The sequence below is a fragment of the Kitasatospora sp. NPDC022856 genome, assembly GCF_055561235.1.
In genome coordinates this window covers 162,656-219,821 of the sequence record NZ_JBVHHE010000015.1, presented here as the reverse complement: position 1 = coordinate 219,821, position 57,166 = coordinate 162,656, and the positions used below count along the sequence as shown (strand labels likewise).

Sequence of the window (57,166 nt, the reverse complement as noted above, 5' to 3'; positions counted from 1 at the left end):
GGTCTCCATGGCGCGGCGCCGTCCATCGGGTACGTGGAGACCGCCGAAATCGTCGACAAGTCGACGGCGTGAAGCGATCGACGGGCCCGAGGGCACCGACCGGGACGACGTACGCCATTGCGGGCGAGTGACCGGTTCAGTGCCCCGGCCGCGTCGCCTCCACCACCCCCGCCGCCCGGGCCCGGGCCCGGGTCGGGAGGCGGGTGGCGAGCAGGACGCCGACCGCCGCCGTGGCCGCGAGGACCAGCAGGGCCGGGCCCATGGCGGTCACGAGCGGACGGCCGGCGGTGAGGGTGGTCGCGGCGGCGGTCCCCAGGGCCGGGCCGATGTTCATCACGGTCTGCTGGAGCCCGCCGGCGACGCCCGCGTCCGCCACCGAGGCGTCGCGGACGAGGGCGGCCGTCGCGGTGACCATCACCGCCCCGAACCCGCTGCCCAGCAGGAGGAAGCTGCCGCCGACCGCGACGGCCCCGGTGGACTCGTCGAACCGGGCCGCGAGCAGGGTGCCGAGCGTGAGCAGCAGCATCCCGGCCCCGGCGGTGGCCCGGGCCCCGTGGCGGCGCATCAGCACCGCGGCGGCCGGGGCGGCGGCGACCATCGTGACGGCCAGCGGCAACGCCCGGACGCCGGACTGGAACGGGTCCAGCCCGAGCACGTCCTGGAGGAAGTAGGTGGCCAGGAACAGCGTCCCGAAGAGCGCCGCGGACGCGGTCAGCAGCACGCCGAGCGAGGACGCGACGGTGGGCGAGGCGAACACCCGCGGCGGCAGCAACGGGTGTGCGGCGCGCCGCTGTTGGTGGACGAAGGCGGTGCCGAGCAGGGCCGCGGCGAGCAGGCCGAACGTCGTGGCGGCCGGCCGGCCGTGCTCGGGCACCCCGACGAGCGTGTGCACCAGGCAGACCAGCGCCGCCGCGAGCAGGGCGGCGCCCGGCAGGTCGAGCGCGCGCAGGGCGCCGGTGGACCGGTCGGCGGGTGGCTGCGGAATCCGCACGGCCAGCGCGGCGAGCCCGGCCGCGACGGCGGGGAGGACGGTGAGGAAGAAGACCGCCCGCCAGCCCAGTTGGGTGGTCAGCGCCCCGCCGACGACCGGTCCGGCGGCGGCCGCCAGGCCGATCGCGCTGGTGCGCAGGGCGATCGGCATCGCGAGCCGGTCGGCCGGGTAGGCCGCGCGCAGCATGCCCAGGGTGGCGGGCTGCAGCAGCGCGCCCGCCACGCCCTGGGCGACGCGCAGGCCGATCACCCAGCCGATGCCGGGCGCCAGGCCGATCCCGGCCGAGGCGGCGGCGAAGCCCAGCGCGCCCACGGCGAAGACGCGTTGGTGGCCGTAGCGGTCGCCCAGCCGGCCGGCGAAGACCAGCAGGCTCGCCACCGCGATCAGGTAGGCGGTGCTGGTCCACTGGACGGCGGTGAAGGAGGCGTTGAGGTCGTGCTGCATGGCGGGCCGGGCGACGGTGAGGACGGTGCCGTCCAGGGCCACGATCGAGGCGCCGGTGATGCTCCCGGCGAGGGTCAGGCGCCGGCGCGCGGGCGTGTTCACCGGGCCTCCGGGCCCAGGTGGGCGGCCAGGGCGGCGTGCAGCAGCGGCTCGATGTCGTCGCTGCCGGTGGCGAGTTGGAGGCTGCCCCAGGCGCGGAGCTGGGCGAGCCCGTGCAGGTTGGCCCAGAGTGCGGCGGCCGCCGCCGCGGGCTCCGCGCCGCTCGGTGGCCGCACCTCGGCGACCAGGGCGGTGAAGGTCCGGAAGAGCGGGAGGCTGGTCTGCCGCAGGCCGATGCCGCTGCCCTCCAGCAGGTCGTGGCGGAACATCAGCTCGAACATGCCGGGCTGGGCGGCGGCGAAGCCGAGGTAGCCGCGGGCGAGTGCGGCGAGCCGCTCGCGCGGGCCCGGGCCCGCGCCGGCCGTCGCACGGGTGAGGTCGGCGGCCAGCTCGTCGAAGCCGTGCCGGGCGATGGCCGACAGCAGCTCGACGTGGGTGGCGAAGTAGCGGCGCGGCGCGCCGTGCGAGACGCCGGCCTGGCGGGCGATCTCGCGCAGCGAGAGCGCGTGGATCCCCTGAGCCGTCACCAGTTCGACGCCGGCCGCCACCAGCCGGGCGCGCAGGCCCGAACCCTGATCAGTCATAGACACTGTCTACCAGGAGCGAGTAGACAGTGTCTACTCGTCGTCGCGGGGGTGGGCCGGGCAGAATCGGCGGTATGGACGAAGGCGGCGAATCGGCGTGCTGGCTGGACCGGGTCTGCCCGGAGTGCGGCCGGCTGCGCGAGCGGGCCGGGCGGCAGCCCTGCGAGAACTGCGGTGCGGTGCCGGACCCCGAGCCCGGCCGCCGGCCCGGGTCGGGCCGGGAGCCCGGCACCGGGGCGGACCGGTCCGACTGATCCGCCCCGGGGCCCCGGCCTCAGCGCGGCAGCCCGTTGGCCGGCTGCTCCTGCGCGAACCCGTCCTGCGCGAACCCGTCCTGAACGAGCTCCGCCGGCTCCGGCCCCTCGAACGTGATCGCCTCCGGCACCGTGGCGGCGTCGCTCGCCCCGGCGTCGGGCAGCCGTTCGGCGCCCGGCGAGACCCGGGCCGCCGGAGCCCAGCGCCCGCGCAGCGCCCCGAGGCGCTCCACCGCGGGCTGGGTGTACCGGGCCGCGAGCGGGCCGGTGACCACCAGGATCAGCACGTACGCGGTGGCGAACGGCCCGAGTTCGGGCTCGATGCCCGCGGTGACGGCCAGACCGGCGATGACGATGGAGAACTCCCCGCGCGAGACCAGCGCGCCGCCGGCCCGCCAGCGGCCGCGTTCGCCGATCCCGGCCCGGCGGGCGGCCCAGTACCCCGTCGCCACCTTGGTGAGCGCGGTGACCACGGCCAGCAGCAGCGCGGGCAGCAGGACGGGCGGGATGCTCGTCGGGTCCGTGCTGAGCCCGAAGAAGACGAAGAAGACCGCCGCGAAGAGGTCCCGCAACGGGCTGAGCAGGGTGTGCGCGCCCTCGGCGGCCTCGCCGGAGAGGGCGATGCCGACCAGGAACGCCCCGACCGCGGCGGACACCTGGAGCTGCTGCGCGAGGCCGGCCACCAACAGGGTCAGTCCGAGGACGACCAGCAGCAGCTTCTCCGGGTCGTCGTGCGAGACGAACTTCGAGATCACCCGGCCGTAGCGGAGCGCGACGAAGAGCACGGCGCCCGCGGTGGCGAGCGCGATGGCGAGGGTGAGCGAGCCGGCGAGCAGGCCGGCGCCGGCCAGCAGCGCGGTCAGGATCGGCAGGTAGACGGCCATCGCGAGGTCCTCCAGCACCAGGATGCTGAGGATCACCGGGGTCTCCCGGTTGCCGAGCCGGCCGAGGTCGCCGAGCACCTTGGCGATCACCCCGGAGGAGGAGATCCAGGTGACGCCGGCCAGTACCACGGCGGCGACCGGGCCCCAGCCGAGGAGCAGGGCGGCGGCCGCGCCGGGCAGTGCGTTGAGCACGAAGTCGACGGCGCCGGCCGGGTACTGGGCCTTGAGGTTGGTCACCAGGTCGGCGGCGGTGTACTCCAGACCCAGCATCAGCAGCAGCAGGACGACGCCGATCTCGGCGCCGGTGGCCACGAACTCCTCACTGGCGCTGAGCGGCAGCAGGCCGCCCTTGCCGAAGGCCAGTCCGCCGAGCAGGTAGAGCGGGATGGGCGAGAACCCGTACCGGCCGGCTATTCGGCCGAGCAGGCCGAGGACCAGGATGACCGAGCCGAGTTCGATGAAGACGCTTGCGGTGTGCATCCGATCACTCCCTGCCCAGGATCGCGGCGGCGGCGTCCACGCCCTCGCGGGTGCCGATCACGATCAGGATGTCCCCGCCGGCCAGCCGGAAGTCGGGGGTCGGGGAGGGCACGGCGCCGGTGCGGCGCAGCACGGCGACGATCGAGGCGCCGGTCTCGGTGCGCATCCGGGTCTCGCCGAGCACCCGGCCATTCCAGTGCGAGGCGCCCTCGACGGGGAGGCGTTCGGCGACCAGGCCCAGGTCGGTGGTGTGCAGCAGGCCCGGGTTGTGGTGAGCGGGCGTCAGGGCGTCGACCAGGGCGGTGGACTCCTCGGCCGTCAGCCGGAACGCCTGGGCGCAGGCGTCGGGGTCGTCCGAGCGGTAGACGTTGAGGCTGCGTGAGCCGTCCCGGTGGGCGATGACGGACAGGTGCCGTTGTTCTCGGGTGGTGAGGTCGTACTGGACGCCGACGCCGGGCAGGGGGGTGGTCCGGACACGGGGGATCGACACGGCGGCTGTCCTCTCGTCAGGGCTTCCCGCTGGCGTGCGCGACGTCCGCCGGAACAGGGCCGGCCGTCCGCCGGAACTGGGCCGGCCCGGCGGGGCGGCCGCTCACCCGGACGGGTGAACGGCGCCGCGCCGTGTGCGACACGCGGAAGCGCTACCGTGCCAATGGTAATGACTGTGTAAAGCCCTCCTGGTGGGAGGGTCCCCGCGGGCGCCCGTACGGTCCGGGGGGAGCGCTCGTCCGGCCGTGGACGCGCGGTACCCCGGCCGGGTGCGCGCGTCGTCGCGCTCACCCGGCCGGGGTACCGGACCCGTGGGTCCGGACTGCGTCGGCGGGCTACTGGGGAGGCTGGTCGCGGAACTGGTCCTTGACCCTGTCCTGGGCCGTGTCGACGTGGCCGCTGTACTTGCCCTGGGTCCGTTGGTCGACGGTGTCACCGGCCTTGTCGACGGCCTTGTCCGCCTGGTCCTCGTGGCCCTTCAGCATCTGCTTGATCTTGTCGATCATGGACATTCGGTCACCCTCCTGGATGAGACGGCCCCTCCTCATCCAGGATCGCCGCGCCGTCGGATGTCCGCATCCGGTCAGCTTTCGCGGCAGGGTTGGCAAGGTGGCCCGGGGCATGTCAAATCGGGATCTCCATGGACTCTCGGAAGGACCAGCCGTGAATGTTCGGACCCGCCGCCCGACCGTCACACCCCGCCCGGGCGCTGCCCGGACCACCCGGGTCGCGAGCTCCGCGCTGGCGGTCGCGGCCCTGGTGACCCCGCTGCTGCTGGTCGGCGCCGGGAGCGCCGCGGCCGCACCGGACCCGGGCCGCAAGGGAGCCAAGCTGGCCGCCCGGCTCGTCGAGGAGAGCAGCGCCGGCAGCGCCCGCCGGACGCTGGCCGCGCTGCAGCGGATCGCGGACCGCAACGGCGGCAACCGGGTGGCGGGCTCCCGCGGCCACGACGAGTCGGCGCGCTACGTCTACGAGCAGGCCAGCCAGGCCGGTCTGAAGGTGTCGAAGCAGGAATTCGAGTACACCTTCTTCCAGGCCCTCGCGCAGAAACTGACGGTGGTGTCCCCCCAGGCCGAGGATGTACCGGTGATCGCCATGACGTACTCCGTCGGCGGCCCGGCGGCCGGGCTGACCGCCCCGCTCGCGGTCGTCCCGGCGGACGACACCACCGGCTGCGAGGCGGGGGACTACGGGGCCGGCGCGTTCGCCGGCCGGATCGCGCTGATCAAGCGCGGCGGCTGCAGCTTCGCCGTCAAGGCGGCCGCGGCGGCGGACGCCGGTGCGACCGGCGTCCTCGTCTACAACAACACCGACGGCGACCTCAACGGCACCCTCGGGGAGCCGACCGCCGGCCGCGTCCCGACCGGCGGGATCAGCAGGGCGGCGGGCGAGGCGCTGGTCGCCAAAGCCGCCGCCGGGCCGGTCACCGTGGGCCTGGACATCCGTACCCTCATGGAGAAGCGCAAGACCTGGAACGTCATCGCCGAGACCCGCGGCGGCGACCCGGCGAACACCGTCGTCATCGGCTCCCACCTGGACTCCGTGGTGGCGGGCCCGGGCATCAACGACAACGGCTCCGGCTCGGCGGGCGTCCTGGAGGTGGCGAAGAACCTCGGCGACCGGCCGGTCAGGAACAAGGTCAGGTTCGCCTGGTGGTCGGCCGAGGAGTTCGGCCTCAAGGGCTCCGAGGCCTACGTGGCGTCACTCTCCGAGGCCGAGCAGAAGAAGATCAAGCTCTATCTGAACTTCGACATGATCGCCTCGCCCAACTCCGCCCAGTTCGTCTACGACGGCGACGACTCCGACCACGTCGGCTCCGGCCCCGGCCCGGACGGCTCGGCGCAACTGGAGCGGCACATCACCGACTACCTGGACCGCCGGGGCCTGCCGCACGAGGGCACCGACTTCACCGGCCGGTCCGACTACGGCCCGTTCATCGACGCGGGGATCCCGGCGGGCGGCACCGACACCGGCGCCGAGGTGATCAAGTCCGCGGCGCAGGCGGCGCGTTACGGCGGCACGGCCGGGGTGGCGTTCGACACGTGCTACCACAAGGCCTGCGACAACCTGGGCAACCTCGACCTGGTGGCCTTCGACGTCAACATCGACGTGATCGCCGACGCCGTCGGCACCTATGCCTGGGACCTCTCCTCCCTGCACGCGCCGGTGGCGCCGCAGCACACCGAGGGCCAGGCCGGCAGCGGTGGCGGCCTCCACGAGGGCCACACCCACGAGGTGTCGGCCTGACCGCCCGGGACCCCGTCACCGGGCGGGGCCCCGGCGCCGCTCCGTTCCCCGCCGTTCCCCGCTGCGCCGCGCCCTTTCCCCGTCGCGCTCCCGGGCCGCACCCGGACGGCGGCCGATCGGCCGGGGCCGATGAGTGCGCCGCCCGGGCTCCTGACACCATGGCACCGAGATCACGTCACCGTGACACCCTCGGAGGAGTCAGCATCATGAGCACGCACTACGACGTCGTCGTCCTCGGCGCGGGTCCCGGCGGCTACACCGCCGCCGTCCGGGCCGCCCAGCTGGGCCTGCGGACCGCCGTCATCGAGGCCAAGTACTGGGGCGGGGTCTGTCTCAACGTCGGCTGCATCCCCTCCAAGGCCCTGCTGCGCAACGCCGAGCTGGCGCACATCTTCACCAAGGAGGCCAAGACCTTCGGCATCAAGGTCGAGGGCACGGTGAGCTTCGACTTCGGCGAGGCGTTCCGCCGCAGCCGGACCGTCGCCGACGGCCGGGTCAAGGGCGTCCACTACCTGATGAAGAAGAACGGCATCACCGAGTACGACGGCCGGGGCACCTTCGTCGACGACCGGACCCTCCAGGTCGCGATGAGCGGCGGCGGCTTCGAGGTCGTCACCTTCGACCACTGCATCATCGCGGCCGGCGCCACCACCCGGCTGCTCCCCGGCACCAGCCTCAGCGAGCGCGTGGTCACCTACGAGGAGCAGATCCTCACCGAGGAGCTGCCGGGCAGCATCATCATCGCGGGCGCCGGCGCGATCGGCGTCGAGTTCGCGTACGTGCTGCACAACTACGGTGTGAAGGTCACCATCGTCGAGTTCCTCGACCGGATGGTGCCGCTGGAGGACGCCGAGGTCTCCGCCGAGCTCGGCAAGCAGTACCGCAAGCTCGGCATCGAGGTGCTCACCTCGACCCGGGTGGAATCGATCGACGACAGCGACCCGGCCGCCAAGGTCAGGGTCACCGTCACCCGCGACGGTCAGCAGCAGGTGCTGGAGGCCGACAAGGTGCTCCAGGCGATCGGCTTCGCGCCCCGGGTGAACGGCTACGGCCTGGAGAACACCGGGGTGAAGCTCACCGACCGCGGCGCGATCGACGTCGACGGCCGGGGCCGCACCAGCGTCGACCACATCTTCGCGATCGGTGACGTGACGGCCAAGCTGATGCTGGCCCACGCGGCCGAGTCGATGGGCGTGATCGCCGCCGAGACCATCGGCGGGGCCGAGACCATGGAGCTCGACTTCGTGATGATCCCGCGCGCCACCTACTGCCAGCCGCAGATCGCCAGCTTCGGGTACACCGAGGCGCAGGCCCGCGAGCAGGGGTACGACGTCAAGGTCGCCAAGTTCCCGTTCACCGCCAACGGCAAGGCGCACGGGCTCGGCCACCCGATCGGCTTCGTCAAGGTGATCAGCGACGGCAAGCACGGCGAGCTGCTGGGCGCCCACCTGATCGGCCCCGAGGTCACCGAGCTGCTGCCGGAGCTGACGCTGGCCCAGCAGTGGGACCTCACCGTGCACGAGGTGGCCCGCAACGTGCACGCCCACCCGACGCTCGGCGAGGCGGTCAAGGAGGCCGTTCACGGCCTGGCCGGGCACATGATCAACATGTGACACGGGCCCGCCCGGGACCACGGTCAGGACCGCGGTCAGGGGTGCCGGGCGGGCGGCGCGCCCGCCCGCCCGCCCGGCACCAGGCCAATCACCTCCGATTGGCCATGGCGACCCGCCGGGGCCACCGCTATCGTCCCCGCCATGCGCATTCACGTGGTCGACGCCTTCACCGACCGTCCGTTCGCCGGCAATCCCGCCGGCGTGTGCCTGCTGCCCGCCGGGGAGTGGCCGGACGACACCTGGATGCGGCAGGTGGCCGCCGAGCTGAACCACTCCGAGACGGCGTTCGCCCTCCCGCTGCCCGGCGGCGCCGAAGCCGACTGGGCGATCCGGTGGTTCACCCCCACCGTCGAGGCCACCCTGTGCGGGCACGCCACCCTGGCCACGGCGCACACGCTCCGCACCGAGCGGGGGATCCTCGGCACGGTGCGGTTCCGCAGCCGGTACCACGGGGTCCTCGTCACCCACACCGACGAGGCCGGCGGCGTCACCCTGGACTTCCCGGCCGCACCCGGCACCGAGGTCCCCGTCCCCGAGGGGCTGGCCGAGGCGCTGACCGTCGAGCCCGAGTCGGCGTGGCACACCGGCAGGCTCGGCGACCTGCTGGCCGTCCTGCCGGACGAGGCCGCCGTGCGCGACCTGACGCCCCGGCTGGACGCGCTGGCCGCCCTGACGCTCCGCGACGACCTGCGCGGCGTCATCGTCACGGCGCCCGCGGCCCGCGGCGACGCCGGGTACGACTTCGTCTCCCGCTTCTTCGCCCCGGCCCGAGGGATCCCGGAGGACCCGGTCACCGGCAGCGCCCACACCGCGCTCGCCCCGTACTGGACGGCCCGGCTGGGCCGCGACCAGCTCGCCGGCCTCCAGGTCTCCGCCCGCACCGGCCTGGTCCGGACGGCCCTCCACGGCGACCGCGTCCACCTCTCCGGCACGGCCGTCACCGTCCTCGACGGGACCCTCCACCTCCCGGGCGCGTAGCGGCCCCGGGCTTCGCCGGGGCGTCGCACCGGCGGAGAATGCCCGGGTGACAGACCTGACCAACCGGCTCACCCGCCTGCCGGACACCCTGGGCCGGCTCGGCGCCCTGCGCGAACTGTGGCTGCGCGGCAACGCGTTGACCGCTCTGCCGCCGTCCGCCGCCGGACTCGCCGCGCTGCGCGAGCTCGACCTGCGGGGCAACGCCCTCACCGAGATCCCTCCGGTGCTCGCCGGGCTCCCGCTGCTGCGCCGGGTGGACCTGCGGAGCAATCGCATCACCGAACTGCCGCACTGGCTGGCCGGATTGCCGGCCCTGGAGAAGCTCGACCTGCGGTGGAACGACGTCACACCGCCGCCCCGGCTGCTCGCCGCCCTCGGCGAGCGGGGCTGCGCGGTGCTGTACTGAGGACGCCCGCTCCCGATCGGCTCCGGGGCGCGGGCGAGCACCGGAAACGGATCGCCGGGAGCGTCGCCGCCCTGTTACCGTGGGAGGCATGAAGCGCGCTGCAGCCGTCCTGACGACGACGCCGGAGAGAGTCCCGGTGCGCTGACTGCCGACCTAGTCCGAAGCCCCGGGGCCGAGTGCCCCGGGGCTTCGTCGTTCCCGCCCACTCGGCCCAGGAGCGCCGCCTGCGGAGAGCCCCCCGCAGGTGCGACCCCGCAGACCCGAGTGGAGACCGCCACCATGCACGACCACCGCCGCCTCGGCCGTGAACTCGACCTCTTCGACACCGACCCGCTGATGGGCGCCGGCCTGCCGTACTGGCTGCCCGACGGCGCCGCCGTCCGGCACACCCTGGAGGAGTTCGTCCGGGGGTGCGAACAGCGGGCCGGCTACCGCCACGTGTACTCGCCGGTGCTCGGCAAACGCGAGCTGTACGAGATCTCCGGCCACTGGTCGCACTACCGCGACGACATGTTCCCGCCGATGGACCTGGGCGCCGAGCAGGTCGTGCTGCGCCCGAGCCTCTGCCCGCACCACGCCCTCATCTACCGCTCCCGGGCGCGCAGTTACCGCGAGCTCCCGCTGCGGATGGCCGAACTGGGCGGGATGTACCGGTCCGAACCATCGGGCGTGCTGGGCGGGCTCACCCGGGTCCGGGCGATCCAGCTGAACGACGCCCACATCTTCTGCACTCCCGAGCAGGCGGCCGACGAGGCGCTGGCCGCGCTGGAGCTGATCCGCGAGGCGCACCGAGCGCTCGGGATCCGCCCCGCCCGCTACCGGCTCTCGCTGCCCGGCGAGGGCGGGAAGTACGTGGCCGACCCGGCGCTCTGGGGGCGGGCCACCGCGCTGCTGACCGAGGTGCTGGAGCGGTCCGGCGTGCCCTTCGAGGCGGTCGAGGGGGAGGCGGCGTTCTACGGACCGAAGGTCGACGTCCAGATCGCCGACGGCGCCGGTCGCGAATCCACCCTCTCCACCGTGCAGATCGACTTCCACCAGCCGGAGCGGTTCGGCCTGCACTACATCGGTGCCGACGGGGCCAGGCACCGCCCGGTGATGGTGCACCGCAGTGTCATCGGCAGCGTCGAGCGGGTCGTCGCCCATCTGATCGAGCTGTACGGCGGCGCGTTCCCGGCCTGGCTGGCGCCCACCCAGCTGGTCCTGCTGCCGGTCTCCGAGGGGGAGGCCGACCAGGCCGGGCGACTGCGGCAGCGCTGCCTCGACCAGGGGCTGCGGGCCGAGGTCGCCGGGCCCGAGCACGGCACCCTGGGCGCCCGGATCCGGGAGGCCCGGCTGGTGCCGTACCAGGCGGTGATCGGGCCGAGAGAGGCGGCCGACGGCCAGGTGGCCCTGCGCCTGCGCGACGGCCGCCGGCTCGCCCCGATCCCGGCCGACGAGGCCCTGGCCCGGATCCGGTCCCTGGTCGGGGCGGGCAGCCCCGACCTGTGGGAGTCCGCCCCGGCCGGGGAGTAGCCGGCCGGCCGGGGGCGGCGGTCAGTAGGACTGCAGCTCGATCAGGTGGCCGTCCGGGTCACGGAGGTGGGCGGTGCGCAGGGTCGGGCCCCACGCGGGGCGGTCGGTGGCTTCGGCCGCCACGCGGGCGCCGCGGCGGAGGCAGAGGGCGAGCGCCTCGTCCACGTCGGTGACGCGGACGGCCAGCATCGTGGAGTCCTGGGCGGCCGGCGGGCGGGGCGGGAGCCGCTCGGTGCCCAGGGCGGCGGCCATCATCGCGCGGTCGTACAGCGCGAGCACGGTCCGGCCGTCGGCCTCCCAGTTGGCGTACGGGCCCGCCGCCTCGCCCTTGACCAGGGCGGCGCCGGTGAGCGGGGGCAGGACGGCGCGGTAGAAGGCGAAGCACTCGGCGAAGCGGGAGACGAGCAGGCGGGTGTACAGGGCATCCACGTCGGGACTCCTGGGCTCGGGGCGGCGGGCGGCCCACCGCAATTAGTAGGTGCTGACCCACTATAGGGCTGGACCCTAGACTGATGGGGTGACTCCCGAGAGCTCCACCCCGCCCACCCTGCTGGACCTCAGCACCTACCTGCTCTCCCGGACCGGCAGGGCCGCGCGGAGCCGGCTGGCCGAGCGGCTGGCCGGGCGCGGCCTGCGGCTCTGGGACATGGCGGTGCTCGCCGCACTGGCCGACTTCGGGCCGCACGCCCAGCGCGACCTGGTCCGGCGGCTGGGCGTGGACCCCAGCGACATGGCCAAGGTCGCCGACCGGCTGGCCGCCGCCGACTGCGTCGAGCGCATCCGTGACACGGCGGACCGCCGGCGCGTCTCGGTGAGCATCACCGGGACGGGCCGGGCGGTCCTGGCCGAACTGGAGGCCGAGGCCCGCGCGGTGCAGGACGAGATCCTCGCCCCGCTCGACCCGCGGGAGCGCCGCACCCTGCACGACCTGCTGCGCCGGGTCCACCACGACCTGCCGGGGGCGCTCTGAGAGCGGGCGGGCCGGCTCCCGGTCGCTTCCGCTCGCTCAGCCGAGCGGCAGCGGGCGCCGGGCGCCGGCGAACTCGGCCGCCCAGCGCGGGTCTTCGAAGACACCGGGCAGACGGGTGACCAGGGTGCCGGTGCGTTCGGCGTGGATCATCGCGCCGTCGCCCGCGTGGACGCCGACGTGGTGCAGCGGCGCGCCCGCGCGCGAGAAGAACAGCAGGTCGCCGGGGAGCAGGTCGGCCCGGGCGACCGGCTCGGAGCGGTGGTACTGCGCGACGGTGTAGTGGGCGAGGTCGACGGCGCCCCCGCTGGCCCGGTACCAGCTGTAGAGGGACAGCCCGCTGCAGTCGAAGCCGACGGTGTGCTCGCCGAGGCACTGGCCGTCGAGGTAGCCGTTCTCCTCGTCGCAGAACCCGATGCCCGCGCCCAGCCGGTCGCCGCCGCCCCAGGCGTACGGCACGCCGATCTGCGCGGCCGCCACCTCGGCGACCCGGCGGCCCAGGGCGGCCGGTGGCAGCGGCGCCGCGGCCGGCGCCGCCCGGGCCGCGACGGTCGCGAGGACGGGTACGGCGCTCGCGCCCAGGGCCAGCCCCAGGATCCGGCGGCGGCCGACACCGCGGCCGGGCAGTCGAAGCACCATCGCGGAACCCCTTCGTTCGGTGGGGCACCAGGATCGCCGTCCGGCGGGGCGACCCGCCATCACCCGCACCGGTGAACCGGGAGTGCGGGAGTGCGGGGGCGCGGCGGGAGGAGCGGGCGGCGGTTAATGGTTTGACCGGCGATCAGGCGGCTGTCGAGGATGGGGAGCAGACATCCGTTCGACCTTCGGAGCCCCCATGAGCGGTACGGTCCGGCTGATCCGCAACCCACGGCTCACCCAGGCGGTGGACTACGCCTACGCCGCCTCCGTGGACGCGCCGGTGCGCTCGCTCTGGCTGGCGGGCGCCTGCCCGCTCGACCCGGAGGGGCGGACGGTCGCCGTGGGCGACGTCGGGGCCCAGGCCCACCAGGTCATGCGCAACCTGATCACCGTGCTGGAGGACGAGGGCGCCGCCCTGACCGACCTCGTCCGGACCACCGTGTACGTGGCCTCCTCCCGGCAGGAGGACCTCGTGACGGCGTGGGAGGTCTACCGCTCCTACCTGGGGAGCCACGACGTGCCCAGCACCCTGCTCGGCGTCACCGTCCTGGGCTACACGGACCAGCTCGTCGAGGTCGAGGCGGTCGCCGTGCTGTCCTGAGCGACCGCCCCCGTGGCGGCGGCGCGCCGGGGTCAGTCGGCGGCGAGGAGCTCGTCGAGCTGCTCGTAGCCCTCGATCACGCCGCGGTCCATCCCGCTCGCCATGATCGCGTCGCGGGTGGCCAGGCTGTCGACGAGGGAGAGCGAGCTGACCCGGGTGCGGCCTTCGCCGATCGGCTCGAAGACCACGGTCTCCAGTGAGACGCCGTCCGGTACGCCCTCGAACGTGAAGGTCTGGACGAGCCGGCTGTCCCGGCGGACTTCGTGGAACGAGCCGTAGAAGGAGGCGATCACCTCACTCGCCGGCCCGGCCCCGTCCCCGGCCAGTGCGGAGTAGCGGTAGCTGCCGCCGGTGCGGGCGTCCCAGGTGTCGATCTTCATGACCCGGTCCCTGGGGCCGAGCCACCGCGCCACCAGCTCGGGCTCGGTCCAGGCGCGGAACACCCGGGCCGGTGGGGCGTCGAACTCGCGGACGATGCGGATGACGGGGAGTGCCGGGTCCGCCTCGATCGTGGTCCGGCGGTCGTCGCTGGAGGTCATGACGCTGCTCCTTCGTGCTCTTCGTGCTCTTCGGGGGATTCCGGGGCCGGCACGGCCGCTCCGGGCTCGTCGCCGTCCTCCATGGCGGCGAGGACGGCGTCCAGCCGACCGAACCGCTCCTCGGCCTGCCGGCGGTACCGCTCGATCCAGACCGTCATCAGATCGAGCACCTGGGGCTCCAGGTGGCACGGCCGGCGCTGGGCGTCGCGACTGCGGCTCACCAGCCCCGCCTCCTCCAGCACCTTGAGGTGCTTGGAGACGGCCTGCATCGACATGGCGTAGGACTCCGCGAGTTCGCCGACCCCGGCGTCGCGGACGGAGAGCCGGGCGACGATGTCGCGCCGGGTCGGGTCGGCCAGGGCGACGAACGCCCTGGACAGCGGATCGGAGGCCATCAGCGCACCTCTGCTTCTCTTCGCAACCGTTTGGTTGAGTACGAGGCTACTCCTCGCCGCGCACTTGTTCAACCAATGGGTTGAGCAAGCGCGCGGCGCGCCCCGGAACGCGTCGAGGGCCTGTGGCGGTCTCCGCCACAGGCCCTCGGGTGCACCCGGGCCGGGTCACTCCTGCTTGATCGCCGAGATGTCGAACTCCAGCACCACCTTGTCGCCGACCAGGACGCCGCCGCCTTCGAGGGCGGCGTTCCAGGTGATGCCGTAGTCCTTGCGGCTGATGGCGACCGATCCCTCCAGGCCGACCCGGAGGTTGCCGTACGGGTCCCGGGCGTTGCCGGTGTACTCGAAGTCGATGGTGATCGGGCGGGTGGTCTCCTTGATGGTCAGCTCACCGCTGACCCGGTACTCGGCACTGTTCAGCTGCTCGACGCCCGTCGAGGTGAAGGTGATCCTCGGGTGGTTCGGGGCGTCGAGGAAGTCGTTGGTGCGCAGGTGCCCGTCGCGCTGCTCGTTGCCGGTGTCGATGCTCTCGGCGCTGATCGACACCCGGGCGGTGGAGCGGCTCGGGTCGGTGCCGTCGAGGTGGGCGCTGCCTTCGAAGGTCTGGAACGCGCCGCGCACCTTCGTCACCATGGCGTGGCGTGCCACGAAGCCGATCCGGGTGTGCGCCGGGTCCAGGACGTAGTCGCCGGTGAGATCGGCCAGCGGGGTCGTCGTGGTCACGGGGATCTCCTGAGGGGAACGGGGGCGGAGCCAGAGGGTCGGAGCCCCGCGGCGCCGGTCGCGCCCGCCCGGGGAGGGCGGCGGGCCGGGCGGGGTGCCCCGGGCCACGCTAGGCGTTCCGCCCCGGTGCCGCATGCGCTGTTCACCCGGACGGGCGGACCGGCCCGGAGGGTCCGACGGTGCCCGATGCCGAACTCCGGGCCGGTGCGGCGGTTCCCTACGGGTGGGTCCGGCGGCTCACTCCGAATCGGTCCGGCGGCTCCCGGAGGTCGCGCGGGGGAGCAGGGTGCCGTGTTCTGCCGTTCATCGTCAGATTGGCCAGAACGCGTGTCCTGCAACGTGGTTGACGCGGGTAGCATCCCTGCACCGGCGCTGTCGACCGGTCCGTCCGGCCCCGTCGCCGGCCGGTGGCACCGGCGACGCCGTCCGGACGCGCAGCGAGTGGGGTGACCTCTTGGACGAGGCCGCGGAGCACCGCGCGGACAGCGCCGCGCCGTCCGTGCCGGGCGTCGCCGGGCCGGAAGCGCGGGACGTGCCGGCCGTGGCGGACGCTGCCACGCCGGACATCCCGGGCGTGGTCCGCAACGAACTCTCCGTCGGGACGGCGGTGTCGATGTCGGTGGTCCAGGCCGGGCTCGTCATGGGCGGGGTCCACTACCACCTGACGTTCCCGGGCGGCCCCTCCACCGCGCCGCGACTGCCGCCGCCGCCCGACCCGTTCGCCCTGCCGGAAGGGCTGCTCACCGAGGAGCAGGCCCGGGAGGCCTACGAGGCCGCCTGCCTCCTGGAGTTGGAGTGGAGCGGCGGGGACGGGACGCAGAACCTGCCGAGGATCGAGCAGCTCCACCGGCTGGCCGCCGGGGCCGGGAACGCCGACGCGATGGCCCGGCTGGGGCTGATCGTCGAGGGCCGGATGCGGGCCAGGCTGCGCGGGGAGCTGCCGGAGGAGCCGTCGGCCGCCGACGCCGAGCTGGCCATGCACTGGTACCGGAGGTCCGCGCAGCTCGGCAGCGCGTTCGGCGCGCTCTTCCTGGGGACCCTCTACGAGGAGTGGCTCGGCAACCCGAGCGAAGCGCTGCGCTGGTACGAGAAGGCGGCCGACGCCGGTCACCAGATCGCCCGGTCCCGGTTCGACGGCCTGCAGAAGCGACTCACGCTCGGGCTCGGCGCGCTCGCCGGCCGCAGGCGTTTCGACGACGGGGAACCGCGGAGCACCGATCGACAGGACCGAGAGGGAGGGCAGCCGGTGAACAACGGGTCGGCTTTCGAGCAGTGGCTGGAGCGGGAGTGGCGGGGCAGCGAGGCGATGGCCGTCGCGGCCTGCCTGTCCGCACTCGCGGACGCGTGCGGCGGCCCGCACGGTGAGTGGGGAACGCTGGACGAGCAGGAACACGGCGTCGTGCTGGCGCACTTCAGTACCCTGCAGCCCACCCGGGTGACCCTCCCGGCCGTCGCCCGTGAGTACCAGGGGAACATCGGGGACGGGAACCTCAGGGCACTGGCCACCCTCCTGCGCAGGAATCCGCGCTCGGCCCCGTCCGCCCGGGAGCTGGCCCCGGTCTGGTATCAGAAGGTGCGTGAGAACCGGGTGGAGACAAGGGAGTTCACCTATCTCGTCGAGCTGGACTACCACGACTACGACCGGATGAAGGCGCTGCTCGACGGGCTCGCCGAGCGGCTGCGGGCGGCCCCGCCCGAGGGGGACCGGCTCGCCGAGTACCTGCTCGACCTCCGGATGATCTCGGACGAACTGGCCCAGGCGCGCAACCGTGCCGTCCCGGCCTACAGCGGGCCCGACCGATGGGAGTTCTCGGTCATCCTCACCCCGGAGTACCTGGAGGTGCTGAAGGCGCACTCCGCCCAGTACGCCGCCGACCGGGCGGCTCCCGCGGACTTCCGGGCCTTCTGGAAGCGGGTCGACGACGCCCTGAACGCGGCTCCCGCCACGCCGTTCCCGTGAATCCGGCGGGATCCCGACGCCTCGCGGTGGGCCAGGAACGCGCCGCAGACCTCCCGACATACCGCCTCTTGATATACCGCACGGTCGGTTTCCTGACCCCCGAGGCAACCGCCGGGCCGGAGAAAACCGCAGGTTCGGTACGGGATTGCCTGCCGGTTAAGATACGGGCTGTCTGGTTTTGTTCGATCGGTGCGGTGGGCGGGGTGGTCGTGTGGTGCGGCAGGAGCGGGCGGTGCGGACGCGCCGGCTGATTCTGGAGGCGGCGGCATCGGTCTTCGACGAGTGCGGGTACGAGGCGGCGACGATCGGTGAGGTGGTGGCCCGCGCCGGCGTCACCCGGGGAGCGGTCTACTTCCACTTCGCGTCCAAGCGGGACCTCGCCCAGGGGGTGGTGGAGGAGCAGTTCGCCCACGACTCCGTGCCCGAACGCGCCTGCAGACTGCAGGAGTTCGTCGACACCGGCATGGTGGTGGCCCATCTGCTGCCGCGTGACACGGTGCTGAGCGCGGGCGCTCGGCTGTCGCTGGGCCAGGACGGCCTCGGGGACCTGGGCGGGGGCGCCGTCCCCGGGTGGATCGCCCGGTTCGAGGCGCTGCTGACGGCCGCGGGGGAGCGCGGCGAACTGCTCCCGCACGTGGTGCCGGCCGACACCGCCTGGCTGGTGACGGCGGCCTGGGCGGGTGTACAGGTCCAGTCGCAGAAGCTCGCCGGCCGCGCGGACCTGGAGCGACGCGTCGCGGGCCTCTTCCAGCACCTGCTGCCGAGCGTGGCCGTGCCCGGGGTGCTGGCCTCCCTGGAGATGGATGCCGACCGGGGCGCCAGGGTGGTCGCCGAGGTCGCCGCCGCCCGCGCGGCCGCGGCCTGCTGAAGACCCGTCCGCCGGGGCCCGGCCCGTGTCACGCCGAACCGTACAGGGCGTCCGGTTTGGTGGCCGACAAACCGCTCGTCCCGTTTCTCGCGCTCCGATGCGGGGTCGACGCCGGTCCGACGCCGGTCCGGCGCGGGGCCGGACGCGGGGCCGCCCCGGCCGTGCCCACCCTCCGGCGGCCGGCCGCCCGGCCGCCCGGGCAAACCAATGTGCCAAGGATGCGTCGGCAGATCACCGGAGGGGTTACCCGGTGACCATCAGTCACGGCATCGTCGACGCGCGGGAGTTCGGGAGACCGGTGGCGGTCGGCCGGGGTGTCACGGTGGGGCGGGGACGTCCCACCGGCGGCGCGACGACGGTCCGGCGCGGACCTGGCCGGCTCCCGCGGAACGGGTGACGGACGGCGCGGTCGCCGGGTCGGTCCCGGCGTGGTGCGGGCGGGCGGAATGGAGGGCCGGTTGGTGCAGGAGAGATCGGAGCGGACGCGCGGGCGTCTGGTCGCGGCGGGAGCGGAGCTGTTCGACCGGTCCGGCTACGCGGGCGCGACGCTCGCGGACATCGCCTCGGCGGCGGGGGTGACGAAGGGCGCGCTCTACTTCCACTTCAGCTCGAAGGAGGAGCTGGCGCGGGCCGTGGTGGAGCACGCCGAGCGGGCGCTGCGGGAGGCCTGCTGCGCGCTGCGGACGGAATCCACGTCCGTCCAGGCACTGATCGACGCGGGCTACTGGCTGGTGGCCTCGCTGGAGTCGGATCCGGTGGTCCGGGCGGCGTTCCGGCTGGGCCGCGAGGACGGGGCCTGGCAGGGCGAGGACGGGCCGGTCGCCGGGGTCCGCGGCTTCCAGGGCGTCTGGGCGGGCGCCGTCCGGGAGCTGCTGGCGGGCGCGCGCCGGGCGGGTGAGCTGCGCGAACGCTCGGGCGGGGTCGGTCCGGAGTCCCTGCTGGTGGCCGCCGCGTGCGGACTGGAGGTGCTGGGCGGCGCGGCGCGCGGCCGGGAGGAGCTGGCCGGCCGGCTGCAGGCGTTCTGGGACTGGCTGCTGCCCTGCCTCGTCCTCCCGGAGGCGGTCGACTCCTACCGGACCGCGGCGCCGCCGGTCGGCTGACCCCGGTCGCGGCGGACGCCGTCCCGACCCCGGTCGCCGGGGACGGAAAAGCCGACGGTCCGCGGGCCGGTGGGGCGGCCTGCCCGCCCCGGCCGTCCGGAGACACCCGCGCCCGGCGGCCGAACGGCCCTGCGGTCGAATGTCAGTGCCGGGAGCCATCATGGCGGTATGAAGGACGCAGCCACCATGGCCTCTCCCGCTGCCCTGGCCTCCCCGGACGCCTACGCCGACGCCGTCTCCACGGCGGTGCGGGCCGCCGCGGCGTACTACGCCGACGGCGCCACCCCGCTCGGCGACGACGAGTACGACGCCCTGGTGCGCGCCATCGAGGCGTACGAGCGCGAGCACCCCCAGGAGGTGCTCCCCGACTCCCCGACCGGCAAGGTGGCCGGCGGCGCTGTCGTCGGGGACGTCCCGCACTCGGTGCCGATGCTCTCGCTCGACAACGTGTTCTCCGCCGAGGAGCTGGCGTCCTGGGCCGAGGGCCTGGAGCGCAGGCTGGGCCGACCGGTGGCCGGCTGGTGCGTCGAGCCGAAGCTGGACGGCCTGGCGATCGCGGCCCGCTACCGGGCAGGCCGCCTCACCCAGGTGCTGACCCGCGGCGACGGCCTCGCGGGCGAGGACATCACCCACGCCGCCGACGCGGTGCTCGGCCTGCCCGCCCGGCTCGGCGAACCCCTGGACATCGAGCTGCGCGGCGAAGTCCTGCTCACCCAGGAGCAGTTCGACCACGCCAACGCCGTCCGTACCGAGCACGGCGCCACCCCGTTCGCGCACCCCCGCAGCGGCGCGGCCGGCACCCTGCGGGCCAAGGACCGCGCCTACCGCGTCGAGCTCACCTTCTTCGCCTACGGCGCCATCGGGCTGCCCGACCTCGGGCACGGCGAGCTGCTGGAGCGCCTCGCCGCTCTCGGCGCCAACACCGCCGCCAGCACGGCGGCCCACCCGCAGCGCTGCGCCACGATCGAGGAGGTCGGGCAGCGCGTGGACGAGATCGCCGCGCTGCGCGCCGCCCTGCCGTTCGGCATCGACGGCGTCGTGGTCAAGGCGGACTCCGCCGCCGACCAGGAGCAGGCCGGCTCCGGCTCGCGCGCCCCGCGCTGGGCGGTGGCCCGCAAGCTGCAGGCCCAGCACAAGGTCACCCGGCTGCTGGGGGTGGAGTGGAACGTCGGCCGGACGGGCATCATCGCGCCGCGCGCCGTCCTGGAGCCGGTGGTCATCGACGGTGTCACCGTCACCTACGCCACCCTGCACAACCCGGCCGACATCGAGCGCCGGGGCCTGATGATCGGCGACCAGGTGTTCGTCTACCGGGCGGGCGACGTCATCCCGCGCGTCGAGGCCCCCCTGGTGGACCAGCGCACCGGCGCAGAGCAGCCGATCGCCTTCCCCGAGACCTGCCCGCGCTGCGGTGACGCCATCGACACCACCGAGCAGCGCTGGCGCTGCGTGCGCGGCCGGGCCTGCCAGGCCGTCGCCTCGATCATCTACGCCGCCGGGCGCGACCAGCTCGACGTGGAGGGCCTCGGCGGCACCCGCGCCGTCCAGCTCGTCGAGGCGGGGCTGGTCGCCGATCTCGCCGACCTCTTCACCCTCACCAAGGAGCAACTGCTCACCCTGGAGCGGATGGGCGACACCAGCGCCGACAACCTGCTCGCCGCCATCGAGACCGCCCGCACCCAGCCGCTCAACAGGGTGTTCTGCGCGCTCGGGATCCGCGGCACGGGCCGGACGATGTCGCGCCGGATCGCCGCACACTTCGGCAGTATGGCGGCGATCCGCGCCGCCGATGCCGAGGCGCTGGCCGGGGTGGACGGCATCGGCGCCGAGAAGGCCGCCGTCATCGTCACCGAACTCGCCGGGGTGGCACCGCTGTTGGACCGTCTGGCCGCCCTGGGGGTGGGTACCGCCGTCACCACCCCGACCGCGCCCGTCGCGTCCGCCGACGGCGCGGAGGGGGAGGCGGTGGCCGGTGCGGTGGCCGGCCCGCTGACCGGTGAGAGCGTCGTCGTCACCGGAGCCATGACCGGTCCGCTGGCCGAGCTCTCGCGCAACGCGGTCAACGAGCTGATCGAGCGGGCCGGCGGCAAGGCCTCCTCGTCCGTCTCCAAGCGGACCACCCTGCTGGTCGCGGGGGAGAAGGCGGGTTCCAAGCGGGCCAAGGCGGAGGAGCTCGGCATCCGGATCCTCACCCCGGAGGAGTTCGCCACCCTGGTCGCCGACCACCTCGCCTGAGGCCCGGTCACCCCGCCCGAGGCCCGAGGTCCGCGCCCCGGCCGACGGTCTACCGGCCAGGGGCGCGCGGGCCGTCGAACAGCGGGGCGAGCGCCCGACGCAGGTCCTCGGGCTCGCGGTGGAGCAGCCCCGTCATCCCCAGCCCGGCGGCGTGTTCGAGGCGGGTCACCTCGTGCTGGTCGAAGAAGCGGACCACGCCGTCGGTGTCGCACAGCACGGCGTCGAACGGTGGCTTGTCGGGTGTGGCGGAGGAGCGCGTCGGACCTGGATGCCACCGGGTGAGGGACCCTCGCCACGATCCCTTCCGGGTGCGGAGCGTGCGGTAGGGTGGCGGCGCCGAACTGAACCACGACCTCGGGAGGTGAGACCCATTACCGGTACGACGGAGCGGGTGCTCCCCGGGAACAGCTGTGAAGACGTGGCACCGAGCGCGTAGTGGCGCTCTGCCGGTTCGGCGGCGGTCCCTCTCGGGGAGTCCTGGCGGATTGATCTTTCGCCTGTGTCTTTGATGGGGTTCTTCTGTTGTCTGTCTTCTCTTCCGCACTGTTGCGTTCCTCGGTGACCTCCCGCCTCCGGGCGGCCGGCTGTGTCTTCGCCGAGGACGAGGCGCGCATCCTGCTCGACGCCGCCGCCACTCCCGCCGAACTCGCGGCGATGGTCCGCTCCCGCGCCCAGGGCCGCCCGCTGGAGCACGTGGTCGGCTGGGCGGAGTTCGGGGGTCTGCGGATCGCCGTCGACGCGGGCGTCTTCGTGCCCCGGCGCCGCAGCGAGTTCCTGGTCGAGACGGCGCTCGGGCTGACGCCCGCGCACGCCCTGGTGGTGGACCTCTGCTGCGGGAGCGGCGCGCTGGCCGCCGCCCTCGCGGCGGCGGCCGCCCACCCGGTCGAGGTGTACGCGGCGGACGTCGACGCGGCCGCCGTCCGGTGCGCCCGCCGCAACCTGGCGGGCGCCGGCGGCCGGGTGTTCGAGGGCGACCTGTTCGATCCGCTGCCCGTCGAACTACGCGGCCGGGTGGACGTATTGCTGGCGAACGTGCCCTACGTACCGACCGCCGACATCGCGCTGCTCCCCGCCGAGGCCCGGGTGCACGAGGCGCGCCCGGCCCTGGACGGCGGCGCGGACGGGCTGGACGTGCTGCGCCGGGTGGCGGGGGAGGCGCCGAACTGGCTGGCCCCGGGCGGGGCGCTGTTCTTCGAGACCAGTGAGCGCCAGGTGCCCGCGGCCCTCGCCGTGGTCGGCGCGGCCGGGCTGGACGGCGCGGTCGCCTCGTGCGAGGACCGCGACGCGACCGTGGTGACCGCGTCCCGGCGCTGACCGAGGGCGTTCGGGCGGCCGGGGCGAGGAGAGCCGACCCCGGCCGTCCACCGGCCACCGGCCACCCACCGGAATTCCGATTGCCCCGCAGCTCACCGGGATGATGGAGTGCCCGGATGACTACCGATCACGACACCTTGCTGGCCCTCGTCGACTCCCGGATGCGCCGAGGCATCTCGCGCGAGACCCCGGCCGCACGCATCGAGCAGTCCCCGGGGATCGTGCGCCAGAGCGGTCCCGAGAGCGTCTGGAACGGCATCGTCTGGTCCGACCTCGATCCCACCGGCGCCGACGCCGTGATCGCCGAGCAGGTCCGCCACTACGCCGGTCTCGGCCAGGACTTCGAGTGGACCGTGTACGGCCACGACCGCCCGGCCGACCTCGGCGAGCGCCTCACCGCCGCCGGCTTCACCCCGGAGGAGCCGGAGACCCTGATGGTCGCCGAGCTCGGCGACCTCACCCGCCGGATGGCGGACACGGCGGAGCCGGCCGGCATCGAGCTGCGCGAGGTCACCGACGAGGCGGGCGTGGCCCAGGTGGTCGCCGTCCACGAGGAGGCCTTCGGCACCGACGGCACCCGGCTCGGCCGCCGCATCCTGGCCCAGCTCACCGAGAGCCCGGACACCTTGAAGGTGCACCTCGCGATCGCCCACCACGAGGGCCGGGAGGTTCCGGTGTGCGCGTCCCGGATGGAGCTGTACCCCGGAACGGGCTTCGCGGGGCTCTGGGGCGGCGGGACGCTGGCGGCCTGGCGCGGCCGCGGCGTCTACCGCGCGCTGGTGGCGCACCGGGCCCGGATCGCCGCCGGTCTCGGCTACGAGTACCTGCGGGTCGACGCCTCCGACCAGAGCCGCCCGATCCTGGAGCGGCTCGGCTTCGCCGTCCTGACCACCATGACGCCCTACCAGTACGAGCACCGGGCCCGGAGCTGACCGCGCGCCTCGGGGCCGGCCGCGGTGACGGGGCTGACCGCGCGCCTCGGGGCAGGGCCACGCCGACGGGGCCGTTCAGGGGATGCGCGGCGTGTGCCACCGGCCCGGTGCCGGGCGGGCCCGGATAGTGGGCAGGTCCGTTCGGCACGGGGCCGGGCGCAGGAGGGAGCGGACCCATGGCCGGAACGTCCGGGGAGCCGGACGGGGGGTACTCCCCGCAGCGGTGGACCGCGATGACCGGGATGTGCGTCGCGGCCGGCATGGTCTGGCTGTCGTTCGCCGACTTCGGGGTGGCGGTGCCGACGATCTCGGACGAACTGTCGGTCTCGCTGCCCGCCCTGCAGTGGGCCAACAACGCCTTCAGCCTCTCCACCGGTGCGCTGGTGCTCGCGGCCGGGAAGCTGGGCGACGTGTTCGGGCGCAAGCGCATGCTGGAGACCGGCCTGGTGCTGCTGGGCGTGGTCTCCTTGCTGACGGCGTTCACGCCGGGGGTGACCGGGATGATCGCCGGGCGGGCCGCGATGGGCTTCGGCGCCGCGCTGATCCTGCCCGCGACGCTGGCGCTGATCCCGCCGATGTTCCCGGTGAGCGAGCAGCCCCGGGCGTTCGGGGCCTGGATGGCGGTGGCCTGGGTCGGCCAGGCCGCCGGGCCGGCCGTCGGCGGCGTGCTGACCGGCCTGGCCGGCTGGCGGTCGACCTTCTGGATCAACGCCCCGCTGGCGGTGATCGCCTGGTGGCTGGTGCGCCGGTCGGCCGTGGAGTCCACCGACCCGAACGCCACCCGGCACATCGACTTCACCGGCCTGGTGATCAGCGCCGCGGCCGCGTTCTGCCTGCTCTACGGGTGCACGGCCGGTCAGGAGGACGGCTTCACCGACCCGGTGATCATCGCTCTGCTGGTCGCGTCGGTACTGCTCGCGGCGCTGTTCGTGCTGGTGGAGCGGCGGGTCCGGGATCCGCTGCTCGACCTGCGGCTGTTCGCCTCCCGGCCGTTCGACGGGGCGCTCGCGGCGAACTCCGTGATGAACATCGTCTTCGCCGGGGTGAGCTTCCTGCTCACGCTCTACCTCCAGGAGGTCCGCGGCTACGGTCCCGTCGCGGCCGGGCTGCTGTTGCTGCCGTCCACCGTGACCATCCTGCTGTTCAACCCGTTCGGCGGCCGGGTGGCGGCGCGGCGGGGGGCACGGCTCCCGGTGGCCGTCGGCCTGTTCCTGCTGGGCATCGGCACCCTGGTGACCGCCGTGATCGGCGACACCTACCACTACGCCGTCCTGGCCACCGGGCTGCTGGTGCTCGGCGCCGGTCTCGGGCTGATGTCCGTCCCGCTGTCCGACACCGCGGTCGCCGGGCCGCCGGAGGAGCTGGCCGGCACGGCCTCCGGGATGTTCAAGGTCACCAGCATGCTGGGCGGCGCCTTCGGGGTGGCCGTGACGGTCGCGGTCCAGCAGGCGGTGGAGACCGACCAGGCGATCAGCCGGGCGCGGGCGGCCGGGCTCTCGGAGGACGACGCCCAGCAACTGGGCAACGCGGTCACGGACTCCAAGCTCGCCGACCAGATCCTCTCCTCGGTCGACCAGGCCACCGCGGACGCCATCACCGCGGCCTTCCGCGACGTCCAGGCGATCGGCGCCGGCCGCGCGATCGGCCTGGCCGGCCTGCTCGCGGTCGTGGCGGCGCCGGCCCTGCCGCTGCTGTGGCGGCAGCGGGCGGGACAGCGGGAGCCCGCGACGGCGCGGAAGGAGCACGAGACCCGGTAGCCGGCGGACCGCACCGCGCAGGCGGCTCGCCGCCCCTCCGCCGTGGTGCGCCCCTGCGCCCCCTCGTGCTGTCTGGCCAAGTCCGTTGTGATGCCGGTGACTTGGACTCCAAGGACGGTTCTAGAATCATGTCGGCAACGGCAGGAGTCCAGCGAACACCGGGGAAGAGGCGACAGCCAGCGTGGATCCCGTACTGCGACCGTTCCGTGTCGAGGGAAAGGCCGTCCAGCTCGCCAAGTACCTGGCGGAGGAGGAGATCGGCGATCTGGTCGGCTGTTCCTGCATCGGCAACGACGTCACCATCGACCTGTCCGACATCCACTTCCTGATCAGCCTGGTCGATCTGGGCGGCGGGCTGCGGCTGAACTTCCACATGGCGCACGACGGCCCGGCCCGGGCCCGCTCCTGGAGCCGGCGGCTGCCGGCCGAGGCGGGTCCGCGCGACATCGCCCGGCGGATAGCGATGGATGTCGCCACGCTGGACCGCGAGATCGCTCCGCTGCGCAACAACCCGCCGAGGCCGCCGGCCGCGCGCTGAGCCCCGCCCGGTGCCGGGCGGGGCTCAGCCGCTCGCGTTGCCGTGCAGCACCAGCGCCCAGCAGAGGCATCCGAGGGCCGCCGTGCAGAGCAGCGCCCGGGCGATGTTCCAGTGCACCCAGCGCGCCTCGAACCGCTCGCGCACCGCGGCGGGCTCCGGGATCCGCCCGGGCTCCCCGGCGGCGGCCAGCGCGTCGTTCAGCGGGATGTTGATCTTCCGGGTCACCGCGAGCGCCGCCGTGTAGCAGACCAGGGCCGCGACGGCGGCCGGCAGGACGTCGTGACCGTCCGACGGCAGGTGCAGTGCCACCGCCACCGCCGTGCAGACCAGCGCACCGACGAACCCGACCAGGAACCAGCCGTTGAGGATGGCCACGTTGATGCGCTGCATCACGTCGATGAACGTACGGTCCTCCGTCGTGCGCAGCCCCGGCATCACCGAGCAGGCGTAGGCGTAGAACAGCCCCGCGCTCAGTCCGGTGGTGATCGTCGCGGCCACGAGGGCGATCACGCGTGCAGCTTCCATCGGGTTCGTCCCTCGTTCCGTCCACCGGTGTCGCCGCCTCGGCCGACCGGTTGTCGGCCCGGGCCGGCCGCGGCGCTCCGTCCGCCCACGACTCGCTCGGGTGACGCACCGTCAGGTCGCGTCCACGCGCTCGCACTCCTCCCCCGTCGACACTCTCACGGGCGCACGCCGATCCGAACCGATTTTCACCGTGCCTCCCCGCAGGCCTGCCCCGCCCGCCGCGGGGGCGGGGCAGGCCTGCGGCGGATCAGGTGTGGATGCCCTGGCCGGGGGTGAGGATGCCGGCCGGGTCGTAGCGGCGCTTCGCCGCGACGGCGGCCGCCCAGCGGGAGCCGTAGTGACGGCGCCAGTCCGTCGGCGTCATGCCGGGGACGGCGCCGATCAGGTAGCGCTTGCCGCCCAGGGCGACGGCCCGGTCGTAGAGGCGACGGTTGCGGCGGAGCATGGCGGCGGTGTCGGCGCCGGGGGCGGGGAAGGAGAGCAGGTCGAAGTGCCAGCCGACCGGTGCGTCCGGCATCACGGCCATCGGGCGGGTCAGGGCGGCGGTGCGGTAGGGGTAGAGCAGGAGGAGCCCGGCGCCGAGGTCCGCGGGGGTGAGCGACGCGGTGGCCTCGCGGACGAAGGCGGCCGCGGTGGAGGCGGGCAGGAAGACGCTGAGCCAGGCCTTGGGCTGGGTCCAGAGGCCGGCGGCCTTGAGGTAGCCGGCGAAGCCGTCGACCCGGAAGGCGTAGTCGCGGGCGCTCTGGTCGACGACGGTGGTCTCGCCCGGGAGGCAGCGCAGCCCGCGCAGCAGGGCGTCCCGGTCCGGGGGCGTGGCGCCGTCGTAGTGGGCGACCGTCTCGATCTTGTACCGCCACGTGCCGGCCGCGGCGTCGAGCACCGCCTCACCCGCCTGGAGGTCGAAGCGACGCTCGGCCATCAGCCGCTCCTGGTCACCGAGGTAGTCGGCGAGGTCGTCGTAGAACAGGCTGAACACCAGGGCGCGCTGGCGGGCCGGGACGAGCCGCAGCGTGGCGCGGACGATGATCCCGGCCTGTCCGCCGCCGGCCAGGACGGCCTCGAACAGCTGACGGTTGGTGGTGGCGGAGGCGGTCAGCAGCCGGCCGGTACCGGTGACCACGTCGACCGACTCGACGGTGTCCACCTGCAGGCCGTGGCGCTGCACGGCGGAGCCGATCCCGCCCACGCTGAGCGTGCCGCCGACGGAGAGGTGCAGGTAGTCCGTCAGACAGGGCGGCATCCAGCCCTGGGCGAGGGCGGCGTCGGTGAGCTGCGCCCAGGTGACGCCGGCCTCCACCACGGCCCGGCCGGGGGTGAGGGAGAGGATCCGGTCCAGGCCCCGCGCGTCGACGGCGATGCCGCCGGGTGCGGTGGCCTGGCCGTAGCCGGAGTGCGACTCCAGCTCCGCGGGGTCGCCGCCGCCGCTCTGGCCGTTCATGGCGACCGGGATCCGGTGGCGGTGGGCGAAGCCGACGACCTCGGTGATGTCGCGCACCGAGCCCGGCCGAAGTACGGCCCGGGGCGCGGCGGTCACCAGGTGCCCGAAGTCACCGGTGAACCGGGTGAGCGTGGCGGGGTCGGTGACCAGGCTGCCGTCCAGCCGGGGCAGTGCGGCCACCGCGTCCGCCGTGGCCGGGCCGTCGGTGGGGGTGCCCTGGCCGCCGGCGACGGCCCAGCTGCGGCCGGCGGTGTTCCAGCCGATGACCGTGGCCGCCGCGCCGACGAGCAGACCGCGGCGGGGCAGAGCTGACTTGCTCATGGCAGATATCTCCGATCAATCGTCATATCAGCGCAGTTGTACCGCAGTCGGCCCGTATCCGGGCAGTCCCCTGCGCCGTTGACGGCGTGAACGGGGCGCGAGCCGTCCGGACGGCGGGCTCAGGCCGGTCCGGCGCCGTCGTCGTCCACCTCGACGATCACCAGCGTGCCCCGGCTGCCCGGGGCCACCGCGTGCGGGACGCCGGCCGCCACCACGTACAGCTCCCCGGGGCCGAGCGGGACGGCAGTGCCGGCGACCAGCAGGTCCAGCCGGCCGTCCAGGACGAGCAGCGCCTCGGCGTGCGGGTGCCGCTCCTCGGCCAGCGGCAGCTCGTCCATCCGCAGCACCTTGACGGCGGCCGTGCCGATCCGGCCGAGGACGCGCGAGCGCCAGGCCCCGGGCAGTGCGGCGGCGGTCGCGGGGACGTCGATCCGGTTCATGGCACACCTCTTCCGGCGCGGTCCGGCCGCGCCCGTGATCACGGGGATGCCCGCACGCTATCCGGGACGCGGGGCGCGTTGGTCGACCGTTCGGCAAAATCTCCGGACCGCCGCCCCGCTGACACCCCGTCGGGAGGGAGGACTAGCCTGGACCCATGTTCGTTCTGGAGTTGACCTACACCGCGCCCCTGGACCGTATCGACGCCGTGCTCCCGCGGCACGTGGAGTGGCTGAAGGAGCACTACGAGGCCGGGACCTTCCTCGCCTCGGGCCGCAAGGAGCCCCGCGACGGCGGCGTGATCATCGCCGTGGCCCCGGACCGGGCTGTCGTCGAGGAGATCGTCCGGACCGACCCGTTCAGCCTGGCCGGTCTGGCGGAGTACACCGTCACGGAGTTCCTCGCCACCACCACCGCGCCCGCACTGGACGCCTACCGCCAGCAGCTGCCCGCCTGAGGACCCCGAGGGGCCGGGCGGCCCCGGCTCCCGGGGCGGGCGCGGTGGCGTCGGTGGCCGGTGGGGTTGGTGAACGGCGGGCCGGGGGAGGAGAGCGGCAGACCATCGCGAACGGGAGCGCCGCCATGACGATCAGTCACCGCACCATCGGTACCGGCGAGCACAAGGTGCTCGTCCTGCACGACTGGTTCGGCACCAGCGCGGGTTGGGGCGCGTTCCTCGACCACCTGGACCCGGACGCCTTCGGCTACGCCTTCCTCGACTACCGGGGCTACGGCGAACGGCGCGACGTGGAGGGCGAGTTCACCCTGGCGGAGATCGCCTCGGACGCGCTGGCCCTGACCGACCAGCTGGGCTGGGACACCTTCTCCGTGGTCGGGCACTCGATGGGCGGCAAGGCGGCGCAGCGCGTCCTGGCCGAGTCGCCGGACCGGGTGCGCAAGCTGGTGGGGCTGGCCCCGGTGCCCGCGAGCGCCTATCCGTTGGAGGGCGACGCGTACGACCTGTTCCACCAGGCCCCGCGGCAGCCCGCCAACCGGCGGGCCATCCTGGACCTGGTGACCGGGCACCGCGCCTGCGGCCGCTGGCTGGACGCGATGACGGCCCGCTCGGTGGCCGGCTCCAGCCCGGAGGCCGTCGCCGGCTACCTCGACGACTGGACCACCCAGGACTTCGCGGCGCGGATCGCCGGCAGCACCCTGCCGGTCAAGGTCTTCGTCGGTGAGCACGACCTCGCGCTGTCCGCGGAGTTGATGCGCGGCACCTGGCTGGCGCACTACCCGAACGCGGACCTGGAGGTCCTGGCCAACTCCGGGCACTACCCGATGCACGAGGTGCCGGTGGCGCTGGCGACCGCCCTGGAGGCCTTCCTGCGCGCCTGACGGGCGCTGGGGGTCGGCTCCGGGGTCGGCCTCCGGGGGCCTGACCCGGGGGAAGGTCACGCCAGCGGCGGCACCTGCTCGGCCAGCCGTCGCACCAGCCGGTCCAGCCAGCCCCGGACGGTGGCCCCGTCGAAGAGGTCGGCGTCGTACTCGGCCAGGCCCGTCAGGCCGTTCCCCTCGGGGGTGAGCATCAGCAGCAGGTCCGAGCGGGCGCCGCTGCCCGGGACGTCCTCGACCACGACGTCCAGGCCGGTCAGCTCCAGGACCGGCGCCGGGGTGGTCTGCACGGCCAGCAGTACCTGGGGGAAGGACGGCGGGAGCGCCAGTCCCAGCGCCCGCAGTTCCTCCGTGACCAGGCCGAACGGGACGTCCGCCTGGTCGAGCGTGGTGGCCAGGGCCTCGCCGGCCCGGTCGACCAGCCCGGCGAACCCGCCCGGCGCGCGGCTCGGCAGCCGGACCGGCAGGTTGGTGGTGAGCAGCCCGACCAGCCGCTCGTGCTCCCGGCGCCGCCGGTTGGCGGTCGAGAGCATCACCAAGGTCTCGTCGGCGCCGGTGAGTTCGCCCAGCAGTTCGCCCACGGCGGCCAGCACCACGGCCGCCGGGGTGGTGGAGCGGCGGGCCGCGCACCGGTTCAGCGCCGCGGTGAGCTCGGGGGTGAGCGTGAAGGGCAGCACGCCGCCGTGCCCGGAGCGCCGTTCGGGCCGGGGCCGGTCGGTGGGCAGCGGCACCGTGAGCGGCAGTCCGGCCAGCCGCTCGGCGTACCGGGCGGTGGCCCGGCGCACCGCCTCCCGGGTCACCACCGTCCGTTCCCAGCAGGCGTGTTCGATCATCGATCCCGGCTCGGGCAGGTCGGCCCGGTGGTCCCCGTACAGCGTGCCGAGATCGGCCAGCAGGGTGGCCAGGGACCAGCCGTCCAGCACGATGTGATGGATCGTCAGCAGCAGGACGTGGTGCTCGGGGCCCAGCCGGAGCAACCGGGCCCGGAGCAGGGGCGGGGCGGCGAGGTCGAACGGGGTGGCGGCCTCCTCGCGGGTGGCGGCGGCCACCGCCTCCGCGCCGCCGCCCACCGCGGCGACCGGCAGCGGCAGGCCGTCGGGCGCGGGCAGGACCTGCTGGAGCAGCCCGAGGTCGGAGGGCGCGTACCGGGTGCGCACGCTGCGGTGGCGGGCGGTCAGCGCGGTCAGGGCCCGTTGCAGTCGGGCGGGGTCGAGCGGCCCGCGCAGGGTGATCCGCTGGGTGATGTTCCACAGGCTCGGGTCGGCCACCCGGCCGTGGCTGCGGTGCATCCGGGCCTGGGCGATGCCGGCCGGTGCGGCGGCCTCGGCGGCGCCGCCGCCGGTCAGGGTGGCGAGCAGCCGGGGCCGTTCGGCCTTCACGAGGGCGACGAGCGGGGCGTCCATCGCTCCGGGCGGGGCGAGGTAGTCGAGCCGGCCGCCCTCGGTGGAGAGGACGATCTCCCGCTCGTCCAGCAGCCGGACGAGCCGCTGCCAGTCCTCGGTCGGCGCGGGCACGGCGGGCGCGGTCGGTCCGGTGGGCACGGCGGTCACAGCGTCCCTCGCTCGAAGGTCTCGGCCGGTGCGGCGGCGCGGGCACGGTCGGCCATGCCGCGGATGGTGGGCCGGCGGAAGAAGTCGAGGATGCCGATCTCCAGGCCGGTCTCCTCGCGGACCAGGTTGAGCAGCCGGGTGGCGGCCAGCGAGTGCCCGCCCAGATCGAAGAACGAGGTCTCCACGCCCGGGGCGGGGACGTCCAGCTCCTTCGCCCAGAGCCGTTGGAGGCGCTGCTCCAGCTCGGTGGCGGGGGCGGTGTCCGCGTCGGCGCCGATCGGCACGGCCGGGGGCAGTGCGGCGCGGTCCAGCTTGCCGTTGCGGGTCAGCGGCACGTGGGTGACGCGGGCCCAGAGCCGGGGCACCATGTGCTCGGGCAACCGGTCGGCGAGCTCGTCGCGCACCCGGGCGAGGGCGGCGGCCGCGTCGGGAGCTGCCGGAGCTGCCGGAGCCTCGGGGTCTTCGGGGGCTTCGGCGGCTTCGGGGGCGAGCACGACGTACGCGGCGAGCGCGGTGCCCTGCGGGCCGTGGTGCGCGGCGACGGCGGCCTGCCGCACCCCGGGGACGGCGCGCAGCACGTTCTCCACCTCCCCGGGTTCGATCCGGTAGCCGCGGATCTTCACCTGCTCGTCGATCCGGCCGAGGAGTTCCAGCGTGCCGTCGGGCCGCAGCCGGCCGAGGTCGCCGGTGCGGTAGCGCAGGCCCTGCGGGGTGCGGACGAAGGCGGCGGCGGTCTCCTCGGGGCGGTTCAGGTAGCCGAGGCCGACCTGGTCGCCGAGCACGTGGATCTCGCCGACCGCGCCCTCCGGCACCGGCCGGCCGTGCGGGTCGAGCAGCTGGACGCGGCTGCCGGGGACGGGGCGGCCGACCGGGGCGTGGTCGGGGCCGTCGGCGGAGAGTTCGACGCTGGTCATCGCATGGGTCTCGGTCGGCCCGTAGTGGTTGAACAGCCGGCACCGCGGGTTCGCCCGCAGGAAGGCGCGCAGCGCCGGGGTGAGCAGCAGTTGCTCGCCGCCGGAGACGATTTCGCGCAGGTCGGGCACCGGGGCCTCGGCCAGGGCGCCGAGCAGGCCGGTCAGGGTGGTGTGCGGGAGGTGGATGCGTTCGGTGCGGGTGCGCCGGAGGTGGTCGGCCAGCGCCCGGGCGTCGTAGCGGGTCGCCTCGTCGACGAGGACGAGGGTGCCGCCGCCGGCGAGGGCGGTGAGGGTCTCCTGGACGCAGACGTCGAACCCGCAGGAGGCGTACTGCAGGGTGCGCAGCGGGCCGTGCTGGTCGGTGTTCCAGTCGACCAGGGACCGCAGGCCGCGGTAGGGCATCACGACGCCCTTGGGCCGGCCGGTGGTGCCGGAGGTGTAGAGGCAGTAGGCGGGTGACTCGGGATCGGGGTCGACGGCGGCGGGTGCCGGCGGCACCGCGCTCTCGTCGTCGGCCAGGACGGCGGGCAGGGCGATGCCGAGCCGGTCGGTGCCGGTGCGGGTGAGCAGGACGGGCGCACCGCTGTCGGCGGCGATCAGCCGGCAGCGCTCGGCGCCGTGCACCGGGTCGATCGGTACGTGGACGGCGCCCAGGCGGACGACCGCGAGCAGCGCGGCGACCTGGTCGGCGGAGCGCGGCAGCAGGGTGGCGACGGGGGTGCCGGCGGTGACCCCGGCGGCGGCCAGCAGCGCCGCCAGCCGCTCGGCCCGGTCGGTGATCTCGCGGTAGGTGACCGGGGTGCCGTCCGGGGTGAGGACGGCGGTGCGGTCGGCGTGCGCGGCCGCCGTGCGGGCCAGCCGTTCGCGCAGCGACGGGGTGCCGGGCAGGCCCGGGGTGGCCACCTCGCGGCCGCCGGGCAGCAGCTCGGCCACCGGGCGTGCGGGGTCGGCGGCGGCGGCGGCCAGCAGCTGCTCGAAGGCGGTCAGCAGGCGCTCGACGCTCTCCCGGTCGAAGAGCGCGGTGGCGTACTCGACGTGGCAGCGGATGCCCTCCGGCAGGTTGGTGAGGAACAGGGTGAGGTCGAAGCCGGACTTGTCGACGACGTCGTCCAGCGGCCGGGCCTCGATGCCGGGCAGGTCGAGCTCGAACAGTGCGTGGTTCTCGAACTCCACCATCACCTGGAAGAGCGGGTTGCGGCTGGTGTCGCGGGCCGGGTTCAGCTCCTGCACCAGGACTTCGAACGGGAGCCGCTGGTGCTCGTAGGCATCCAGTGCGGTGGTCCGCACCCGGGCGAGCAGCCGTTCGAAGTCGGGCTCCCCGGACAGGTCGAGGCGCAGGGCGAGCGTGTTGACGAAGAAGCCGACCAGGTCCTCGGTGCCCTCCTCGCGGTTGGCGACGGGGGTGCCGAGCACGAGTTCGTCCTGGCCGCTGAAGCGGTGCAGCACGCCGGCGAACGCGGTGAGCAGCACCATGAACAGGGTGGAGCGCCGGGAGCGGGCCAGCTCCCTTACCCGGGCGGAGAGTTCGCCGTCGAGCAGGCGGACGAAGGCGCGGCCCCGGCCGTCCGGCAGGGCCGGGCGCGGCCGGTCGGTGGGCAGCGCCAGCACCGGCAGCTCGCCGCCGAGGACCTCGCGCCAGTGCGCCAGGCTCGCGGCGTGCGCGCCCTCGGCCACCAGGGCCCGCTCCCGGGCCGCGAACGCGGCGTAGTCGGTGGGCAGGTGCGGCAGTTCGGGACGGCGGCCCGACTGCGCGGCCCGGTAGAGCTCGCCCAGCTCGCGGGTGATCACCACGGCGGAGAGGGTGTCGATGACGATGTGGTGCATGGCGAGGACGAGCACATGGCGCTCCTCGGCCAGACGCAGCAGCCGGGTGCGCAGCAGCGGGCCGGTGGCCAGGTCGAAGCGGTGGGCGCCCTCCTCGGCGACCAGCGCGCGGACGGCCCCTTCCCGGTCCCGCCCCGGCGGGGCGTCCTCGACCGGGAGCGGCGCACCGGTGGCGGGCAGCACCACCTGGTACGGCTCGCCGTCCTGCTCGCGGAAGACGGTGCGCAGCGCCGGGTGCCGTTCGGTCAGGGCGTGCAGGGCGCCGGCCAGCGCGCGGTGGTCGAGCGGCCCGTCCAGGGCGATGGCCTTGACCTCGTTGTACCGGGAGCTGTCGGGCAGCATCCGGTGCAGGAACCACATCCGCTGCTGGGCGTACGACAGCGGCGCGCGCCGCTCGCGGGGCCGCTGGGCGGTGCGGCGCAGCTCGTCCAGGTACGGCAGGCCGGCGGCGACCTGCTCGGGCGAGAGGCCGAAGTCGACGAAGGCGGCGATCTCGTCGGCGCCGGCGGCGCGCAGCGAGTCCAGGACGGTCCGCACGCTCTCCGGGGTGCCGATCAGCGCGCGCGAGGCGCAGTACCGCTCGTACGCGCGCTCCAGGACGAACTCCAGGTCTTCCTCCGGGGTGTTCTCGTAGTCCAGGGTGAGGCCGAGGCTGTTGGCGACCTGCCCGAAGAGCGAGAGCGAGGAGCGCAGGTAGCCGCAGAACGGGCGGTAGGCCTGCTCGCGGGCGGTGGCGAGGTCGGCGCCGAGGTAGCTGTGCACCAGCACCACCACGCGCCCGGCCTCGGGGTCCAGGCCGTGCTCGGCCCGGGTGCGCCGGTAGAGGGCGACGTTGGCGGCCAGCTCCTCGACGCTCTGGGTCATCAGGTTGGTGATCACGCCGAGGTCGTGGCGGGCGGCCTCGCGGAAGCTGTCCGGGTTGCCGACGATCGCCGTGTACATCGGCGGCAGCTCCTGGAGCGGGCGCGGGTGCAGGTGCACCTCGATCTCCTCGCCGCTGCCGTTGCGGCCCCGGTAGGGCTCGCCGCGCCACAGCGCCCGGATGGTGTCGACCTGCCGGTGCATCAGCTCCTTGTGGGTGCCGTAGCGGTCGGGGAAGAACAGGAAGTCGTTGGGGTGCCAGCCGCTGGCGCAGCCCAGGCCGACCCGCCCACCGGACAGGTTGTCGACCACCGACCACTCCTCGGCGACCCGGACGGGGTGGTGCAGCGGCAGCACGGCGCAGCCCGCGTTCAGTCGGACGCGCTCGGTCTCCCGGGCCAGCGCGGCGGCCAGCACCGAGGGGTTGGGGAAGATGCCGCCGAAGGAGTGGAAGTGCCGCTCGGGCAGCCAGACGGCGTGGAAGCCGTTGCGGTCGGCGAACCGGGCGCTCTCCAGGACGATCCGGTAGCGGTCCTCGGGCCGGGTGTCGAGCGGGTAGTCGCCGAAGAAGGAGAGGCTGAAGTCGACCTCGCGGTCCGGGTCACCGGCGGGCGCGGGGACGGGGACGGGCGCAGGGACGGGCGCGGGGACGGGGGTGGGCGCGGGCAGTTCGAGGCGCGGGGCGGGTACGGACGGCACGGCCACCCCGCGCGTCGAGGGGAAGAAGCCGCCGCGCCGCATGTCCCGCAGGGAGGAGCGGACGGCGTCGGCCACGAACTCCACGTCGCCGTCGGAGTGCGCGGTGGAGAGGAAGAAGTTGCGCCACTCCCAGACGTAGACCCCCTTCACCAGCAGGTGGTGGAAGAGCAGCTCCATGTCGGCACGCGGCTCGAAGCGGAAGAGCGAGCCGAAGTGCGCCAGCCGGAGCGGGAACTCCTCCTCCTCGAAGAAGCCGTTGAGGGTGGTCGCCAGCTCCCCGGTCCGGGCGTTCAGCCGCTCCTGGAGGCCCGGCCCCTGCTCCTTGAAGTGCCGCAGCACGGCACGGCAGGCGGCCATCGACAGCGGGTGCTGGATGTAGGTGCCGCCGAAGAAGGTGGTGTCGTTCGGCGGGTGGCTGGCGTCCCCGTACTGCCAGAAGCCGCCGTCGATGCCGTCCATCACGGCCGCCCGCCCGGCGATGGCGCCGATCGGGAAGCCGCCGCCGAGGACCTTGCCGTACGTCGAGAGGTCGGGCTCCACGCCCCAGAACCCGCGGGCGCCGCGCAGGTGCGGCCGGAAGCCGGTGAGCATCTCGTCGAAGATCAGCACGATGCCGCGGCGGGCGGTCAGCTCGCGCAGCCCGCGGACGAACTCGGCGGGCTGGCGGGAGGGGTGGCGGCTCTGCACCGGTTCGACGAGCACGGCGGCGATCCGGTCACCCAGCTCGTCGATGACCCGCAGGCTCTCCGGCTCCCCGTACGGCAGCACGACCAGGTCGGCGACCGCGCTGCCGGGGATGCCGATCGACACCGGGACCGTCTCGCGCTCGGCCCCGTGGCCCACCGGGCGGCCCAGCGTGTGGTCGAAGTGCCCGTGGTACGAGCCCTCGAACATCACGATGGTGTCCCGCCCGGTGTACGCCCGGGCCAGCCGGATCGCCCCCGCGTTGGCCTCCGTCCCGGAGTTGGCGAACGCGACCCGCTCGGTGCCGGTCAGCTCCGCGAGCAGTTCGGCGGCCTCGCCGGTCTCCGCGCCGCGCGGACCCAGCCGCAGACCGCCGGCCAGGTGCTCGCGGACGGCCTCCTGGACGAAGGCGGGCTCGTGGCCGAAGAGCAGCACGCCGAAACCCATCGTGATGTCGACGTAGGAGTTGCCGTCGACGTCCTCCAGCCGGGAGCCCTGCGCCCGGCGGGCGGCGAGCGGGTAGAGCATCTCCTTGGTGGCCGAGCGGAAGCCGACCACGGCCCGGCTGTCCGCGAGCACCCGGCGGTGGCGCTGGGTGAGCGCCTTGGAGGCGGCGGTGCGGGCGGTGAAGCGTTCGACCAACTCGTCGAGGTGGCGGCGCTGTTCGCCGGTCAGGCCGCCCCCGGCCATCCCGGAGTCCCGGGCGACCGTGACGCGCGGGCCGTGCACCTGTGCTTGCGATTGGGTGGCCGGCTGGGCCGGTGTGGCGGGGAGTCCCGGTGCGACCGTGACGGCGGCGGCTGCGGCGGCTGCGGCGGCTGCGGCGGTGGGCAAGGCGGGCACGGTCGGCGTGGCGGGCGTGGCGGGCGTGGCGGGGGAGCCGGCGAGCAGGGCGAGCTGGTCGGCCATCAGCCGGGAGAACCGGCCCATCAGGGCGAGCTGGCGTTCGATCACCGCGCCGGCCCCGTCGGGAGCGGCGGCCGCCACCGGGGTGACGGGAGCCACAGCGACGGGTGCCGCAGCGACGGGGGACGGGGTGACGGGAGCCGCAGCGACGGGGGCCGGGGTGGCGGGGGCCGGGGTGGGCGCCGACTGTCCGGGCGTCGGCGCGGGCGCGGCCGGTGCCACCGCCAGGGGCTCCGGTACCGGCGCGGGCACCGCTTCCGGAGCCGCCGCCGTCGGCGCGGGCACCAGGCCGGCCAGCGCCTCGGCGCTCATCCGCCCGGCGATCAGTCCGGCCAGCCGCGCCGGGGTGTCCGCGTCCTCGAACAGCTCGCGCATCGGGACCCGCACCCCGAAGGCGCGCTCCAGGTCCCGGATCATGTTGATCATCGACAGCGAGTCGGCCCCGAGGTCGAAGAAGGGCTCCTCGGCGCCCACCGCCTCCTCCGCCACGCCGAGCTGACGCGCGGTCTGCGCGACGACCCGGCCAAGGACCAGGGCGGCCGCCTGCTCCAGCGGGTCCGGCGCGGGGGTGTCGGTCATGACGGGCTCCTCCAGGACGGTGCGTTCGGCTACGGGCGGGGCCGCCGGCCCCGGACGGGCCCCGACCACGGTCAGCGGTACGGAACCCGACAGCGGTGCGGGCCCCGGCGCCGGTACGGGCCGGGCCGCGGTCGCGGGCGGCGATGCGGTCGAGGCGTCGGCCGTGTCTTCGGCGCCGGGCGCGGTGAACCAGTGGTAGGTACGGTGGAACGGTCGGCCCGGCAGCGGGACGCGCCGCGCGGGCCCGTCCGGCCACCGCCGGGCGGCGGCGGCCGCCGCCCAGTCCACCGGCACCCCGTGGGTCCACAGCGTGCCCAGTGCGGTGAGCAGTTGGCGCTCCGTGCGGCGACCGCGGCGTCCGCTCGGCACGAACACCGCCCCCGCGAGTTCGCGCCGGCCCAGCCCGCTCAGGGTGTGGTGCGGACCGACCTCCAGGAAGAGCCCGTGGCCGAGCCCGTCGAGCGTCGCGAGCACCCGGTCGAAGCGCGCGGTCTCCCGGGTCTGGCGGACGAAGTGGTCGGGGCCGGGCACCGTGCCCGGTGCCAGCGGCACGCCGTCCAGATTGCTCACCAGCGGGACCCGCAGCGGCCGGAGGGTGATCTGCTCCAGCCGGCGCCGGAACGCCTCCAGCATCGGCTCCATCAGCCGGGAGTGGAACGCCCGGTCGGCGGTGAGCCGTTCGGTTCCGACACCCTCCAGGGCGAGCACCGCCTCCGCTCCCGCGATGTCCCCGGGCCGCCCGGCCAGGACGCACTGCCCGGCGCCGTTCACCACGGCCAGGTCCACCCCGGGCAGCCACTCGGCGAGCGCGCCGAGGCGTTCGGCGGACGCGGTGGCCACCGTCATCGCCCCCGGCTCCGTCGAACGGTGCATCAGCCGCCCGCGCACCCCGGCCAGGAAGAGGCCGTCGGCCAGTGAGAAGGCCCCGGCCGCGTAGGCCGCCGCGTACTCGCCCGCGCTGTGCCCCGCCACCGCCGCCGGCCGCAGCCCGAACTCCTCCCAGAGCGCGGTGTACGCGGCCTGCACCGCGAACAGCGCGGGCTGCGCGGCCTCGGTGGTCCACGGCTGCTCCTCGCCGTCGGGATCGGGCTCCAGCAGCAGGGGCAGCAGCGACTCCCCCCAGGTCTCGCGGTGCAGCCGGTCACAGGTGTCCAGCACCTCCCGGAACACCGGGTACGCCCGGTACAGCCCGGCGGCCATGCCCCGGTACTGCGCGCCCTGTCCGGTGTAGAGCAGGACGGGGGCCGGTGTGCCGCGCCCGGCGTCCCGCGCCGAGTGCGCCGGGCCGGAGGGCCGCCCGGCGGCGAACCCGGCGAGCGCGTCGGCGAGTTCGGCGGGCCCGGTGCCGGTGACGGCGAGCCGGTGGCGCAGCGGGCGGCGGCCCGCGCCGAGGGTGAGCAGCAGGTCGGCCGGGCGGGGCGGGTGTTCGGCGCGCAGCCGGTCGAGCACGGTGGCCGCGAGGTCGGTGAGCGCCTGCGGGCTGCGGGCCGACAGCGGCAGCAGGGCGACCGGCGGTTCGCTGTCGGGGGCGGTGGGGGCGTCCGCGGGGGCGCCGGCCGGTGCCTCCTCCAGGATCAGGTGGGCGTTGGTGCCGCCGACGCCCAGCGCGCTGACCCCGGCCCGGCGCGGGGCATCCCCGGTGGGCCAGTGCGATTCCTCGGTCGGGAGCGTGAAGGGGCTGCCGGCCAGCCCGAGAGCCGGATTGGGCCTGGTCAGGTGGGTCACCGGCGGGATCGCCCGGTGGCGCAGCGCGAGGACGGCCTTGATCAGACCCGCCATCCCGGCGCAGGTGTCCAGGTGGCCGATGTTCGGCTTGACCGAGCCGAGGGCGCAGAAGCCGACCGCCCCGGTACGGGCCCGGTAGGCACGGGTGAGGGCCTGGACCTCGATCGGGTCGCCGAGCGGGGTGCCGGTGCCGTGCGCCTCGACGTAGCCGATGCTGTCGGCCGGCACGCCCGCCACGTCCAGTGCCCGGCCGACCACGGCGGCCTGGCCGTCCAGGCCGGGCGCGGTGTAACCGACCTTGCCCGCACCGTCGTTGTTGACGGCGGAGCCGAGGATCACCGCGTGCACGGTGTCGCCGTCGGCCAGCGCCCGGTCGAGGCGCTTGAGCAGGACGGCGGCGACGCCGTTGCCGCCCACCGTTCCGGCGGCCCGCTCGTCGAAGGCCCGGCAGACGCCGTCGGGCGCCAGGATCGAGCCCTCCTGGTAGCGGTAGCCGGCGGCCTGCGGGACGTGCAGGGCGGCGGCGCCCGCGAGGGCGAGGTCGCTGTCACCGGTCAGCAGCGACTGGACGGCCAGGTGGACGGCGACCAGCGAGGTGGAGCAGGCGGTCTGCACGCCGACGGCGGGCCCGGTGAGGCCGAGCCGGTAGGCGACCCGGGTAGCCGCGAAGTCGGCCTGGTTGCCGATCGCCACCTGCAGCGCCTCGACCGGCCGGGCCGGGTCGGCGGCCGTGCCGATGGCGTGCTGGAGGTAGCCGCGCAGCGAGTACAGCGTCATGCCGGTGCCGGCGAAGACCCCGACCCGGGTGTCCGGCGCGGTGTCGCCGTAGCCGCCGTCGTCCAGGGCCCGGGCACAGGTCTCCAGCAGCAGCCGCTGCTGGGGGTCCATCAGGGCGGCCTCGGCGGCGCTGATGCCGAAGGCCTCGGCGTCGAAGTGGCCGATGTCGGCGATCGGCGCGGTGACCGGGACGAAGTCGGGGTGGCTGTACTCCTCGGCGCGGATGCCGGCGGCGGCGAGCTGTTCGGGGGTGTACCGGGTGGTGCTGACCACGCCGTCGACGATGTTGCGCCAGTACTCCTCGGGGGTGTCCGCGCCGGGCAGCCGCAGTGCCAGGCCGATCACCGCCACCCGCCGGTCGGCGGGCACCTCCGGCGCGGGCGCGGTGGAGGTCGGTGCCGGCTCCGGCGCACCGCCGGCCAGCCGGGCCGCCAGCGCGTCCACGGTGGGGTGCCGGAACAGCGCGGTCGGCTCCAGCCCGGGCGCCGGGCCCGCCGCCAGCGCGGCCTGGACTCGCATCAGCTGCACCGATCCGAGGCCGAGTTCGTGGAAGGGTCGGCCGGGGTCGACCGGTTCGCCGAGGACGGCCTCGAAGGTGTCCAGCACGGCGCGGCGCAGCTCGGCCGGGGCGGGCGCCGCCACCACCGGGCGCGCCGGACCGGCGGCGCGCGGCTCCGGGGCGTCGGCGACCAGCCGCGGCTCAGCCGCCAGCAGTCGGCGCCGGGCGGCGGGGCGGGTGCTGTCGGGACCGGCGTAGTAGTGACCGGGCGGGGCCGCGAGCAGCGCGGTGGCCAGCCGCCGGCCCTCGGCGGCGTCGAGCACGGCGATCCCGCGCTCGGCGGCGGCCGCGTCGTGGGAGGCCTCCCGGTTCATCCCGACACCCCGCCACAGGCCCCAGGAGACCGTCCAGGCCGCGACCCGGTGCTCCCGGCGCAGCCGCTCGACCGCCGCCTCCAGGGAGCGGTTGGCCGCCGCGTACCCCGCCGAGCCGACCGCCTCCTGGAACCCGATCATCGAGGAGTAGCCGACGAACTGGGCACCGGGGCGGGCCGCCACCAGCTCGGCCAGCGCGTCGGTGCCCGCGGTCTTGGCCCGGACGGCCTCCTGCCACCGCTCGGGTCCGAGCTCCTCCAGCAGGCCGATCCGGTACTCGCCGGCCAGGTGCAGGACGCCCTCCAGCGGCGCGCCCCAGGCCTGTTCGGCCTCGGCGACGGCGGCCGCCAGGGCCCGGCGGTCCGTCAGGTCGGCCGTCCGGTACTCGACCCGGCCGCCGGCCCGCACCAGGCGCTCCAGCGCGGCGCGGCGCGCGGCCGCCGCCGGACCACCCGCGGCCGGGTCGGTGCGCCCGACCAGCAGCAGGTGCGGGCCGTACCTGCGGAGCAGTTCCGGGAGCAGTTCCCCGGCGAGGCCGCCCAGCCCGCCGGTCACCAGCCAGCGGGCCCCGGGGGAGAGCAGCGTGCAGGCCGGTGCGGCGGCGGCCTCCGGCGCGGTGAGCGGGGCGAGCGGGCCGAGCCGGGGTACGTAGGGGCGCCCGTCGCGCCAGGCGGCCTCGGGCTCGCGCCGCGGGTCGGCGAGGAAGGCCAGCACGGCCCGCGGGTCCGCCGGGGCGTCGGCGGGCAGGTCGAGGTGGCGGGCCCCGGCGAGCAACCGCTCGGCCCGGGCCCCGGCGGTCAGGCCGCGGTCGGCGCGGCGACCGGCCGCGGCAGCTCGCCGTCGGCGAGGGCGTGCAACCCGGCGCTGACAGTGACGAGTTCGACCCCGTCCGGCCCACCGCCGTACCGGTGGGCCAGCGCCCGGGTCAGTCCGAGCAGGGCCTCGCCGCACAGCACCTCGTCCGGCTCGGCAACCTGCGCCCACAGGTGCAGCACCCGGTGCGGGCGGCGGCCGGCCGCCTCCAGCTCGTCCAGCAGCCGCGGCCAGCTCCCGGCCCGCCGCTGGTCGAGCGCGTAGCCGTCGCCCAGCCGGGCGAATGACTCGGCCTGGGACGCCTGGACGGTGTCCGGCAGCACGGCGGCGAGTGCGTCCGACAGCGTGCCCGGTCCGACCGGCCCGAGCAGCAGGACGGTCCCCGGCGGTGGCACCGGCGCGGCGTCCGGCGCGGGCCGGGGCTCCCAGGCCGCACGGCGGACGACGTCCGGCACGGTGCGGGCGTTGCCCTCGGCGAGGTCGAGGCGGGTGATCAGCGCGTCCAGGCCGCCGTCCAGCAGCCGGGCGCGGATCGCGGTGCGCTGGATCTTGCCGCTGGTGGTGCGGGGGAAGTCGGCGGCCGGGACGGGCAGCACCAGCGCGGCCGACAGCCCGAACCGCTCGGCCAGCGCGGCCCGTACGGCGCCCGCCGTCCGGTGCGGCTCGCCCGCCTCCGGGGTGGCCACGAAGAAGACCGCCAACTGCTCGCTGCCGCTGCGCTCGTCGGGCACCCCGCACGCGGCGACGTGACCGGAGAGCACCCCGTCGACGGCGGACACCACGTCCTCCAGGTCGTGGCAGAAGTGGTGGACGCCGTTGATGATGATGATCTCCTTGCGCCGACCGGTGAGGATCACCTCCCCGTCGCGCAGGTAGGCGAGGTCCCCGGTGTCGAACCAGCCGTCGGCGGTGGCGGATTCGCGGTCCGCCCGCGGGTTGTTCAGGTAGCCGGGAGTGACCCGGCCGGAGGAGACCTGGAGCCGTCCGATCCGCAGCTCGGGCAGGACGGCGCCCCGGTCGTCGGCGACCCGCAGCCGCGCGCCGGCGGCCGGGCGGCCCATCGAGAGGAAACGGGTGGCCGCCTCGTCCGAGCCCTCCGGCAGCGGCCGCAGCGCTCCGGTCAGCGAGTCGGTGGCCAGGACCTGGACGGCGCCGGGTTCGCCGTAGCGCTTGTAGGTGATGACGGTGCAGGTCTCGGCCATGCCCCAGGCGAGCAGCAGGTGGTCGGGCCGCAGCCCGGAGGGGGCCAGCCTGGCCAGGAACTCCTCGGCGACGCCCTCGGTGCACTGCTCGCCCGCGTTGATCAGGGACTTGACGGCCGAGAGGTCCCAGCGCCGCTCGGGGGCGGCCCGCAGCGCCTCGGCGACCAGGCGGTAGCCGAAGTTCGGCGACCAGGAGTGCGCGGCGCCCCGGCGTTCCAGCGTGTCCAGCCACAACAGCGGGTCGGCGAGGACGAGTTCGGTGGGGATGTGGGTCTGGTCGCAGGCCGCCACGACGTCCCGCAGGTGGAACATCAGCAGGCCCGCGACATGGTCGAGCGGCAGCCAGTTGACGGTCGGGTCGCCGGGCGCGAAGCCCTGCTCGCAGGCGCCCGCCACGTACTCCAGGATGCCGCGGTGGCTGATCCGGATCGCCTTGGAGCGCCCGGTGGAGCCGGAGGACAGCTGGAGGATCGCGACATCGCCGCCGGCGCCGTGCGGCGCGGCGGGCGGCTGCGCGGCGGAGCGGTCGACCGGGATCACCCGCAGACCGGCGGCCCGCGGGTCGAGCCGGCCGATGCCCGCGAGCCCGGCGACGGCCTCACCGGCGGCCAGCACCGGCGGGTGCTCCAGCGTCTCCCAGGCGTTGACCAGCTTCTCCAGGACGGGGCCCGGGCGGTCGTAGCCCGGCGGGCGGGCCACCGTGACGGGCAGGACGCCGCCCAGCAGGCAGGCCCAGAGCGCGGGGAAGTAGTGCTCCAGGTCCGGGACTTGGAGGATCGCGCGGTCGCCCGGGCCGAGGCCCGCCGCGGTGAGGGTGCCGAGCACGCGCAGCGCCCGGTCCAGCAGCTCGGGGTAGCGCAGGGTGGTGGCGCCGCCGTCGGCGCGCACCAGGTGCAGGCCGCGTTCGGGGTGCAGCCGGGCGGCGCGCAGCAGCGCGTCGGGCAGGTCGGCGGGGCCGTCGGGCAGCGCCGTCAGGGCGGGTCCGACGGCGACGGCGGGCTCGCCGGCCGCGGGCGCGGGCTCGGGCTCCGCCGGCGGCTCCGGTGCGGCCGGCGCGGCGGCGCCGAACGGGCGCCAGCGGCCGATGAGTTCGCTCAGGTGCCGGCGGGCGGGGCGGGGGTGCTCGCGCGGGTCGCGGGCGGCGGCCAGGGCGGCGGCGTCGGCCGCCCCTTCGGCGGTCCGGGGGATGCCGTCGACCAGGCGGATCTCCGCGTCGGGGGCGTCCTCCAGCAGGTGGGCGGCGGCCCAGCGGCGCAGTCCCGCGTGGTCCCGGTCGTCGGCCGGCACCAGGTAGACGATCGGCTCGGCGCCACCCGGGGAACCGCCGGGGACGAGGGCGCAGTCGGCCAGGCCGGGGTGGCGCAGCAGCCGGCCCTCCACCACGTCGGCTCTGGGGCGGTCGGGGCCGGGGACGCTCATGCGGGTCGTACCTTCCTGGGCTCTGCGACAAGGGCGGGCGGGGCGCGGTACGGCGGGCGGCGGCCGCGGCGGCCGCGGCGGCCGGTACGGCGGTCGGGCGGGTACCGCGGGCGGTCGCCCGGGGCTCGGCCGCCCGGTGGGGGAGGGCCGGTACGCGGCTAGTGGTCGGCGGGGACGGGCCGCGCGGCGGGCGCGCGCCGCCGACGGGCGCCGACCCCCACCATCAGCAGGAACCCGGCGGCCAGCGCGATCGGCACGGCGTGCGAGAAGCCGACCACCGTGAGCGGGCTGAACCGCTCCATCAGCCCGGCGCTGAGCAGCATCCCGACGCCCATGCCGAGGCTCTCGGCGCTCGCCACCAGCCCGAACGCCTGGCCGCGCCGGTCGTCGTCGACGGCCTGGATCCGGGTGGTGTAGGAGATCTCGGTGAAGCCGTCGGCGAGCCCGGCGCCGAGCGCGACGACGAGGAAGAGCGGGGTCGGCAGCCCGGTGAAGGCGAGGATGAAGCAGGAGGACATCAGCGCGGTGCCGACCGCGAAGGCCCGCTCGCCCGGCTCCCGGCCGCGTTTGACGAGCAGTCGGGAGACCAGCTGGTGGGCGCCCAGGCTGCCGACCGCCCAGGTGGCCCAGAACAGGCCCAGCACGGCGGCCGGGTTCTCCGGGGACGTCCGGGTCGCGAACACCGGCAGGCCGATGTTGTGCGCGGCCGAGCCGAAGGCGTCGACCAGCCGGATGGCGACCATCGCGCCGATCACCGGCAGGGTGCGCAGCAGCACCAGCCCGGCGAACCGCCCGCCCGGCTCGGCCGCCGGGCGCTCCGTCGCTCCGTCGCGCTCGGCCCGGGTGCGCAGCGGCAGTCGCAGCACGACCGTGCCGAACACGACGAAGCTGGCGGCGTCGGTGAGCAGCGCGGCCTGGAACCCGGCCCAGGCCACCAGCACGCCGGCCGAGGCGAACCCGAGCACCATCGCCGTCGAACGCCCCGTCACCAGCACCCCGTTGGCGCGGGCCCGGTGCTCCGGGCCGACCATCTCGGGCACGCTGCTGCGCAGCGCGACGGCGCTGAGCGTGCCGGCCGCGCCGAAGAGCAGAGCCAGCGGGTAGAGCACCGGGATCCGCAGGTGGTCGGGGACGATCGCGAGCGCCACCAGGCCGGTGGCCTGGGTGAAGGCGCAGCCGACCATCAGCAGCCGGCGGTCGACGCGGGCGACGACGCGCCCGGCGAGCACGCCGGCGCCGAAGCCGCCGAGCAGACGCAGCGTCAGGTACCCGGCGGTGCCGAGGGCGTTGCCCGCGGCCTCGTAGGCGAAGAGGCTGAGCGCGACCATGTTGAGCTGGCTGCCGTAGCTGGAGACGGCGTCCCCGACGGCGAGCCGGTAGAACGGCCTGGGCAGGGCGCTCGTGGCGGTACCCCGGCTCGGAACGGTGTGATCCCCCACGACGGCTCCATTGCCATGTGACATTTCATTTGGATCCTAGGGCGGCGCCGTCGGCGGGATCAAGGGGTTCGACCGCTCACGGCGCTAAGACCATACGACGGTACGCCGTCAATTCGGACCGGAACGTTCACTTCCGGCCACCCGGCGCCCGAGCATGGCCGACCGAGGCGCCCTGGCGACGGCCGGCCGCTGTCGCCGGGCGGTTCGCGGGCGTACGGTGGCCACACGGTGGTGCGCAGTGCGGTCGCGCGCCCGTCGGGGCGCGGGACGGTGGCGCCACCGCCCCGCGATGGCACGCCCCGCCGGAGACCGCGATGGCTGATCCCCTGGCCGACCGCATGGCCTTCTTCACCACGCCCCGGCGCCCCCGTGAGCGCCGGGACCCGCAGGAGCGGCTGGGGGACTGGCGCGAGGTCTACCGGGAGGGTGCGACGCTGCCGGTCGCCGGTGACCAGGCCGCCCGCTGCATGGACTGCGGTCTGCCCTTCTGCCACCACGCCTGCCCGCTCGGCAACCTCGTCCCGGACTGGAACACCCTGGTCGCCCACGACGACTGGCGCGCGGCCGCCGCGCGTCTGCTGGCCACCAACAACTTCCCCGAGTTCACCGGCCGGCTCTGCCCCGCCCCGTGCGAGAGCGCCTGCGTACTGGCGATCGACGCGGAGGCCGTGACGATCAAGAACATCGAGCTGGCGATCGCCGACCGGGCGCTGGAGAGCGGCTACGACCTGCCGCAGCCGCCCGAGCGGCTGACCGGCCTGCGGGTGGCCGTGGTCGGCTCGGGCCCCGCCGGGCTGGCCGCCGCCCAGCAGCTGACCCGGGCCGGCCACACCACGACCGTCTACGAACGCGCCGACCGGATCGGCGGCCTGCTGCGCTACGGCATCCCGGCGTTCCGGCTGGAGAAGCACCGGCTGGACCGGCGGATCGACCAGATGCGGGCCGAGGGAACGGTCTTCCGCACCGGCGTCGCGGTCGGCCACGACCTGCCCGCCGACGAACTGCGCGCCCGCAGCGACGCCCTGGTGGTCGCGGTCGGCGCGACCCGCTGCCGCGACCTCCCGGTACCCGGCCGCGAGCTGGCCGGCGTGCACCAGGCCATCAGCTACCTGACCCTCGCCAACCGGGTCGACGAGGGCGACTACCCCGTCTCGCCGGTCTCCGCCGAGGGCCGCCACGTAGTGATCGTCGGCGGCGGCGACACCGCCGCCGACTGCCTGGGCACCGCGCTGCGCCAGCGGGCCGCGACGGTCACCCAGTTCGACATCAACCCCCGCCCGCCCGGGCGCCGCGCCTCCGGCCAGCCCTGGCCCGTGCACCCCAAGGTCTACCGGGTGACCACCTCGCACGAGGAGGCCGGCGGCCCGGCCGCCGAGCCCCGGGTGTTCGCGGCAGCCACGGTGGGGTTCGAGGCGGGCCCGGACGGGCGGCTGGCGGCCGTCCGCTTCGCCGAGGCGCGGCGGCGCGACCGCAGCCCCCGGCCCGGGACGGAACGCACCCTCCCGGCGGACCTCGCCCTGCTGGCCCTCGGCTTCGCCGGCCCGGGCTTCCCCGGCGCCGGCTTCTCCGGGCCCGGCCGGGACGGCGGGCTGGTCGGCCAACTCGGCCTCGCCGTCGGCCCGCGGGGCACCCTCGTCCGCGACGAGGAGTTCGCAGGCGGGGCGGACGGCGTGTTCGTCGCGGGCGACGCCGGGCGCGGCCAGTCGCTGATCGTCTGGGCGATCGCCGAGGGCCGGGCGGTGGCGGCCGCCGTCGACCGCCACCTGCGCGGGCGCACCGAACTGCCCGCACCGGTCTCGCCGTCCGACGGCCCGCTCACCGTCTGAGCGCCCGCCGCGCCGCCGCCCGTCGCGCCGCGGTCCGAGGCTCTCACTGCCGTCGCGCCACTGCGGTCCGAGGCCCTCGCCGCCGCCCGCCGAGCAGCCGCGCCGGCCCTCATCGCCGCCGCGCCGCCCAGGCCGGTCAGACGAGTTCGAGCACCAGCTTGCCGGTGTTCTCGCCCCGGAAGAGCATCTGCAGGGTCTGCGGGAAGTCGTCCACCGTGCCCCGGACCACGTGCTCCAGCACCTTGATCCGCCCCTCGGCGATCCAGCCGCCGAGTTCCCGCGCGGCCTCCTTGTAGCGCGGCGCGTAGTCGAACACCACGAAGCCCTCCATCCGGGCCCGGCGCACCAGCAGCGACAGGTAGTTCGACGGCCCCTGGACGTCGGTGGCGTTGTACTGGCTGATCGCGCCGCAGACGACCACCCGGGCGCGCATCGCCAGGCAGGCCAGGGCGGCGTCCAGGATCTCCCCGCCGACGTTGTCGAAGTACACGTCGATGCCGTCCGGCACCAGGGCGCGCAGCGCCTTCCGGACGTTCCCGGCGCGGTAGTCGACCGCCGCGTCGAAGCCGAGCTCGTCCGTCAGCACGGCGCACTTCTCGGCGCCGCCGGCGATGCCGACGACCCGGCAGCCCTTCGCCTTGGCGATCTGGCCGACCATGCTGCCCACGGCGCCCGCGGCGCCGGAGACCACCACCGTCTCGCCCTCCTTCAGCGCGCCGACGTCCAGCAGGCCGAAGTACGCCGTCATGCCCGGGCTGCCGAGCGCGCCGAGGAAGGTCGACGGCGAGGCGAGCGCGGGGTCGATCCGCACGGCGCCCTTCCCGTCGGAGACCACGTGCTCCTGGACGCCGAAGAGGCCCGCGACCAGGTCGCCGATGGCGAAGCCGGGGTGGTTGGACTCGGTGACCTCGACGACCGACCCGGCCCGCATCACCTCGCCGATCCCGACCGGCGGCAGGTAGGAGGGGCGGTCGTCCAGCCAGCCGCGCATCGCCGGGTCCAGCGAGAGGTAGCGGGTGCGGCCGGCGAACCGGCCCTCGCCCGGCGCCGCGGCCGGCTCGGTGACGTGTTCCCAGTCCTCGGGGCCGATCTCGCCCACCGGCCGGCGGGCGAGGCGGATCTGGCGGTTCTCTGCGGACAACATGGCGGCTCCCGGTGGCTGGACTGAGCTGGAGCGCGGTACGGCGGACCTCCCGCGACGAGGGAGATTCTAAGCAAGCGCTTAGTCAGTGCGCCAGGGCGGGACCGGAGGTCCCGCCTCCGACCCGGTCCGGACGCTGCCGACCGGGTCGGCCTGCGGGCTGTTCGGGCGAGGCGCGCCGGTCGGACGGAGGTCGGCCGCTACCTTCTGGCGGGGGCGGGACGACCGGACGACGCGCACGGGAGAGCCATGACTTCGAAGCGGCCCGAGGGCGGGGTGGCGGTGGTACGGGTACGGGCCTGGCAGGTGCTCCGCAACCCCAAGGTCTGGATGGTCCCGACCGTCATCGTCGGCACGGTGGCCTTCCTGCTGTCGCTGCTCTACCTGGGCGGCATCATCAACCCCCGGGCGGACCTGCACCGGTTGCCGATCGGCCTGGTCAACGCCGACCAGGGGGCCGTCGTGGCGGGCCAGCCGCAGAACCTCGGCGCGCAGATCACGGCCGGCATCGCGGCCGCGCCGGATCCGCAGGGGCAGGTCTCCTGGCGGCTGCTCGACCAGGCCGCCGCCGACGACCAGCTGGCCTCGGGCAAGCTCGCGGGCGCGCTGGAGGTCCCGGCCGGCTTCACCGCCGCCGTGGCCGCGCTGGGCGCGCCCGCGCAGCCGATGCCGCCGCGGCCCACGCTGACGGTGCTGACCAACCCCGGGGTGGGCAGTCTCGCGTCCTCGCTGGCCTCCTCGATCACCCAGGCGGCCGCGCAACAGGCCTCGACGCAGCTCGGCAAGACCCTCACGGCGCAGGCGCAGGCGCAGGCCCAGCCGGCGGCCGGCGGGGGTGCGGCGATCAACGCGACGCTGCTCCAGCTGGCCGACCCGGCGGCCGTCGAGGTCAAGGTCGGCCACCCCATCGGCCCGCACAGCGGGCTGGGCCTGACGGCGTTCTACTACACGCTGCTCCTCGTGCTGGCCGGCTTCCTGGGCGCCAACGTGATCAGCAACGGTGTGGACGTTGCGCTCGGCTACGCGGCCAGCGAGCTGGGGCCGCTGCGGATGCAGCACCCGCTGGTGCCGATCAGCCGCACCCAGACGCTGACCGTCACCTGCGTGATGTCCGTCTGCCTCTCGGTGCTGACCTCCAGTCTGGTGATGCTGGCGACCGTGGTGGTGCTCGGGATGGACGCCTCGCACCTGCCGCTGCTCTGGGTCTTCTCGGTCTGCGCCAGCGCGGCGGTCGGGCTCGGCGCGCAGGCACTGATCGCCGCGTTCGGCGGGATCGGGCAGCTGATCAGCATGTTCGTCTTCATCGCCCTGTCGCTGCCGTCCTCCGGGGCGACCATCCCGCTCCAGGCGCTGCCGACCTTCTACCGGGGGCTGGCGGTGTTCGAGCCGATGCGCCAGCTCAGCGACGGCGTCCGGGCCATCCTCTACTTCGACGCGCAGGCCGACGCCGGGCTGGCGCGAGCCTGGGTGATGATCGCGATCGGCACGGTCGCGGCCCTGGTCTTCGGCTTCGCGATGACCACCTACTACGACCGCAAGGGCCTGCACCGGTTCCATCCCGAACCGAGCTGACCTGTCGAATGTCTCGCCGGGACTCATGTCCCAGTGGGACATTTCCGGGTGTACGGTGGACGACGTGAGCATCGAAGAGGCAGCGGGAGCGGCCCCCGAGGGCCGGCGCGAACGCAAGGCACGCCGAACCCGGGAGTCGCTGGCCGCCGCGGCCCTGCGGCTGGTCCTGGAGCGGGGTCTGGCCGCCGTCTCCGTGGAGGACGTCACCGACCTGGCCGACGTCTCCCGGCGCACCTTCAGCCGGTACTTCCCCTCCCGGGAGGACGCCGTACTGGACTGCCTGCGGGCCGACTTCGCCCGGATCAACGCGGCCCTGGCCGAGCGCCCCGCCGCCGAGACCCCGCTGACCGCGTACCGCGCGGCCCTGCGGGTCTGGCTGCGGGACGACCTCGACCCGGCCTGGCACCGGCGCCCTGGCGTCCGCGAGCTGTTCGGCCTGATCGCCGCAGAACCCGCGCTGACCGCCGCCTACCGGCGGATCTGCGTCGACGAGGAGGAGGCGTCCATCCGGATCGCCGCCGCCCGGCTCGGCCTGGACGCCGAGCACGACCTGCGCCCGGCCGTCGCCATCGGCCTCGGGGTCGCGGCTCTCCAGGCCGCCTCCCGCGCCTGGGTCCGGCACCCCGCGACCGGCGCGGCCCCCGACCTGCCCGACCTGCTGGAGCAGGCCTTCGAGCTGCTCACCGCCGAACCGCCACCCGACGGCACGGCGGTGTGAACGAGCGCGCCCACCCGGCGCGCACCGGTACGAAAGGAACGACCGCCATGACCGGCATCGACTACACCCAGGAGTTCACCGGCCGGACCGCGCTGGTCACCGGAGGCGCCTCCGGCATCGGCCTCGCGGTGGCCCGGCGACTGGCGGCCGGCGGCGCCGCCGTCGCGATCGCCGACTTCGACCCGGCGGGCGCCCGCGAGGCCGCCGCCGAGCTGTCGGCCGCCGGAGCCCGCGCCCTGGCCGTCGACGTGGACGTCACCGACCCGGAGTCGGTGCGCGCCGCCGTCCGGGCCACCGTCGACGGGCTCGGCGCCCTCCACCTGGCCGTCAACAACGCCGGCATCGCCGGGGCGGCCGCCCCCACCGGCGCCTACGAGCCCGAGGACTGGCGGCGGGTGCTGGCCACCAACCTGGACGGCGTCTTCTACTCGCTGCGCTACGAGATCCCCGCCATCCTCGCGGCCGGCGGCGGCGCCGTCGTCAACATGGCCTCGATCCTCGGGACCAACGGCTTCGCCGGCTCGCCCGCCTACGCCGCCGCGAAGCACGGCGTGGTCGGCCTCACCAAGACGGCCGCCCTGGAGTACGCCGCCCAGGGCGTGCGGATCAACGCCGTCGGCCCGGGCTTCATCGACACGCCGCTGCTGCGCGACGCCGACGCCGCCGCCCGCGACGCGCTGGTCGCGCTGCACCCGGCCGGCCGGCTCGGCCGCGCGGAGGAGGTCGCCGAGCTGACCGCCTTCCTGCTGTCCGACCGGGCCTCCTTCGTCCACGGCAGCTACCACCTGGTCGACGGCGCCTACGCGGCCCGCTGACCCGGCCGATTCCGGGGGGACACCGCACGCCGCGCGCACCGGACACCCGTCCCGAACGCGCCCGCACCGAAGGAGAGTCACGACGATGAAGGCAGTCCAGTACCGCAGGGCCGGCGCCGCCCCCGAGGTGGTCACCGTCCCCGGTCCGGAGCCCGGCCCCGGGCAGGTCCTGCTGAAGGTCACCGCCGCGGGCGTGTGCCACTCCGACATCGCCGTGATGAGCCTGCCCGCCGAGCAGCTGTCCTTCCCGCTGCCGCTGACCCTCGGCCACGAGGGCGTCGGCACCGTCGCGGCGCTCGGCGCCGGAGTGACCGGCTTCACCGAGGGCGACCCGGTCGCCGTGTACGGGCCCTGGGGCTGCGGCACCTGCGCCAAATGCGCGGAGGGCAAGGAGAACTACTGCCTGCGCGCCGCCGAGCTCGGCATCCGCCCACCGGGCCTGGGCGCCCCGGGCGCGATGGCGGAGTACATGATCGTCGACGACCCGCGGCACCTGGTACCGCTCGGCGGTCTCGACCCGGTGCGGGCCGTCCCGCTGACCGACGCCGGTCTGACGCCCTATCACGCGATCAAGCGCTCGCTGGGCAAGCTGGTGCCGGGCAGCACCGCCGTGGTGATCGGCACCGGCGGCCTCGGCCATGTCGCGATCCAGCTGCTGCGCGCGATGACGGCGGCCCGGGTGGTCGCCCTGGACGTGACCGAGGAGAAGCTGGCCCTGGCCCGGGCCGTGGGCGCGCACGAGGCGGTGCTCTCGGACGCCTCGGCACCGGCGGCGGTCCGCGCCCTCACCGGCGGCGTCGGCGCCCAGGTGGTGCTGGACTTCGTCGGCGCCACGCCGACGGTGGCCTCGGCCGGCGCGATGGCGGCGGTGGAGGGCGACGTGACGATCGTCGGCCTCGGCGGCGGCTCCCTGCCGGTCGGCTTCGGCACCCTCCCGTACGAGGTGTCGGTGGCCTCCCCGTACTGGGGCACCCGACCCGAGCTGATCGAGGTGCTGGACCTCGCCCGGGCCGGCGCGGTCGAGGTGCACGTCGAGACCTACGGCATCGACGACGCCCCGCTGGCGTACGAGCGCCTGCACGCCGGGCTGATCAACGGCCGCGCGGTGATCCTGCCGAACGGCTGAGCGCGGGAGCGGCCCGGACCGCCCCGGCCCGTCCGGACCGTCCCGGACCGTCCCGGACCGGCTCCGCGGCGGTCCGGGGGCCGCGCCGGGGTCAGCGGCCGGGCGGGGCGGCGGAGGCCGTGGGCGCGGCGCCGCCGCCGCAGGTGGCCGTGTCGATCAACACCTGGAAGGTGCGGCCGGTCGCCTCGCTCAGCTCGTAGGGATTCAGCGAGATCGCCAGCTGCCGGCGCCCGGCGGCGTCGCCCATCACGATCGTGCCGTAGCCCGCGATCCCGCCGCTGAGCCCCCAGTAGTCGCCGCAGGCGGTCGGGTACCGCACCAGCCCGAGCCCGTAGCCGCCCCCGGTGTCCGTGGTGACCTGCTGCTTCATCTCGGCCAGCTCGGCCGGGCCCAGCAACCTGCCGCCGAGCAGCGCGGCATTGAAGCGGGTGAGGTCGGCGGTGGTCGAGATCCCGGCGCCCGCCGGCCCGAAGGCGGAGGGGTTCTGCAGGGTGATGTCGACCGGGCCGTCGGCCCGCGGGAGGTATCCGTGGGCGTGCGGCCCGGGGACGAAGGGCGAGGAGCCGGGCATCGACGTCCCGGACAGGCCCAGCGGGCGGATGACGCGGCGCTCGACCTCGTCCGCCCAGGAGCGCCCGGTCGTCCGCTGGACGATCATCCCGAGCAGCACGTAGTTGGTGTTGGAGTAGTGCCACGGGCCGGGCTCCGAGTACGGCGGGTGGGCGTTGGCGAGGTCGACGACGTCCTGCGGCCGGTAGGTGGTCCAGCGCCCGACCCGCAGCCAGCGGTCGGCCGCCTCGCCCTCGGTGCTGAACCGGGCGTCGTCCGTGAAGTTGTAGAGACCGCTGGTGTGGTTCAGCAGCCGGCGCACGGTGATCGCGCCGCCGTTCGGTACGACCCCGGGCAGGTACCGCTCGACCGGGGCGTCCAGGGCGATTCTCCCCTCCGCGACCAACTGGAGCACCACGGTGGCGGCGAAGGTCTTGGTGACGCTGCCGATCCGGAACCGGGCGTCCTCGGGCACCGGCGCCCCGCTGCGCAGGTCGGCGACGCCCGCCGCGCCCCGCCACACCCGGCGGCCGTCCTCGCGCACCTCGGCCTGCACGGCGCTGGAGCCGCCCTCCGACACCACGGCCCGGATCGCCCGGTCCAGCGCGGCGGCGTCGGTCGCGGGCCGCGCCGGGGCGGTTGCCACGACGCCACCGGGCGTCGCCGCGAGGGCCGCCGGCGCCGCGGTGCCCAGGAGGCCGGCCGTCGCCAGGGCGGCGATCGCGGCTCCGGCGGCCGAGCGGCGGAGCCTTGACGGTGACGTGCTGACGGTCATGACGGTGTCCCTCCCGAGAAGCGCCGGATTCCCTTCCGGCTGATGCCAGCCTGGCCCCGGCCCGCCGGGGCGGGCGTCCGCCCGAGGTCGCGACGGCCTCCCCCCGGGGTGTCGTGCGGGCTCCGCCGGAAGGAGGAGGAGCCCGCCTATCGACCGGGGCCGTCCGTCCCGTCGACGCGGTTCGGCTCGACGGGTTCGGCTCAGCGCGGTTCGACGAGCCCCAGCAGCCAGAAGTCGGCGCAGGGGCCGGCGCTGGTGACGGTCGGGTCCCCGGGTCGGCCGGTGCGGCCGGGGCCGGGCAGCTCCCTGGTCCGGGTGCGTGCCGCGGGGTACGCCGCAGGTGGGAGGCCGATGCCCTCCTGCGGGCGGATGGCGGCCGGGGCGGTGCGCCGTATCGTCGGCGGTATGAGCCGACCGCTGCACCTGGCCACCTACCTGATGGCCTACGACACCCGGGCCCAGGCCCTCCAGGACCGCACCCGGGCCGGGTTCCTGCTGCGCGCCGCCGCGCTGGCCGAGCTGGCCCACCGCGGTGACCTCGTCGAGGACGGCCGGGGCCGGGTGCTGGTGGCACCCGGCGCCGGCCCCGCCGGGGACCCGGTGCTGGACGCCGTCCTGGCCGAGGTGGCCGCACGGCGGCGCGGCTGGAAGTCGTGGATCAAACGCGGCCGCGAGGAGACGCTGGACGCCGTCGAGCAGCGGCTGGCCGTCCTCGGCGTGCTGACGGTCCGGGACCGTGACCCCTACGGCCCCGTCGTGCCGCGGCGGCCGGTGGCGATGCCCGACCCCCGGGAGGCGCTGGACCGGCAGCTCCGGGTGGCCGAACTGGTCCGTGGCGAGGAGCCGGTGGGCGAGGTGGCGTTCGCGGACGCGGTGCTGGCGGCGCTGGCCGCGCACGGGCAGGTGCGGCTGGTGCTGTCGCGCCAGGAGCAGCGGACGCACGCCGGGCGCATCGCGGCCCTCACCGCGCGGCTGGGGGAGCGGGCGCCCGGGCTGGCCAAGGCGGTCGACGGGCTGGGGACGACCATGGTGGCCGCGCAGGGCGGGATGGGCGGCGGCTGAGCACGGGGCGCCGGCCGGACAGGTGGGGGAGCGGCGGAGCAGGGCGCCGCGGAGCCGGTTCGTCGACGCAGCGGGTGGGCAGGAGTGGTGAAGCGCTTGCTTTGACGTCGGCGTCAATGTCTACCGTCGACATCGCGTACCGGCGCCGAACGGGCGGCGGAGACGCGTCCGGGGGGCCTGGCCGGGTGTCCGGCCATGACCACCCGTGGTTCGACGGCACCGGAGACCGCGTCACACCGCTGACGCGGCCGACCGGTGGCGATGCTTTGATTCGCCCCTGATACCACCCGAGGTCGCCTTCATGCCTTCCCTGCTGCACATCGACGCGAGCATTCGTCACGACGGCTCCGTGTCCCGCGAGTTGTCCGCCTACTTCGCCACCCAGTGGCGCGAGAACCACCCCGACGGCGGTTACGTCTACCGCGACCTGGGTGCCGAGCCCGTCCCGCACATCACGCACGCCGTCCGCGAGGCCCTGCTCGACCCGAGCGGCGAGCACGGCGAGACCCCGGAGGAGCGGGCGCTCAGCGAGGCGGTCACCGCCGAGGTGCGCGAGGCGACCACGCTGATCATCGGCGCCCCGATGTACAACTACACCATCCCGTCGACGCTCAAGGCGTGGGTGGACCGTCTCGTCACCCCGGCCCACATGGTGGCTCCCGGCGGCGACCCGGGCCTGCTCAGCGGCAAGTCCGTCGTGGTGGTCACCGCCCGGGGCGGCTCCTACGCCCCCGGCACCCCCCGTGAGGGCTGGGACTACCAGGAGCCGTACCTGCGCGCCGTCCTGGGCGCGATCGGCCTGGCGGACGACCTGACCTTCGTCCACGCCGAGCTGACGCTGGCCGCGATCGTGCCGCAGATGGCCGCGCTCAAGCCGCTGGCGGAGAAGTCCCGGGACACCGCGTTCGAGACGCTCAAGACGCTGGCCGCCTGAGGGTCCGTCACGCGGTAGTCCTGTCGGTGGGTCGCGGGGCCGCGGCCGGGTGGTTCCCGGCGGCGGCCCCGCTCACGTCTCACGTCGGCCGTGGCCCCGGCCGGGGCGATCAGCCGAGCCCGGCGGGCCGGGTGATCCCGGCCCGCTCGGCGACGGCCAGCGCCGGCTTCAGCAGGAGCGGACGGCGGTCCTCGTGCTCCGGACCGGCCGCCGCCAGCAGATCCGCCACCACCGCGGCGTCCACGGTGCGCGCCTCGGCGTGCCGGACGAACCGGGCGAGCGCATCGGTGAACGCCGCCGCGTCCGCGGGCCGGACGGCGGCGAGCTCGGCCGCCTCGTCGGCGAACTCCGCCTCCGAGCCCAACCACCCGGCGGCGCCGGACAGTCCGTCGTCGTCGAGCGACTCCGGGTACGGGATGCGGTGCCAGGCCCCGGCCTGCCACCAGTAGACGAAGCCGAACAGGTTCCCCTCGGCGTCCTCGCGCAGCGCCTCCCAGGGCAGCCACGACGGACCGCCGGCGAGGAAGTCGATCTGCCGGCCGTCGACGTGGGTCCGGCTGCCGTCGGAGTCCTGCCCGCAGAAGACGACGCCGCCGCCCTCGCACCGCGTGACGCGCCACCAGTAGGAGCCGCCCGTCGCGTCGCACCACACCCCGTGCTCGTCCAGCCAGTAGCCCTCGGGGTTGCCGTGGGCGGCCTCCAGGAGGGCGAAGGCGACGGCCCTCGCCCACACCCGGTCACCGTGGTCCAGATCCTCGGGCCGGCTCGGCCTGTGCA

General features: G+C 75.2%; 45 protein-coding genes and 1 pseudogene (1 of these 46 only partly in view). 25 read left to right on the top strand and 21 right to left on the bottom strand.

Annotation, left to right across the window (positions count from 1 at the left end):
* Positions 1–136: 136 nt before the first annotated feature.
* Entirely contained in the window at positions 137–1,537 is a 1,401-nt protein-coding gene (locus ACZ34W_RS21105; RefSeq protein ID WP_465606133.1) for an MFS transporter, read from the bottom strand.
* The gene (locus ACZ34W_RS21100) at positions 1,534–2,118 is read right to left on the bottom strand and encodes a TetR/AcrR family transcriptional regulator (RefSeq protein ID WP_465606131.1); all 585 of its coding nucleotides are present in this window, start codon (positions 2,116–2,118) and stop codon (positions 1,534–1,536) included. Before ACZ34W_RS21100 ends, ACZ34W_RS21105 begins: the two co-directional genes overlap by 4 nt.
* A gap of 74 nt (positions 2,119–2,192) precedes the next feature.
* Between ACZ34W_RS21100 and ACZ34W_RS21095 the strand changes: the two genes are divergently transcribed.
* On the top strand, positions 2,193–2,372 hold the full coding sequence (locus tag ACZ34W_RS21095) for a hypothetical protein (protein ID WP_465606129.1): 180 nt from the start codon (positions 2,193–2,195) through the stop codon (positions 2,370–2,372).
* Positions 2,373–2,392: 20 nt separating this feature from the next.
* Here the strand turns inward: ACZ34W_RS21095 and ACZ34W_RS21090 are convergent, their stop codons facing one another.
* The 3 genes from ACZ34W_RS21090 to ACZ34W_RS21080 form a co-directional block, all read right to left on the bottom strand.
* Complete coding sequence (locus ACZ34W_RS21090) at positions 2,393–3,736, bottom strand: cation:proton antiporter (protein ID WP_359811200.1); 1,344 nt, start codon at positions 3,734–3,736, stop codon at positions 2,393–2,395.
* 4 nt (positions 3,737–3,740) lie between these two features.
* The gene (locus ACZ34W_RS21085; RefSeq protein ID WP_359811203.1) at positions 3,741–4,226 is read right to left on the bottom strand and encodes a cation:proton antiporter regulatory subunit; all 486 of its coding nucleotides are present in this window, start codon (positions 4,224–4,226) and stop codon (positions 3,741–3,743) included.
* 334 nt (positions 4,227–4,560) lie between these two features.
* Entirely contained in the window at positions 4,561–4,737 is a 177-nt protein-coding gene (locus tag ACZ34W_RS21080; RefSeq protein ID WP_329485811.1) for an antitoxin, read from the bottom strand.
* Between the two features lie 229 nt (positions 4,738–4,966).
* On the opposite strand from ACZ34W_RS21080, the gene ACZ34W_RS21075 reads away from it, so the two are divergent.
* The 5 genes and pseudogenes from ACZ34W_RS21075 to thrS all read left to right on the top strand — a co-directional run bounded on the left by ACZ34W_RS21075 (position 4,967) and on the right by thrS (position 10,981).
* On the top strand, positions 4,967–6,472 hold the full coding sequence (locus ACZ34W_RS21075) for a M28 family metallopeptidase (RefSeq protein ID WP_465606179.1): 1,506 nt from the start codon (positions 4,967–4,969) through the stop codon (positions 6,470–6,472).
* Between the two features lie 206 nt (positions 6,473–6,678).
* Entirely contained in the window at positions 6,679–8,085 is a 1,407-nt protein-coding gene (gene lpdA, locus ACZ34W_RS21070; RefSeq protein WP_329485808.1) for a dihydrolipoyl dehydrogenase, read from the top strand.
* Between the two features lie 141 nt (positions 8,086–8,226).
* Positions 8,227–9,063 carry a PhzF family phenazine biosynthesis protein gene (locus ACZ34W_RS21065; RefSeq protein ID WP_465606126.1) on the top strand — a complete coding sequence of 279 codons (837 nt, stop codon included), beginning with the start codon at positions 8,227–8,229 and terminating at the stop codon, positions 9,061–9,063.
* A 67-nt stretch (positions 9,064–9,130) separates the two neighbouring features.
* A pseudogene (locus ACZ34W_RS21060) lies at positions 9,131–9,469 on the top strand (leucine-rich repeat domain-containing protein); the annotation flags it as partial.
* A gap of 264 nt (positions 9,470–9,733) precedes the next feature.
* Entirely contained in the window at positions 9,734–10,981 is a 1,248-nt protein-coding gene (thrS, locus tag ACZ34W_RS21055) for a threonine--tRNA ligase (protein WP_465606124.1), read from the top strand.
* A gap of 21 nt (positions 10,982–11,002) precedes the next feature.
* Here the strand turns inward: thrS and ACZ34W_RS21050 are convergent, their stop codons facing one another.
* Positions 11,003–11,410: a VOC family protein gene (locus ACZ34W_RS21050; protein WP_465606122.1), complete on the bottom strand. Its 408-nt coding sequence runs from the start codon at positions 11,408–11,410 to the stop codon at positions 11,003–11,005.
* 88 nt (positions 11,411–11,498) lie between these two features.
* Here ACZ34W_RS21050 and ACZ34W_RS21045 point away from each other — a divergent pair, with 88 nt between their 5' ends.
* Positions 11,499–11,951: a MarR family winged helix-turn-helix transcriptional regulator gene (locus ACZ34W_RS21045; protein ID WP_329485803.1), complete on the top strand. Its 453-nt coding sequence runs from the start codon at positions 11,499–11,501 to the stop codon at positions 11,949–11,951.
* A gap of 36 nt (positions 11,952–11,987) precedes the next feature.
* On the opposite strand, the gene ACZ34W_RS21040 is transcribed toward ACZ34W_RS21045, so the two are convergent.
* Positions 11,988–12,587, bottom strand: coding sequence for a C40 family peptidase (locus ACZ34W_RS21040; protein WP_329485802.1), 600 nt, complete (start codon positions 12,585–12,587; stop codon positions 11,988–11,990).
* Positions 12,588–12,783: 196 nt separating this feature from the next.
* Between ACZ34W_RS21040 and ACZ34W_RS21035 the strand changes: the two genes are divergently transcribed.
* A complete protein-coding gene (locus ACZ34W_RS21035; RefSeq protein ID WP_465606119.1) occupies positions 12,784–13,188 on the top strand; it encodes a RidA family protein in 405 nt (134 codons plus the stop codon).
* Between the two features lie 32 nt (positions 13,189–13,220).
* Here the strand turns inward: ACZ34W_RS21035 and ACZ34W_RS21030 are convergent, their stop codons facing one another.
* The 3 genes from ACZ34W_RS21030 to ACZ34W_RS21020 all read right to left on the bottom strand — a co-directional run bounded on the left by ACZ34W_RS21030 (position 13,221) and on the right by ACZ34W_RS21020 (position 14,845).
* Positions 13,221–13,727 carry an SRPBCC family protein gene (locus ACZ34W_RS21030; protein WP_465606117.1) on the bottom strand — a complete coding sequence of 169 codons (507 nt, stop codon included), beginning with the start codon at positions 13,725–13,727 and terminating at the stop codon, positions 13,221–13,223.
* Positions 13,724–14,122, bottom strand: a complete 399-nt coding sequence (locus ACZ34W_RS21025; RefSeq protein ID WP_329485799.1) for an ArsR/SmtB family transcription factor — start codon at positions 14,120–14,122, stop codon at positions 13,724–13,726. The genes ACZ34W_RS21030 and ACZ34W_RS21025 overlap by 4 nt, the downstream gene beginning before the upstream one ends.
* A gap of 165 nt (positions 14,123–14,287) precedes the next feature.
* Positions 14,288–14,845 (bottom strand): YceI family protein, encoded by a 558-nt coding sequence (locus tag ACZ34W_RS21020; protein WP_329485798.1) that lies wholly within the window; start codon positions 14,843–14,845, stop codon positions 14,288–14,290.
* A 454-nt stretch (positions 14,846–15,299) separates the two neighbouring features.
* Here ACZ34W_RS21020 and ACZ34W_RS21015 point away from each other — a divergent pair, with 454 nt between their 5' ends.
* The 4 genes from ACZ34W_RS21015 (at position 15,300) to ligA (ending at position 21,008) form a co-directional block, all read left to right on the top strand.
* The gene (locus ACZ34W_RS21015) at positions 15,300–16,805 is read left to right on the top strand and encodes a tetratricopeptide repeat protein (RefSeq protein ID WP_465606114.1); all 1,506 of its coding nucleotides are present in this window, start codon (positions 15,300–15,302) and stop codon (positions 16,803–16,805) included.
* A 232-nt stretch (positions 16,806–17,037) separates the two neighbouring features.
* The gene (locus ACZ34W_RS21010; RefSeq protein ID WP_359809093.1) at positions 17,038–17,673 is read left to right on the top strand and encodes a ScbR family autoregulator-binding transcription factor; all 636 of its coding nucleotides are present in this window, start codon (positions 17,038–17,040) and stop codon (positions 17,671–17,673) included.
* Between the two features lie 461 nt (positions 17,674–18,134).
* The gene (locus tag ACZ34W_RS21005; RefSeq protein ID WP_329485793.1) at positions 18,135–18,773 is read left to right on the top strand and encodes a ScbR family autoregulator-binding transcription factor; all 639 of its coding nucleotides are present in this window, start codon (positions 18,135–18,137) and stop codon (positions 18,771–18,773) included.
* Positions 18,774–18,941: 168 nt separating this feature from the next.
* Positions 18,942–21,008, top strand: coding sequence for an NAD-dependent DNA ligase LigA (ligA, locus tag ACZ34W_RS21000; RefSeq protein ID WP_465606111.1), 2,067 nt, complete (start codon positions 18,942–18,944; stop codon positions 21,006–21,008).
* A gap of 49 nt (positions 21,009–21,057) precedes the next feature.
* Here ligA and ACZ34W_RS20995 read toward each other — a convergent pair whose 3' ends face one another.
* On the bottom strand, positions 21,058–21,225 hold the full coding sequence (locus ACZ34W_RS20995; RefSeq protein ID WP_465606109.1) for a hypothetical protein: 168 nt from the start codon (positions 21,223–21,225) through the stop codon (positions 21,058–21,060).
* 341 nt (positions 21,226–21,566) lie between these two features.
* Between ACZ34W_RS20995 and ACZ34W_RS20990 the strand changes: the two genes are divergently transcribed.
* The 4 genes from ACZ34W_RS20990 (at position 21,567) to ACZ34W_RS20975 (ending at position 25,549) form a co-directional block, all read left to right on the top strand.
* Positions 21,567–22,322, top strand: coding sequence for a putative protein N(5)-glutamine methyltransferase (locus ACZ34W_RS20990; RefSeq protein ID WP_465606107.1), 756 nt, complete (start codon positions 21,567–21,569; stop codon positions 22,320–22,322).
* Positions 22,323–22,438: 116 nt separating this feature from the next.
* Positions 22,439–23,254: a GNAT family N-acetyltransferase gene (locus ACZ34W_RS20985; protein WP_465606105.1), complete on the top strand. Its 816-nt coding sequence runs from the start codon at positions 22,439–22,441 to the stop codon at positions 23,252–23,254.
* Between the two features lie 176 nt (positions 23,255–23,430).
* On the top strand, positions 23,431–25,011 hold the full coding sequence (locus tag ACZ34W_RS20980) for an MFS transporter (protein WP_465606103.1): 1,581 nt from the start codon (positions 23,431–23,433) through the stop codon (positions 25,009–25,011).
* Between the two features lie 181 nt (positions 25,012–25,192).
* Positions 25,193–25,549 (top strand): hypothetical protein, encoded by a 357-nt coding sequence (locus tag ACZ34W_RS20975; protein WP_329485788.1) that lies wholly within the window; start codon positions 25,193–25,195, stop codon positions 25,547–25,549.
* Positions 25,550–25,573: 24 nt separating this feature from the next.
* Here the strand turns inward: ACZ34W_RS20975 and ACZ34W_RS20970 are convergent, their stop codons facing one another.
* The 3 genes from ACZ34W_RS20970 to ACZ34W_RS20960 form a co-directional block, all read right to left on the bottom strand.
* A complete protein-coding gene (locus ACZ34W_RS20970; protein WP_465606101.1) occupies positions 25,574–26,074 on the bottom strand; it encodes an anthrone oxygenase family protein in 501 nt (166 codons plus the stop codon).
* A gap of 247 nt (positions 26,075–26,321) precedes the next feature.
* The gene (locus tag ACZ34W_RS20965; RefSeq protein WP_465606099.1) at positions 26,322–27,833 is read right to left on the bottom strand and encodes an FAD-binding protein; all 1,512 of its coding nucleotides are present in this window, start codon (positions 27,831–27,833) and stop codon (positions 26,322–26,324) included.
* Positions 27,834–27,952: 119 nt separating this feature from the next.
* Complete coding sequence (locus ACZ34W_RS20960) at positions 27,953–28,273, bottom strand: cupin domain-containing protein (RefSeq protein ID WP_359809082.1); 321 nt, start codon at positions 28,271–28,273, stop codon at positions 27,953–27,955.
* Between the two features lie 155 nt (positions 28,274–28,428).
* On the opposite strand from ACZ34W_RS20960, the gene ACZ34W_RS20955 reads away from it, so the two are divergent.
* Positions 28,429–28,728, top strand: a complete 300-nt coding sequence (locus tag ACZ34W_RS20955) for a YciI family protein (RefSeq protein WP_329485784.1) — start codon at positions 28,429–28,431, stop codon at positions 28,726–28,728.
* A gap of 125 nt (positions 28,729–28,853) precedes the next feature.
* Positions 28,854–29,609, top strand: a complete 756-nt coding sequence (locus ACZ34W_RS20950) for an alpha/beta fold hydrolase (protein ID WP_329485783.1) — start codon at positions 28,854–28,856, stop codon at positions 29,607–29,609.
* A 56-nt stretch (positions 29,610–29,665) separates the two neighbouring features.
* Here the strand turns inward: ACZ34W_RS20950 and ACZ34W_RS20945 are convergent, their stop codons facing one another.
* The 4 genes from ACZ34W_RS20945 to ACZ34W_RS20930 all read right to left on the bottom strand — a co-directional run bounded on the left by ACZ34W_RS20945 (position 29,666) and on the right by ACZ34W_RS20930 (position 45,871).
* On the bottom strand, positions 29,666–31,147 hold the full coding sequence (locus ACZ34W_RS20945; RefSeq protein WP_465606095.1) for a condensation domain-containing protein: 1,482 nt from the start codon (positions 31,145–31,147) through the stop codon (positions 29,666–29,668).
* 5 nt (positions 31,148–31,152) lie between these two features.
* Positions 31,153–41,772, bottom strand: coding sequence for a MupA/Atu3671 family FMN-dependent luciferase-like monooxygenase (locus ACZ34W_RS20940; protein WP_465606093.1), 10,620 nt, complete (start codon positions 41,770–41,772; stop codon positions 31,153–31,155).
* A gap of 23 nt (positions 41,773–41,795) precedes the next feature.
* Complete coding sequence (locus ACZ34W_RS20935) at positions 41,796–44,432, bottom strand: AMP-binding protein (RefSeq protein WP_465606091.1); 2,637 nt, start codon at positions 44,430–44,432, stop codon at positions 41,796–41,798.
* Between the two features lie 158 nt (positions 44,433–44,590).
* Positions 44,591–45,871, bottom strand: coding sequence for an MFS transporter (locus ACZ34W_RS20930; RefSeq protein ID WP_465606089.1), 1,281 nt, complete (start codon positions 45,869–45,871; stop codon positions 44,591–44,593).
* 326 nt (positions 45,872–46,197) lie between these two features.
* Here ACZ34W_RS20930 and ACZ34W_RS20925 point away from each other — a divergent pair, with 326 nt between their 5' ends.
* The gene (locus ACZ34W_RS20925; protein WP_465606177.1) at positions 46,198–47,697 is read left to right on the top strand and encodes a glutamate synthase subunit beta; all 1,500 of its coding nucleotides are present in this window, start codon (positions 46,198–46,200) and stop codon (positions 47,695–47,697) included.
* Positions 47,698–47,833: 136 nt separating this feature from the next.
* Here the strand turns inward: ACZ34W_RS20925 and ACZ34W_RS20920 are convergent, their stop codons facing one another.
* The gene (locus ACZ34W_RS20920) at positions 47,834–48,841 is read right to left on the bottom strand and encodes an NADP-dependent oxidoreductase (protein ID WP_465606086.1); all 1,008 of its coding nucleotides are present in this window, start codon (positions 48,839–48,841) and stop codon (positions 47,834–47,836) included.
* A gap of 246 nt (positions 48,842–49,087) precedes the next feature.
* Here ACZ34W_RS20920 and ACZ34W_RS20915 point away from each other — a divergent pair, with 246 nt between their 5' ends.
* From ACZ34W_RS20915 to ACZ34W_RS20900, 4 genes are all read left to right on the top strand, one after another.
* Complete coding sequence (locus tag ACZ34W_RS20915) at positions 49,088–50,410, top strand: YhgE/Pip domain-containing protein (RefSeq protein ID WP_329485778.1); 1,323 nt, start codon at positions 49,088–49,090, stop codon at positions 50,408–50,410.
* 64 nt (positions 50,411–50,474) lie between these two features.
* Positions 50,475–51,128 (top strand): TetR family transcriptional regulator, encoded by a 654-nt coding sequence (locus ACZ34W_RS20910; RefSeq protein WP_329485777.1) that lies wholly within the window; start codon positions 50,475–50,477, stop codon positions 51,126–51,128.
* Between the two features lie 47 nt (positions 51,129–51,175).
* Positions 51,176–51,943 (top strand): SDR family NAD(P)-dependent oxidoreductase, encoded by a 768-nt coding sequence (locus ACZ34W_RS20905; protein ID WP_329485776.1) that lies wholly within the window; start codon positions 51,176–51,178, stop codon positions 51,941–51,943.
* Between the two features lie 85 nt (positions 51,944–52,028).
* Positions 52,029–53,069 (top strand): NAD(P)-dependent alcohol dehydrogenase, encoded by a 1,041-nt coding sequence (locus ACZ34W_RS20900; RefSeq protein ID WP_465606083.1) that lies wholly within the window; start codon positions 52,029–52,031, stop codon positions 53,067–53,069.
* Between the two features lie 91 nt (positions 53,070–53,160).
* On the opposite strand, the gene ACZ34W_RS20895 is transcribed toward ACZ34W_RS20900, so the two are convergent.
* Complete coding sequence (locus tag ACZ34W_RS20895) at positions 53,161–54,393, bottom strand: serine hydrolase domain-containing protein (protein ID WP_465606081.1); 1,233 nt, start codon at positions 54,391–54,393, stop codon at positions 53,161–53,163.
* 405 nt (positions 54,394–54,798) lie between these two features.
* Between ACZ34W_RS20895 and ACZ34W_RS20890 the strand changes: the two genes are divergently transcribed.
* Positions 54,799–55,455 (top strand): GPP34 family phosphoprotein, encoded by a 657-nt coding sequence (locus ACZ34W_RS20890; RefSeq protein WP_465606079.1) that lies wholly within the window; start codon positions 54,799–54,801, stop codon positions 55,453–55,455.
* Positions 55,456–55,756: 301 nt separating this feature from the next.
* Positions 55,757–56,389 carry an FMN-dependent NADH-azoreductase gene (locus tag ACZ34W_RS20885; RefSeq protein WP_329485772.1) on the top strand — a complete coding sequence of 211 codons (633 nt, stop codon included), beginning with the start codon at positions 55,757–55,759 and terminating at the stop codon, positions 56,387–56,389.
* 109 nt (positions 56,390–56,498) lie between these two features.
* Here the strand turns inward: ACZ34W_RS20885 and ACZ34W_RS20880 are convergent, their stop codons facing one another.
* A protein-coding gene (locus ACZ34W_RS20880; protein WP_465606077.1) for a hypothetical protein crosses the window boundary here: on the bottom strand, positions 56,499–57,166 show its 3' portion. The gene runs 1 nt beyond the window's last position; only the last 668 of its 669 coding nucleotides appear in the window; its start codon straddles the right edge of the window (only 2 of its three bases are visible, at positions 57,165–57,166); its stop codon occupies positions 56,499–56,501.

Coding starts and splice junctions, on each gene's coding strand:
- ACZ34W_RS21100 (WP_465606131.1), bottom strand. CDS start 2,118: ATGACTGATCAGGGTTCGGGCCTGCGCGCCCGGCTGGTGGCGGCCGGC.
- ACZ34W_RS21095 (WP_465606129.1), top strand. CDS start 2,193: ATGGACGAAGGCGGCGAATCGGCGTGCTGGCTGGACCGGGTCTGCCCG.
- ACZ34W_RS21090 (WP_359811200.1), bottom strand. CDS start 3,736: ATGCACACCGCAAGCGTCTTCATCGAACTCGGCTCGGTCATCCTGGTC.
- ACZ34W_RS21080 (WP_329485811.1), bottom strand. CDS start 4,737: ATGTCCATGATCGACAAGATCAAGCAGATGCTGAAGGGCCACGAGGAC.
- lpdA (WP_329485808.1), top strand. CDS start 6,679: ATGAGCACGCACTACGACGTCGTCGTCCTCGGCGCGGGTCCCGGCGGC.
- ACZ34W_RS21065 (WP_465606126.1), top strand. CDS start 8,227: ATGCGCATTCACGTGGTCGACGCCTTCACCGACCGTCCGTTCGCCGGC.
- ACZ34W_RS21040 (WP_329485802.1), bottom strand. CDS start 12,587: ATGGTGCTTCGACTGCCCGGCCGCGGTGTCGGCCGCCGCCGGATCCTG.
- ACZ34W_RS21035 (WP_465606119.1), top strand. CDS start 12,784: ATGAGCGGTACGGTCCGGCTGATCCGCAACCCACGGCTCACCCAGGCG.
- ACZ34W_RS21030 (WP_465606117.1), bottom strand. CDS start 13,727: ATGACCTCCAGCGACGACCGCCGGACCACGATCGAGGCGGACCCGGCA.
- ACZ34W_RS21025 (WP_329485799.1), bottom strand. CDS start 14,122: ATGGCCTCCGATCCGCTGTCCAGGGCGTTCGTCGCCCTGGCCGACCCG.
- ligA (WP_465606111.1), top strand. CDS start 18,942: ATGAAGGACGCAGCCACCATGGCCTCTCCCGCTGCCCTGGCCTCCCCG.
- ACZ34W_RS20985 (WP_465606105.1), top strand. CDS start 22,439: ATGACTACCGATCACGACACCTTGCTGGCCCTCGTCGACTCCCGGATG.
- ACZ34W_RS20980 (WP_465606103.1), top strand. CDS start 23,431: ATGGCCGGAACGTCCGGGGAGCCGGACGGGGGGTACTCCCCGCAGCGG.
- ACZ34W_RS20970 (WP_465606101.1), bottom strand. CDS start 26,074: ATGGAAGCTGCACGCGTGATCGCCCTCGTGGCCGCGACGATCACCACC.
- ACZ34W_RS20965 (WP_465606099.1), bottom strand. CDS start 27,833: ATGAGCAAGTCAGCTCTGCCCCGCCGCGGTCTGCTCGTCGGCGCGGCG.
- ACZ34W_RS20960 (WP_359809082.1), bottom strand. CDS start 28,273: ATGAACCGGATCGACGTCCCCGCGACCGCCGCCGCACTGCCCGGGGCC.
- ACZ34W_RS20955 (WP_329485784.1), top strand. CDS start 28,429: ATGTTCGTTCTGGAGTTGACCTACACCGCGCCCCTGGACCGTATCGAC.
- ACZ34W_RS20950 (WP_329485783.1), top strand. CDS start 28,854: ATGACGATCAGTCACCGCACCATCGGTACCGGCGAGCACAAGGTGCTC.
- ACZ34W_RS20935 (WP_465606091.1), bottom strand. CDS start 44,432: ATGAGCGTCCCCGGCCCCGACCGCCCCAGAGCCGACGTGGTGGAGGGC.
- ACZ34W_RS20920 (WP_465606086.1), bottom strand. CDS start 48,841: ATGTTGTCCGCAGAGAACCGCCAGATCCGCCTCGCCCGCCGGCCGGTG.
- ACZ34W_RS20915 (WP_329485778.1), top strand. CDS start 49,088: ATGACTTCGAAGCGGCCCGAGGGCGGGGTGGCGGTGGTACGGGTACGG.
- ACZ34W_RS20905 (WP_329485776.1), top strand. CDS start 51,176: ATGACCGGCATCGACTACACCCAGGAGTTCACCGGCCGGACCGCGCTG.
- ACZ34W_RS20900 (WP_465606083.1), top strand. CDS start 52,029: ATGAAGGCAGTCCAGTACCGCAGGGCCGGCGCCGCCCCCGAGGTGGTC.
- ACZ34W_RS20895 (WP_465606081.1), bottom strand. CDS start 54,393: ATGACCGTCAGCACGTCACCGTCAAGGCTCCGCCGCTCGGCCGCCGGA.
- ACZ34W_RS20890 (WP_465606079.1), top strand. CDS start 54,799: ATGAGCCGACCGCTGCACCTGGCCACCTACCTGATGGCCTACGACACC.
- ACZ34W_RS20885 (WP_329485772.1), top strand. CDS start 55,757: ATGCCTTCCCTGCTGCACATCGACGCGAGCATTCGTCACGACGGCTCC.